At 65.2% G+C, this 55,467-nt stretch carries 55 protein-coding genes (1 of these 55 only partly in view); 37 read left to right on the top strand and 18 right to left on the bottom strand.

Annotation, left to right across the window (positions count from 1 at the left end):
- The 7 genes from AC07XB_RS17920 to tagF all read left to right on the top strand — a co-directional run.
- Window positions 1-940, top strand: partial view of a hypothetical protein gene (locus tag AC07XB_RS17920; protein ID WP_492830626.1) — the 3' portion only. 644 nt of this gene lie to the left of the window's left edge; only the last 940 of its 1,584 coding nucleotides appear in the window; the start codon falls outside the window, past its left edge; it ends in the stop codon at window positions 938-940.
- A 64-nt stretch (window positions 941-1,004) separates the two neighbouring features.
- Window positions 1,005-1,280, top strand: a complete 276-nt coding sequence (locus AC07XB_RS17915; RefSeq protein WP_492830627.1) for a PAAR domain-containing protein — start codon at window positions 1,005-1,007, stop codon at window positions 1,278-1,280.
- Window positions 1,277-1,825: a type VI secretion system lipoprotein TssJ gene (gene tssJ, locus AC07XB_RS17910; RefSeq protein WP_492813122.1), complete on the top strand. Its 549-nt coding sequence runs from the start codon at window positions 1,277-1,279 to the stop codon at window positions 1,823-1,825. Before AC07XB_RS17915 ends, tssJ begins: the two co-directional genes overlap by 4 nt.
- Before the next feature lie 4 nt (window positions 1,826-1,829).
- On the top strand, window positions 1,830-3,173 hold the full coding sequence (tssK, locus tag AC07XB_RS17905) for a type VI secretion system baseplate subunit TssK (RefSeq protein ID WP_492830628.1): 1,344 nt from the start codon (window positions 1,830-1,832) through the stop codon (window positions 3,171-3,173).
- Window positions 3,170-4,450: a type VI secretion system protein TssL, long form gene (tssL, locus tag AC07XB_RS17900; protein ID WP_492830629.1), complete on the top strand. Its 1,281-nt coding sequence runs from the start codon at window positions 3,170-3,172 to the stop codon at window positions 4,448-4,450. Before tssK ends, tssL begins: the two co-directional genes overlap by 4 nt.
- 13 nt (window positions 4,451-4,463) lie before the next feature.
- On the top strand, window positions 4,464-8,288 hold the full coding sequence (gene tssM, locus AC07XB_RS17895; protein WP_492830630.1) for a type VI secretion system membrane subunit TssM: 3,825 nt from the start codon (window positions 4,464-4,466) through the stop codon (window positions 8,286-8,288).
- Window positions 8,267-9,016, top strand: a complete 750-nt coding sequence (tagF, locus tag AC07XB_RS17890; RefSeq protein WP_492830631.1) for a type VI secretion system-associated protein TagF — start codon at window positions 8,267-8,269, stop codon at window positions 9,014-9,016. Before tssM ends, tagF begins: the two co-directional genes overlap by 22 nt.
- 125 nt (window positions 9,017-9,141) lie before the next feature.
- On the opposite strand, the gene AC07XB_RS17885 is transcribed toward tagF, so the two are convergent.
- A complete protein-coding gene (locus tag AC07XB_RS17885; RefSeq protein ID WP_492830632.1) occupies window positions 9,142-10,089 on the bottom strand; it encodes a LysR family transcriptional regulator in 948 nt (315 codons plus the stop codon).
- Window positions 10,090-10,255: 166 nt separating this feature from the next.
- Between AC07XB_RS17885 and AC07XB_RS17880 the strand changes: the two genes are divergently transcribed.
- The 5 genes from AC07XB_RS17880 (at window position 10,256) to AC07XB_RS17860 (ending at window position 14,178) form a co-directional block, all read left to right on the top strand.
- Window positions 10,256-11,209, top strand: a complete 954-nt coding sequence (locus AC07XB_RS17880; protein ID WP_492830633.1) for an alpha/beta fold hydrolase — start codon at window positions 10,256-10,258, stop codon at window positions 11,207-11,209.
- Window positions 11,210-11,249: 40 nt separating this feature from the next.
- Window positions 11,250-12,233: a glutathione S-transferase family protein gene (locus AC07XB_RS17875; protein WP_492830634.1), complete on the top strand. Its 984-nt coding sequence runs from the start codon at window positions 11,250-11,252 to the stop codon at window positions 12,231-12,233.
- A 41-nt stretch (window positions 12,234-12,274) separates the two neighbouring features.
- Entirely contained in the window at window positions 12,275-13,309 is a 1,035-nt protein-coding gene (locus AC07XB_RS17870) for an alpha/beta fold hydrolase (protein ID WP_492830635.1), read from the top strand.
- Window positions 13,310-13,593: 284 nt separating this feature from the next.
- Window positions 13,594-13,893, top strand: a complete 300-nt coding sequence (locus tag AC07XB_RS17865) for a hypothetical protein (RefSeq protein ID WP_492373372.1) — start codon at window positions 13,594-13,596, stop codon at window positions 13,891-13,893.
- Between the two features lie 90 nt (window positions 13,894-13,983).
- On the top strand, window positions 13,984-14,178 hold the full coding sequence (locus AC07XB_RS17860; protein WP_043344120.1) for a hypothetical protein: 195 nt from the start codon (window positions 13,984-13,986) through the stop codon (window positions 14,176-14,178).
- Window positions 14,179-14,215: 37 nt separating this feature from the next.
- Here the strand turns inward: AC07XB_RS17860 and AC07XB_RS17855 are convergent, their stop codons facing one another.
- Together AC07XB_RS17855 and AC07XB_RS17850 are read right to left on the bottom strand one after the other, a co-directional pair.
- On the bottom strand, window positions 14,216-15,094 hold the full coding sequence (locus tag AC07XB_RS17855; protein WP_492373373.1) for a lipid A biosynthesis lauroyl acyltransferase: 879 nt from the start codon (window positions 15,092-15,094) through the stop codon (window positions 14,216-14,218).
- 191 nt (window positions 15,095-15,285) lie between these two features.
- Window positions 15,286-15,525, bottom strand: a complete 240-nt coding sequence (locus AC07XB_RS17850; RefSeq protein ID WP_267605672.1) for a hypothetical protein — start codon at window positions 15,523-15,525, stop codon at window positions 15,286-15,288.
- Between the two features lie 345 nt (window positions 15,526-15,870).
- Between AC07XB_RS17850 and AC07XB_RS17845 the strand changes: the two genes are divergently transcribed.
- The 6 genes from AC07XB_RS17845 to AC07XB_RS17820 all read left to right on the top strand — a co-directional run bounded on the left by AC07XB_RS17845 (window position 15,871) and on the right by AC07XB_RS17820 (window position 18,906).
- Complete coding sequence (locus tag AC07XB_RS17845) at window positions 15,871-16,074, top strand: cold-shock protein (protein WP_006157950.1); 204 nt, start codon at window positions 15,871-15,873, stop codon at window positions 16,072-16,074.
- Window positions 16,075-16,170: 96 nt separating this feature from the next.
- Complete coding sequence (locus AC07XB_RS17840) at window positions 16,171-17,067, top strand: trypsin-like peptidase domain-containing protein (RefSeq protein WP_492373374.1); 897 nt, start codon at window positions 16,171-16,173, stop codon at window positions 17,065-17,067.
- Between the two features lie 70 nt (window positions 17,068-17,137).
- Window positions 17,138-17,422: a hypothetical protein gene (locus AC07XB_RS17835; protein ID WP_043344135.1), complete on the top strand. Its 285-nt coding sequence runs from the start codon at window positions 17,138-17,140 to the stop codon at window positions 17,420-17,422.
- 192 nt (window positions 17,423-17,614) lie between these two features.
- Window positions 17,615-17,938 carry a hypothetical protein gene (locus tag AC07XB_RS17830; protein ID WP_416047718.1) on the top strand — a complete coding sequence of 108 codons (324 nt, stop codon included), beginning with the start codon at window positions 17,615-17,617 and terminating at the stop codon, window positions 17,936-17,938.
- Window positions 17,939-18,033: 95 nt separating this feature from the next.
- Window positions 18,034-18,318, top strand: a complete 285-nt coding sequence (locus tag AC07XB_RS17825) for a hypothetical protein (protein ID WP_150988690.1) — start codon at window positions 18,034-18,036, stop codon at window positions 18,316-18,318.
- A 213-nt stretch (window positions 18,319-18,531) separates the two neighbouring features.
- Complete coding sequence (locus AC07XB_RS17820) at window positions 18,532-18,906, top strand: hypothetical protein (protein WP_150988687.1); 375 nt, start codon at window positions 18,532-18,534, stop codon at window positions 18,904-18,906.
- Window positions 18,907-18,978: 72 nt separating this feature from the next.
- Here AC07XB_RS17820 and AC07XB_RS17815 read toward each other — a convergent pair whose 3' ends face one another.
- The 3 genes from AC07XB_RS17815 to AC07XB_RS17805 all read right to left on the bottom strand — a co-directional run bounded on the left by AC07XB_RS17815 (window position 18,979) and on the right by AC07XB_RS17805 (window position 19,867).
- Window positions 18,979-19,233: a translation initiation factor 1 gene (locus AC07XB_RS17815; protein ID WP_150988684.1), complete on the bottom strand. Its 255-nt coding sequence runs from the start codon at window positions 19,231-19,233 to the stop codon at window positions 18,979-18,981.
- Window positions 19,234-19,313: 80 nt separating this feature from the next.
- Window positions 19,314-19,535, bottom strand: coding sequence for a translation initiation factor IF-1 (gene infA / locus AC07XB_RS17810; protein ID WP_006157957.1), 222 nt, complete (start codon window positions 19,533-19,535; stop codon window positions 19,314-19,316).
- A gap of 74 nt (window positions 19,536-19,609) precedes the next feature.
- Window positions 19,610-19,867, bottom strand: a complete 258-nt coding sequence (locus AC07XB_RS17805; protein WP_416047721.1) for an isochorismatase — start codon at window positions 19,865-19,867, stop codon at window positions 19,610-19,612.
- Window positions 19,868-20,399: 532 nt separating this feature from the next.
- On the opposite strand from AC07XB_RS17805, the gene AC07XB_RS17800 reads away from it, so the two are divergent.
- Window positions 20,400-20,600: a hypothetical protein gene (locus tag AC07XB_RS17800; RefSeq protein ID WP_150988681.1), complete on the top strand. Its 201-nt coding sequence runs from the start codon at window positions 20,400-20,402 to the stop codon at window positions 20,598-20,600.
- Window positions 20,601-20,627: 27 nt separating this feature from the next.
- Here the strand turns inward: AC07XB_RS17800 and AC07XB_RS17795 are convergent, their stop codons facing one another.
- Entirely contained in the window at window positions 20,628-20,870 is a 243-nt protein-coding gene (locus tag AC07XB_RS17795; protein ID WP_043344153.1) for a hypothetical protein, read from the bottom strand.
- 110 nt (window positions 20,871-20,980) lie between these two features.
- Window positions 20,981-21,250, bottom strand: a complete 270-nt coding sequence (locus AC07XB_RS17790; RefSeq protein ID WP_006157961.1) for a hypothetical protein — start codon at window positions 21,248-21,250, stop codon at window positions 20,981-20,983.
- Window positions 21,251-21,475: 225 nt separating this feature from the next.
- Between AC07XB_RS17790 and AC07XB_RS17785 the strand changes: the two genes are divergently transcribed.
- Window positions 21,476-21,613, top strand: a complete 138-nt coding sequence (locus AC07XB_RS17785; protein ID WP_006157962.1) for a hypothetical protein — start codon at window positions 21,476-21,478, stop codon at window positions 21,611-21,613.
- Window positions 21,614-21,852: 239 nt separating this feature from the next.
- Complete coding sequence (locus AC07XB_RS17780; RefSeq protein WP_043344159.1) at window positions 21,853-22,074, top strand: hypothetical protein; 222 nt, start codon at window positions 21,853-21,855, stop codon at window positions 22,072-22,074.
- A gap of 371 nt (window positions 22,075-22,445) precedes the next feature.
- Here the strand turns inward: AC07XB_RS17780 and AC07XB_RS17775 are convergent, their stop codons facing one another.
- The 4 genes from AC07XB_RS17775 to AC07XB_RS17760 form a co-directional block, all read right to left on the bottom strand.
- A complete protein-coding gene (locus tag AC07XB_RS17775) occupies window positions 22,446-23,948 on the bottom strand; it encodes a tripartite tricarboxylate transporter permease (RefSeq protein WP_006157964.1) in 1,503 nt (500 codons plus the stop codon).
- Window positions 23,949-24,362: 414 nt separating this feature from the next.
- Window positions 24,363-24,638 carry a pentapeptide MXKDX repeat protein gene (locus AC07XB_RS17770; protein WP_492830636.1) on the bottom strand — a complete coding sequence of 92 codons (276 nt, stop codon included), beginning with the start codon at window positions 24,636-24,638 and terminating at the stop codon, window positions 24,363-24,365.
- A 61-nt stretch (window positions 24,639-24,699) separates the two neighbouring features.
- A complete protein-coding gene (locus AC07XB_RS17765; protein WP_459372991.1) occupies window positions 24,700-25,473 on the bottom strand; it encodes a molybdopterin-dependent oxidoreductase in 774 nt (257 codons plus the stop codon).
- 69 nt (window positions 25,474-25,542) lie between these two features.
- Window positions 25,543-26,187 carry a cytochrome b/b6 domain-containing protein gene (locus AC07XB_RS17760; protein WP_492373378.1) on the bottom strand — a complete coding sequence of 215 codons (645 nt, stop codon included), beginning with the start codon at window positions 26,185-26,187 and terminating at the stop codon, window positions 25,543-25,545.
- 384 nt (window positions 26,188-26,571) lie between these two features.
- Here AC07XB_RS17760 and hisN point away from each other — a divergent pair, with 384 nt between their 5' ends.
- From hisN to ppk2, 4 genes are all read left to right on the top strand, one after another.
- A complete protein-coding gene (gene hisN, locus AC07XB_RS17755) occupies window positions 26,572-27,363 on the top strand; it encodes a histidinol-phosphatase (RefSeq protein WP_492813100.1) in 792 nt (263 codons plus the stop codon).
- 137 nt (window positions 27,364-27,500) lie between these two features.
- Window positions 27,501-28,754 carry an Hsp70 family protein gene (locus AC07XB_RS17750; RefSeq protein ID WP_492830637.1) on the top strand — a complete coding sequence of 418 codons (1,254 nt, stop codon included), beginning with the start codon at window positions 27,501-27,503 and terminating at the stop codon, window positions 28,752-28,754.
- A 516-nt stretch (window positions 28,755-29,270) separates the two neighbouring features.
- Window positions 29,271-30,290: a transporter gene (locus AC07XB_RS17745; protein ID WP_492375282.1), complete on the top strand. Its 1,020-nt coding sequence runs from the start codon at window positions 29,271-29,273 to the stop codon at window positions 30,288-30,290.
- A gap of 82 nt (window positions 30,291-30,372) precedes the next feature.
- Window positions 30,373-31,290 (top strand): polyphosphate kinase 2, encoded by a 918-nt coding sequence (gene ppk2, locus AC07XB_RS17740; RefSeq protein ID WP_492375283.1) that lies wholly within the window; start codon window positions 30,373-30,375, stop codon window positions 31,288-31,290.
- Here ppk2 and AC07XB_RS17735 read toward each other — a convergent pair.
- The gene (locus tag AC07XB_RS17735; RefSeq protein ID WP_492813096.1) at window positions 31,284-31,409 is read right to left on the bottom strand and encodes a hypothetical protein; all 126 of its coding nucleotides are present in this window, start codon (window positions 31,407-31,409) and stop codon (window positions 31,284-31,286) included. The two genes, ppk2 and AC07XB_RS17735, sit on opposite strands and share 7 nt — an antisense overlap.
- Window positions 31,406-32,293: an alpha/beta hydrolase gene (locus tag AC07XB_RS17730; RefSeq protein ID WP_492830638.1), complete on the bottom strand. Its 888-nt coding sequence runs from the start codon at window positions 32,291-32,293 to the stop codon at window positions 31,406-31,408. The genes AC07XB_RS17735 and AC07XB_RS17730 overlap by 4 nt, the downstream gene beginning before the upstream one ends.
- Window positions 32,294-32,501: 208 nt before the next feature.
- Here AC07XB_RS17730 and AC07XB_RS17725 point away from each other — a divergent pair, with 208 nt between their 5' ends.
- The 3 genes from AC07XB_RS17725 to AC07XB_RS17715 all read left to right on the top strand — a co-directional run bounded on the left by AC07XB_RS17725 (window position 32,502) and on the right by AC07XB_RS17715 (window position 36,053).
- Window positions 32,502-33,815 (top strand): cation:proton antiporter, encoded by a 1,314-nt coding sequence (locus AC07XB_RS17725; protein ID WP_492830639.1) that lies wholly within the window; start codon window positions 32,502-32,504, stop codon window positions 33,813-33,815.
- A 145-nt stretch (window positions 33,816-33,960) separates the two neighbouring features.
- Window positions 33,961-35,631, top strand: coding sequence for a M30 family zinc metallopeptidase (locus AC07XB_RS17720; RefSeq protein ID WP_492830640.1), 1,671 nt, complete (start codon window positions 33,961-33,963; stop codon window positions 35,629-35,631).
- Between the two features lie 98 nt (window positions 35,632-35,729).
- On the top strand, window positions 35,730-36,053 hold the full coding sequence (locus AC07XB_RS17715; RefSeq protein ID WP_492375288.1) for a hypothetical protein: 324 nt from the start codon (window positions 35,730-35,732) through the stop codon (window positions 36,051-36,053).
- A 21-nt stretch (window positions 36,054-36,074) separates the two neighbouring features.
- On the opposite strand, the gene AC07XB_RS17710 is transcribed toward AC07XB_RS17715, so the two are convergent.
- Window positions 36,075-37,172 (bottom strand): substrate-binding domain-containing protein, encoded by a 1,098-nt coding sequence (locus AC07XB_RS17710; RefSeq protein WP_492830641.1) that lies wholly within the window; start codon window positions 37,170-37,172, stop codon window positions 36,075-36,077.
- A 287-nt stretch (window positions 37,173-37,459) separates the two neighbouring features.
- Here AC07XB_RS17710 and AC07XB_RS17705 point away from each other — a divergent pair, with 287 nt between their 5' ends.
- The 5 genes from AC07XB_RS17705 (at window position 37,460) to AC07XB_RS17685 (ending at window position 43,532) form a co-directional block, all read left to right on the top strand.
- Complete coding sequence (locus AC07XB_RS17705) at window positions 37,460-37,975, top strand: formate dehydrogenase subunit gamma (RefSeq protein ID WP_492375290.1); 516 nt, start codon at window positions 37,460-37,462, stop codon at window positions 37,973-37,975.
- Window positions 37,972-39,525 (top strand): formate dehydrogenase beta subunit, encoded by a 1,554-nt coding sequence (locus tag AC07XB_RS17700; protein WP_492830642.1) that lies wholly within the window; start codon window positions 37,972-37,974, stop codon window positions 39,523-39,525. Before AC07XB_RS17705 ends, AC07XB_RS17700 begins: the two co-directional genes overlap by 4 nt.
- 88 nt (window positions 39,526-39,613) lie before the next feature.
- The gene (fdhF, locus tag AC07XB_RS17695; RefSeq protein ID WP_492813088.1) at window positions 39,614-42,469 is read left to right on the top strand and encodes a formate dehydrogenase subunit alpha; all 2,856 of its coding nucleotides are present in this window, start codon (window positions 39,614-39,616) and stop codon (window positions 42,467-42,469) included.
- Window positions 42,466-43,311, top strand: a complete 846-nt coding sequence (gene fdhD, locus AC07XB_RS17690) for a formate dehydrogenase accessory sulfurtransferase FdhD (protein ID WP_492830643.1) — start codon at window positions 42,466-42,468, stop codon at window positions 43,309-43,311. The genes fdhF and fdhD overlap by 4 nt, the downstream gene beginning before the upstream one ends.
- Window positions 43,308-43,532, top strand: coding sequence for a formate dehydrogenase subunit delta (locus tag AC07XB_RS17685; RefSeq protein WP_150988629.1), 225 nt, complete (start codon window positions 43,308-43,310; stop codon window positions 43,530-43,532). Before fdhD ends, AC07XB_RS17685 begins: the two co-directional genes overlap by 4 nt.
- A gap of 1,040 nt (window positions 43,533-44,572) precedes the next feature.
- On the opposite strand, the gene AC07XB_RS17680 is transcribed toward AC07XB_RS17685, so the two are convergent.
- From AC07XB_RS17680 to AC07XB_RS17670, 3 genes are read right to left on the bottom strand one after another with little or no spacing between them, the layout of a single operon-like run.
- A complete protein-coding gene (locus AC07XB_RS17680) occupies window positions 44,573-45,268 on the bottom strand; it encodes a transglycosylase domain-containing protein (RefSeq protein ID WP_309409935.1) in 696 nt (231 codons plus the stop codon).
- Between the two features lie 59 nt (window positions 45,269-45,327).
- Complete coding sequence (locus tag AC07XB_RS17675) at window positions 45,328-46,377, bottom strand: Ldh family oxidoreductase (RefSeq protein WP_492828047.1); 1,050 nt, start codon at window positions 46,375-46,377, stop codon at window positions 45,328-45,330.
- Window positions 46,378-46,402: 25 nt separating this feature from the next.
- Complete coding sequence (locus AC07XB_RS17670) at window positions 46,403-47,944, bottom strand: DASS family sodium-coupled anion symporter (protein WP_477134319.1); 1,542 nt, start codon at window positions 47,942-47,944, stop codon at window positions 46,403-46,405.
- A 401-nt stretch (window positions 47,945-48,345) separates the two neighbouring features.
- Here AC07XB_RS17670 and AC07XB_RS17665 point away from each other — a divergent pair, with 401 nt between their 5' ends.
- The 4 genes from AC07XB_RS17665 to AC07XB_RS17650 all read left to right on the top strand — a co-directional run.
- Window positions 48,346-48,600 (top strand): RNA-binding protein, encoded by a 255-nt coding sequence (locus AC07XB_RS17665; RefSeq protein ID WP_416050438.1) that lies wholly within the window; start codon window positions 48,346-48,348, stop codon window positions 48,598-48,600.
- A gap of 59 nt (window positions 48,601-48,659) precedes the next feature.
- The gene (locus AC07XB_RS17660) at window positions 48,660-49,451 is read left to right on the top strand and encodes a tyrosine-protein phosphatase (RefSeq protein WP_492375297.1); all 792 of its coding nucleotides are present in this window, start codon (window positions 48,660-48,662) and stop codon (window positions 49,449-49,451) included.
- 235 nt (window positions 49,452-49,686) lie between these two features.
- Window positions 49,687-51,414, top strand: coding sequence for a ShlB/FhaC/HecB family hemolysin secretion/activation protein (locus AC07XB_RS17655; protein ID WP_492375298.1), 1,728 nt, complete (start codon window positions 49,687-49,689; stop codon window positions 51,412-51,414).
- Between the two features lie 19 nt (window positions 51,415-51,433).
- On the top strand, window positions 51,434-55,467 hold a 4,034-nt coding region (locus AC07XB_RS17650; RefSeq protein ID WP_493688085.1), incomplete at its 3' end, for a two-partner secretion domain-containing protein.

The following is a 55,467-nucleotide window of genomic DNA, read 5'->3' as shown; positions in this document are numbered from 1 at the left end:
GGCCGGCGTGCCGGCGCCAAGTGTGATCGCCTACGATGCGGCACACGCCGAGGAACGCATGCGCGACTACTGGGTCACCATGCATATAGGCCTGGATGGCAAGCCAATGCGCGGAGTACCGGCGTCCGAGGAGATGATCATCGGCGAGCGGACCCTGACCATCAACGCAGTACGCCGGCTGGTGTTCGATCGGGTGGCCTTTGCGGCCTCGTGCAAGAGCGTGCTGCTCAATCCGAACGGCAAGCTGCCCACGGTGACGGTGGCAGCCGGCACGGAAACCGTGGGTTTCTATACGCTCCGCGAAGCGCTGGCCTACCTGCAAGCCAATCCGAAGCGCCTGGTATGGGTCTGGAACATGGATGCCCCCAACTATCCGCTGGGGGCGCAGACCAACGAGAACTCGGCCTTCCTGATCCTGGGGCATCCCAGTGCGGACTGGGGCTACGCGCCGCTGGCGGCCATCTATGCGCCGCAGCAGCGCGAGGGCGGCATCCACGCCAACGCGGGCAATCCCGGCGGGGCATGGAATGACCTGCTCAAGGCAGCGGCCGCGCAGGCGCCGCAGGCCAGCCCGGTGCAGCGGGTCTATCACGACGTGCATCCCAAGTCGCCGCAGATCGTGGCGCAGACCCGGGCCTTGCGCGAGGCGCTGCACCGTCAGTGGCCGGATCTGGACCAGGCCGATGCGGTGCACAGCGTGTCAGAGCAGATGGTGGGGCCAGCCGGCGCGGCCAGCTTCGCCGTCAACGCGGCGTTTGCGGCGGCCTACGCCAACCAGAGCGGCAAGAGCGCGGTGGTGACGAGTCTGGCCAACCCGGACGATGCGTGGGCGGTGCTGATTGCGCCGCCACCGGGCTGGCAGCCGCCGGTGAAGACATGGGACCGCGCGCGTGGCGAGGGCCGTGCGTACTGGCCGTGGTTTGGCAAACGAGCAGGGTGAGAAACGGGATGCAGGGACGGTAGCCCAGGCTGCCGTGTAGAAACCAGATAGACAGGAGTCTTTCATGTCCGCAGACATCATTACAGTAGGCGACATCACCACCCATGGCGGCGTGGTGATCAGTGGTTCGCCGACCAGCAGGATCAAAGGCAAAGCGATTGCCCGCCTGGGCGATCTGGTGCGATGTCCGCAGAGCTACCCCGACGGGCGCCCGCACGGCATCAACCGGATTGTGCAGGTGGCCGGGCGTTACAAGGTGGGCGGCATACCCGGCGCCTGCGCGGGCGACCTGACCGAATGCGGCTGCGCGCTGATCGGCAGTCATGAGGCGCGGGCATGAAGGCATTCATGAAGCCATGGCGCATGGCCCCGGCGGGCGCCGGATGGGTTCGCTGGCAGTCGGCAGCCGGCGTTGTGCTGCTGTCGCTTGCTGCCTGCTCTACCACGCCCGCCCAGCGCGAGCAGATGAAGCTGGATCTGGCGGTGACCGCCAAAGACACCGTCAACCCCGATGACAAGGGCAGGCCGTCTCCGGTCCTGGTTCGCGTCTATGAACTCAAGACCGACGGCGCCTTTGAGAATGCTGACTACTTCTCGCTGGAGACGGCAGACAAAGCGCTTCTGACGCAGGATCTGCTGGCGCGGGACGAGTTCATCCTCCGTCCCGGCGAGTCACGGGACATCGAGCGCAAGCTCAACCCGGATACGCAGGCCCTCGGCATTCTGGTTGGCTACAGGGAGCTTGGCAAAGCTACCTGGAGAGCGGTCCACAAATTGCCACCGGCGCCGGAAGCGGCGTGGTATCGAACGGCAATTCCCGCGCGCAAGGTCAAACTGCAAGTCTCGTTGGACCAGCAGACCATCACCATTTCCAAACCTGATTGAATTCATGAGCTGGTATAACAAGGTCATCTGGAGCGAAGGACTTTTCCTGCGCCCACAACTCTTCCAGCAGCAGGAGCGCTATCTGGAGCACTACGCACACAAGCGCAGTGCTGCCCTTAGCCCGTTCTTCTGGGGGTTCCATCAATTCGCCATTGATACCGAGGCGCTGGCGCTGGGTAAGCTGGTGGTTTCAGGGGTTGCCGGCATCTTCCAGGACGGAACACCGTTCGAGGCGCCTGGGCATGCAGCGTTGCCGGCGCCACTGGCGCTGCAGCATGAACACCTGGATCAGATCATCTATCTGGCGGTACCGATTCGGACGCCAAACGCCGAAGAGACGAATTTCGAGGATGGCGCGGATTCCCTGGCACGGTATCGAGCCTTCGAGAAAGAACTGCTGGACGCAAACTCCATTGCGCAGGGGCCGAAGCTGGTGCAACTGGCGAACCTGCGTCTGCGGTTGCTCCCCGGGAAGGAACTTTCAGAGTCCTGGCTTGGACTGCCACTGGCCAAGGTGACCGAGATCCGGGCAGACGGCAGTGCCCGGCTGGATGCCGGCTTGATTCCACCGGTCAACGTCTATACGGCCAGCACGCTACTGAATACCTGGCTTACCGAGATCCACGGCCTGCTGCACTTGCGGGCCGATTCCCTGGCGCAGCGCTTGTCCGCAGCCACCATGCGCGGCGGCGATGCAGCGGAGATATCCGAATATCTGATCCTCCAGCTTCTGAACCGGTACGAGCCGATACTGACCCATCTGCTTGCCGCGAAAGCGGCATCGCCGGAGCTTCTCTATGTACACCTGGCGGCGCTATCGGGAGAGTTGTCGACTTTCGTGCGTACCGATACGCGGCGGCCTTTGCGGCTCGATGCCTACCGTCATGATGCCCCCCACCTTTGCTTGAAGCCATTGATCGAAGATCTGCGCTTCCTGCTCAATGTGGTCCTGGAGCGGGCGGCCCAGCGCATTGACCTTGCGCCGCGGCCAAACGGGATCCGGCTGGCCGTGATTGACCCGAACGACTTCAAACGCTTTGGCACCTTCGTGCTCGCCGTGACCGCTCAAGTTCCGGCGGACGTGCTGCAACAGCAGTTTCCGGCGCAGACGAAGGTCGGCCCTTCCGATCGCCTCGCGGGCCTGATTCACTCTCACTTGCCCGGCCTGCCGTTGCAAGTGCTGCCCGTGCCGCCACGGCAGATTCCGTTCAATGCCGGCCACATCTATTTCGAGCTCTCGCAGCAACATCCGCTGTGGGAGCAGATTGAGCGCTATGGTGGCCTGGCGATGCATGTGGCTGGGAATTTCCCTGGGCTGCGCATGGAGTTGTGGGGGGTGCGACAATGAAGAACCAGCCGACGTTCTCCGCAGATAGTCCGGTCGGTGATCTGGCCGGGCAAGCGCCTTCGGGGACGAATCAAGCGGAACCGCATGCCGCGCAGCAGGAGCCAGCGCCGCGCACTTTCCATAAGCCGGTCGAGCAACGGGTCGAAGACATCTTGCGCGCAGCCAACCCGCTGCTGGCTGCGGCGAGGCCGCTGCTGCGCGCGTTGGCGGACCTGCCGGCATCGCTGCGGCAAGACCAGATGGTGACCCTGAAATCGCTTCTGGTGCGGGAAGCACAGGATTTCCAGGCGATCTGCGAGCGCGCCAATATCCGGCGAGAGCACATCCTCGCGGCGCGCTACAGCTTGTGCACGGCGCTGGACGAAGCGGCCAATGGCATGCCGTGGGGCCAGCATGCGTGGGCTGACAACAGTCTGCTGATCCAGTTGCACGGCGAGAACGGCGGTGGCGAAAAGGTGTTCCAGGTGTTGGGCCGCCTGGTGGACTCCCCGACGGAGCATCTGGACGTGATCGAGGTGATTTATCACGTGCTGTCACTCGGGTTCCAAGGCCGCTATGCCGGCCACACTGATGGCCATCGTCATCTCGATACGATCAGGCAAAAGCTCCTGCACCTGATCAGTGGCGCGCGCGCGAGCGTGCCGCGCGACCTTTCGCCGCATTGGCGCGGCGCGGATGCCGGCCGGCTGAGCCTGTTGCGCACGGTACCGGTTTGGGTCACGGTTTCGGTCCTGGCCCTTGCGGTCTTTGGCCTGTTTGCCTGGTACAAATACCAGCTGCTGTTCCGCACACATGATCTCGAGCAACAGATCCTTGCCATTGGGAAGATCACACCGCCGGAGCCGCCCAAGGCGCTGCGCCTGGCAGAGTTGCTCAAGGACGAGATTGCGCGTGGGGTCGTCAGCGTGCAGGAGGATGCGACGCGTAGTGCCGTGACCTTCCGCGGCGACGACATGTTCGGCGGCGGGCGGGCCGAGGTAAGCGGCAAGATCTTGCCGCTGCTGGACAAGGTCGCAGGGGAGATCAACAAGGTCTCCGGCAAGGTGACCGTCATCGGCCACAGCGACAACGCTCCCATCAAGACGGCCAGGTTCCCCTCGAATCAGGCGTTGTCCGAGGAGCGTGCCGCGACCGTGACGGAGTACCTGGCCAGCAAGGGCGTGGCCAAGGGGCGCCTCGAAGCCATTGGCAAGGGCGATACCGAGCCACTTATCGACAACAAGACGCCGGCAGCCCGAGCGAAGAATCGCCGGGTTGAGATCGTCGTTACGCAGTGACCGGGGTCAAGGCATGGAATTTCTGAAACGTATTGGGGGCGCGCTCGTCTCCCGGCAGACGCTAGCACTTGTCGCCGTGCTTCTGGTGGCGGCAGCCATCTGGTTTATCGGACCGCTGCTTGGATTCAATGGCATGCATCCGCTGGCAGGCCTCGGCGCGCGCGCTACGGCCATCGTGCTGTTGCTGGCGCTGGCGCTTTTCTGGCTGCTTGGCTGGCCGGTGTCCACGATCGGGGTCGCCGCGCTGTGCCTGCTGATCTGGCACGCGGGGCCGTTACTTGCCGTCGGGGCCAGCCATCCGCTGGCGCCGAGTTCGGTTCGTATCCTGCTGATCTCGGCCATTGTCCTCGTGTTCGTTGCGTACCTGCTGTACCTGCTTTGGCAGCGTGCACGTACGGATGAGACCTTCGTCGCGAGCCTGCTGAACTTTGGCGGGAAGCGCCAGGAGGTGGTCGCCAAGGATGAAGTTGCCGTGCTCAACACCGCCATCCAGACTGCGCTGCGCCAGCTCAAGGGCATGCGCACCGGCAGCCGGATCGGCCGATTGTTCGAGGGACGGCGCTACCTCTACGAACTGCCCTGGTACATGATGGTCGGCGTGCCAGGGGCTGGCAAGACGACAGCCTTGTTGAACGCCGGGCTGCAATTCCCGATTGCCGAGCAAATGAGCGCGGCGGCTCGCGCACGGCAGGGCACGGAGCAGACGAATTGGTGGTTCACCAACGAGGCGGTCCTGATCGACACGGCAGGCCGCTATACGGCGCAGGAATCGGGTTCGGCGATCGAGCTGGCCGAATGGAAGGGCTTTCTTGGCCTGCTGCGAAAACACCGTGCCCGCGCCCCGATCAATGGTGCGCTGGTGACGATCAGCGTGGCGGACCTGCTGCGGCATTCCGCCGAGGAGCGGGTTGCCGAAGCGGCCAGGATTCGGGCGCGCCTGGCCGAACTGCGTGAGGAACTGGGCATCCAGTTCCCCATCTATGTGCTGGTGACCAAGCTCGATCAGCTTGCCGGCTTTACCGAGTACTTCCAGTACCTGACCAGCGAAGGGCGGGCCCAGCCTTGGGGCTTCACCTTGCCGGTCGCGGGCAGGCGGCGGCGGGGACAGCCGGCAGTGAATGCCGCTGCGCAGTGCCGCGAGGAGATGCGGTCGCTGGTGATGCGGCTGGAGGCAGGGCTGGACGGTCGACTGTATGAGGAGTTTGACCTGAGCCGGCGCAAGGCGCTCTACGCCTTGGAGGACGAACTCGAGAGCCTGACAGAACCGCTCGTCGCGATGCTGGAACAGATCTTTCTGGATTCCCGCTACGACGATACCGAGCGAAACTCCATGCTGCGCGGTGTGTACTTCACCAGTGCAACGCAGACCGCGCAGTCGGTTGTCGCTGATGCCAGCACACTGATCCGGCAGGTACTTCGCACGACGAAGCCAGGCGCGCAAGCAATGGAGGACGCCGGCGCGAAGGCCACCGGCAACCGCAGCTACTTCCTGCAGGATGTTTTCAATCGCATCATTGTGCCCGAGGCGCACTTGGTGAAGCCGAACCTGCGCTGGGAATTCCGCTTCCGCCTGCTGCGGCTGCTCGGCCACGCGCTGGCACTGGTGATCTTCCTTTGGCTTGCCGGTGCGCTCTATAACAGCTTCGGCCACAACCATAACTATCTGGACGTGGTGCAGGAGAAAGCCAAGGGGCTGGCCGCGACGGTGACGGCGTTCTACAAGAAGCCGCAGCCGGATACGATGCCCGAGGTGCTGGCTGCGGCCCGCGACCTGCCCGCCTACGCCAGCCTGAATCTGGCCGATCCGTCTGTCGACTGGCGGTATGGCCTCTACAGCGTGCCGCCGGTGCTGGGCGCTGCGACCCAGACCCATACGAGATTGCAGGACAACCTGCTGGTGCCATACCTGGTACGCCGGGTCGAAGCCGTGCTGTCCACCGCTGTCGATCAGCGCGATGCCAAGCAGACCTACGACACCCTGCGGGTTTACCTGATGCTGCACGACAGGGACAAGTTCAACGCGTCCAACGTGCGCAGCTGGCTGCAAAGCGACTGGGCAACCGGCAACGGGGCGGAGGCCTTCGGTGGTCGGGTGGCTGTGCTCGCGCATTTGGACAGCCTGCTGGATGGCAGTCGTCCCGTGTTGTCGCCATACGCAAAGAACGAGGCGCTGATCCGCTCGGCGCGGGATTTCCTGGATGGAAATACTTCCGTCGAACGCCTCTACGACCGCGCCAAGGCGGCCATGATGGAGGAGGCGCCACAGGATTTCACGCTGGTGCGCGCGGTCGGGCCGCAGGCTGGCACGGTCTTCACCCGAGCCAGTGGTGAGCCGCTGGAGCGGGGCATCCCTGGGCTCTTCACCTACGCCGGTTACCACGACCTGTTCAATGCGCGCCTGCCGGAATTCGTCGGCAAGGCACAGGCGGTTGATACCTGGGTCATGGGAAGGGGCACGGGGCTCGGCGCTCAAAAAAAAACGCTTGAGAGCGCCGCGGGCAAGCTGACAGGCAACGATCCCCTGACACGCGAGATTCGACGCCTGTACCTGAGCGAGTATGCGCGGCACTGGGAGGAATTCCTGGGCGATATCCGGACGGTGACCGGCAACAACCTGGCCTTTGACCTGGAGATCCTGCGCAATTTCGCCGCGCCGGACTCCCCGCTGGCCCGGCTGGGCCGGGCAGCGGTGCAGGAAACCACGCTGAGCCGTCCGGTGGATCCCGAGGATAAGTCCCTGGCGGAGAAGGCGCTGTCCGCGCTGGACAAGAAATCCGACAAGGTCAACGCGCTGACCGCCCGCGCCGAGGCTCGCCAGGAGCGCGAGGTGGTCGACAGCCGCTTCGCCGCGCTGCGCGAAGTGGTGACTGGCCAGGCCGATGCCGCCAACCCGGGGGCGCAGGCTGCCGCCGGGAAGCCGCAGCTGGATACGATAGCCGGCATGGTTAACGCCTACTACACCAGTCTGGTAGTGGCCAACAATGCGCTGAACACCCGGAACCTGCCGCCCCCGTCAGAGGCTGGGCCGCAATTGCGCATGGAGGCGGCCAAGCTGCCGGCGCCCTTCAAGTCGGTGTTGGCCGATCTGGTCGTGCAGGGCACCCGGGATGTCAACAAGGGCGTTGGCGACATCCTGATTGCCCAGATGGACGCTGTGATCGGCGAAAGTTGCCGCAGTGCCGTCGACGGCAAGTATCCGTTCACGCCGACGTCGATGCAGGACGTGGATCCGGAGGATCTTGCACGCGTCTTTGCTACCGGCGGTGTGCTGGACGACTTCTTCCAGAAGGTACTGGCTCCACACGTGGATACCACCATCTCGCCGTGGCGCTACAAGTTGACCGCGCCCGATGTGCCACCGGTGGCCGGCCCGAGCCTGGTGCCGTTCCAGCGCGCCAAGGAGATCCGGGAGGTGTTCTTCCGTGATCCGGGCGCAAAGAAGATGGCCTGGAAGGTCGACCTGAAGGTCATAGAGCTCGATCCCGAAATCGTCGAGCTGAACATGGATTTCGATGGGCAGAGCCAGCGCTACGTGCACGGCCCGGTGATCCCGCTCAAGGTGACCTGGCCAGGCCCGCGCGGCGGGCAGGGTGCCGAAATCACCGCCAGCCCGCGCATCCGCCCCGACACCTCGACGTTGACCGCCAACGGCCCGTGGGCCCTGATGCGCGTGATTGCCAAGGGTAAGCTGGCCGGCTCGGCGACAGCCAGCCACTTCGTGGCCGAGTATGACTTTGACGGCCGCAAGGCGAAGCTCGACATCAACACCGGCAGTCTCGCGAATCCATGGACCACCGCCCTGCTGCAGGGCTTCCAGTGTCCGGGGAGGTCGGGGTGATTACGGCACCGTCGATTTTCGGCAAGCTGCCAGCGCAAGGGGACTTTGTTCGCCACAATGCGCCCCTGGCCCAGGTGGCGATGTGGCGGAACTGGTTCGACCCCGGGCAGGCCGAAGCTCCGGTCCGGGCGCCAGCGCTTTCCATTGTCGGCCAGGCGCCGCATTGGTTGCATCTGACGCCACCCAGCCTCGCGGGCCAAGCCCGATTGCGCGCGGCTGAACCGTGTCATTTCATCCTGCGCACGCGCGGCCTGAAGTTCCCCAGCGAGGGCAGCTACCTGATTGGTGTCATGGCCGCGTCCCGAGACCGGGTGGGGCGCCGCTACCCGCTGGTGGTCTGGCAGAGCGTCAGCGCTCAATGGGCCGAGCAGCTGCTCGGCGCACCGGCGCACTGGCTCACCGATCTGGTGCAGTTGGTGCATAACCACACCCGCCTGCCGGACCGAACGGGCCTGGCCGCGGCAGTCGATGCCCTGTGGGCCAACCATCGACCCGGCTGGCGGGGTCGCATCCAGGTGTCGTTCAAGCGCCTGGCCGGCGCACGGAATCAGGCCGCCTCGGGGAATTTGCTCAGCGACAGCTTCACTGGGCCCGAAGCCATCCGTGACGACTGGCCGCCGCACCTGTTGCGCAGTGGCAGCCTTGGCAGCGTCTGGCAGGCCGGTACTGGCTGCGCCATGGAAATCGACGGCGTCCCGGCCATGCGCCACATTGTGGCCGGGCTTTGATTTCATTCCTCGACCACGCGCGGCCACGCTCTATAAATTGCTGCTTGCGGGCAACTGCCTGTCGGAGTGCACACATCAGCAGCGGTATGGAACGGCCCGCAGCAGCGGCACCTTGTTGATCTTGCTTATCCTGCTGGCGGCCAGTTCGGGCCCGCTTGCGCAAACAGATCCATGCCCTGCACCAGGCGCTTCGCCAGCCGTGGCTGCCGAAACTGATCCAGCCACCATTCGAGCGCGCGGCCCTCATGGTCGCCCCGCCACGCCACATACAGCGTGTTGGGCTCGCGCGGATCGGCCGTGCGCTTTTCCACCAGCTCCCCACGCTTGAGCAGCGAAGCCACGCGGTGCCGCGGCAGCCAGCCGACGCCCAGCCCCTCGCGCTGCGCCAGGATCTTCGCGCGCATGCTCGGCACGGCCAGCGAGGCTTGCCCGCCCACCAGGCCGTAGGCCCGCCCTGCGGTACCGCGCGATGAATCGGCCACAGCCACGCCCCGGTGCGCCGAGATGCGCTGGCGCGTGAGCGGCTCGGCTACGCTGGCAAGCGGGTGGCGCGGCGCCACGGCAAAGACCCATTCGACCACGCCGAGCTCGAACCAGCGCAGGCCGGGGATGGCGGGTGGCTCATTGGTCGCGCCGACGATCACATCGGCGCGGCCGTCGCGCAGCGCTTCCCAGGTGCCGCTGAGGACTTCGTGGGTCAGGCGCAGCGCCACGCCGGATTTGAGCGCATCGAAGCTGCGGATCACCGGCATCAGCAATTCGAACTCGAGCACTTCATCCGTGACGATCCATAGACGATCTTCCCAGCCGCTCGCCACCTGCCGCACGCGCTGGGTCATGCGCGATACGTCCTGCATCAGGCGCGCGGCCTCTTCGGCCAGCAGGTGGCCGGCAGGGGTGAGTTGCAGGCGGTAGCGGCGGCGGTCGAACAGCAGGGCGTCAAAGCGGCCCTCCAGTTGCCGGGCGGCGTGGGAGACGGTCGATGGCGCCTTGCCCAGGCGCGCCGCGGCGCGCGAGAGGCTGCCGCTGTCCCGGATGGCTTCCAGCAAGGCCAGTTCGTCTTCTGACAACATGTTCAACTCCGTCGAACGAGTTCATCGGGAAAATCGTACGGCAAAACACATGTGCCGGCGCAATATTCGTCGCAATGCTTCACCCGATTCCCGAAACCCCTTTGTTTGCAAGCGCCGTCGGCCAGGAGAGTACGTCCAGCCATGGCACAGTCACCGGAGAAAAGTCATGGCTCTCATTCATCGCATCGCAAGCTACGCCGGCGCCGCATTGCTGGTGTTCGGCGCGCTCGCTGCGCCACGCGCCGAAGCCGCTGCCGCCGCCGTCGTCTCTCATACGATCAAGGCGAACGGCGTTGCCTTGCACTACCTGCAATCCGGGCGCGGTAGTGGCACGCCGGTCGTGCTACTGCACGGCTACGCGGAATCCAGCCATATGTGGCTGCCGCTGATGGCGAAGCTTGGTGACAAGCGTACCGTGATCGCGCCGGACCTGCGCGGCGCGGGCGACTCGGCGATGACCGAGTCGGGCTACGAGAAGAAGAACATGGCGCAGGACATTCACGCCATGGTCCAGGCTCTCGGCTATCGCAAGATCAACATTGTTGGCCACGATATCGGCCTGATGGTGGCTTACGCTTACGCCGCGCAATACCCGGACGAAGTGGAAAGCGTGACGCTGATGGACGCGTTCCTGCCCGGCGTGGGCGACTGGCAAAAGGTCTGGCTGCTGCGCGACAAGTGGCACTTCAACTTCTACGGCGACACGCCGGAGAAGCTGGTGAAGGGCCGCGAGCGTACCTACTTTGAACACTTCTGGAACGATTTCGCCGCTGACCCGAAGCACTCGGTGTCGGAGGCAAATCGCCGGATTTATGCTGCCAACTACGCCAAGCCGGGCCGGATGCGCGCGGGATTCGAGTTCTTCCGTGCGTTCCCGCAGGATGCCGAAGACTTCGCGGCGCTGGCAAAGCACCCGCTGCCGATGCCCATGCTGGTGCTGGCGGGCGAGAAGGCTTCGGGTAGTTTCCTGATCGACCAGGCGCGTCTCGTCGCCACCCATGTGCAAGGCGTGATCGTCAAGGGCTCGGGGCACTGGCTGATGGAAGAAGCGCCAGGGCAGACCATTTCAGCTATCGTGCAGTTCATCGACGCGCCGTCGCAACCCGTTAGCGCCGACTAAAGACGCCTACCTCACCGCATCAAAAAAAAGGAGTATCGACATGGGACTGCTCGTCAACGGCAAATGGCAAGACCGCTGGTACGACACGGCATCCACCGGCGGCCGCTTTGTTCGCAAGGACGCTGCCTTTCGCAACTGGGTGACGCCCGATGGCGCCGCCGGCCGGAGCGGCGCCGGTGGCTTCAAGGCCGAGGCCGGGCGCTATCACCTGTACGTGAGCCTGGCCTGCCCGTGGGCGCACCGCACGCTGATCATGCGCACGCTCAAGGGGCTGGAAGAGATGATCAGCGTATCCACGGTGCACTGGCTGATGCTCGGCGAGGGATGGACGTTCGCCGAGGGCGCGGGCGTGGTGCCGGACACGGTCAACGGTGCGCGGCTCTTGCACCAGGTCTACACCGGCGCCGATCCCGACTACACCGGGCGCGTCACCGTGCCCGTGCTGTGGGACAAGCAGCGGGCAACCATCGTCAATAACGAGTCGTCAGAGATCATCCGCATGTTCAACACCGCCTTCGATGGTATTGGCGCCAAGGCGGGCGACTACTATCCGGCGGTGCTGCGCGCGGAAATCGACGAAGTCAACGCACGGGTATACGACACGCTCAACAATGGCGTCTACAAGTCCGGCTTTGCCACCACGCAAGATGCATATGAAGAGGCGGTGACTCCGTTGTTCGATACGCTCGACTGGCTCGAGGCGCGGCTCGCCACGCGCCGCTTCCTGCTGGGCGACCGGCTTACCGAGGCCGACATCCGCCTGTTCACAACGCTGGTACGCTTTGACGCGGTTTATGTGGGGCACTTCAAGTGCAACCTGCGGCGCATCGCCGACTATCCGAACCTGTCTGGCTTCACGCGCGACATCTACCAGTTGCCGGGGATTGCGGCGACGGTCAATATCGACCATATCAAGCGGCACTACTATGAAAGCCACCGCTCCATCAATCCGAGTGGCGTGGTGCCGGCGGGGCCGGTGCTGGACTTTGCCGCGCCGCCGGAGCGCGCGCGGCTGGCGGCGTAAGGCCGTTGTCCGTTTCTTTTTCGTTAGCCGAGACCACGCCCATGACGTTTCATCGCCAATTCCTGCTTGCCTTGCTCACATTGGCAGCCGTTGCCACCGCCCCCGTCGCGCTGGCTGCCGCCGACGATGGGCCCGCATATGGCCCCGAGCTGGAAGGCTTCGACTATCCGGCGCCGGTGCAGCAGTTCGCGTTCACCTCGCAAGGCGAGGCGATGCAGATGGCTTACATGGACATCAAGCCAGAGCGCGCCAACGGCCGCACCGCGGTCTTGCTGCATGGAAAGAACTTCTGCGCGGCGACCTGGGGGGACACGATCAAGGTACTCAGCACGGCCGGGTATCGCGTCATTGCGCCGGACCAGATCGGCTTCTGCAAATCCAGCAAGCCGGCGCACTATCAGTTCAGTTTCCAGCAACTGGCGCGCAACACCCACGCCTTGCTGGAATCCATCGGGATCCAGCAGGCGACGGTGATCGGGCATTCCACGGGCGGCATGCTGGCGATGCGCTATGCGCTGATGTATCCGCAACAGACGGAGCAACTGGCGCTCGTCAACCCGATCGGCCTGGAAGACTGGAAGGCGTTGGGCGTGCCATCCTTGTCGGTGGATCAATGGTATGCCCGTGAGCTCGCCACCAACGCTGACAAGATCCGCAGCTACGAAAAAGCTACCTACTATGTGGGCACGTGGCGCCCCGAGTACGAGCCCTGGGTGCAGATGCTGGCGGGCATGAACCGCGGCCCGGGTAAGCAGCAGGTGGCCTGGAACTCCGCGCTGATCTACGACATGATCTTCACGCAGCCGGTCGTGTACGAGTTGGGCGCGCTGAAGACGCCAACCTTGCTGCTGATCGGCGACAAGGACACTACGGCCATCGCCAAGGATGCAGCACCGCCGGAAGTCCGCGCGAAGGTCGGCAACTATCCGGTGCTGGCGCTGCGCACCTTGAAGGCGCTGCCGAATGCCAGGCTGGTGGAGTTTCCGGCGCTGGGCCACGCGCCGCAGATGCAGGATCCAATGGCGTTCCACAAGGCGCTGCTGGATGGCCTGGCGGCGTTGCCGGCAAGCCGGTAGCGTGAATGCCGAAGGCGTGCGGGGGGACGGCGGCTGAGGGAATGAATCCTGCATGGGGGGCAGGGCAGGGCCGCTTTGCCCGTGGCTGTCACGCGCAGGCGGTTGCCGCCGCCAGATCAGATCCCTGGCCTGTCGTTACCGAACAAGAACACGCCATCTTGCACTTTCTCCGACCCATGCAGGCCGCGTTTTGTAAAAAATGCAGTGCTATCGCCGCCGTTCTCAGTCGATCCGCCGCACACGAAAAGCGCGCGCCCGGGAGACACGTTTGCCTTCGTCATGTCGTGTTCGCTGCGGTGACGCTCGGCGTGCCGGCAGGCCATGCCTTTGCCGAGCAGACGGAGGCGGCATCTGCGGTCGAAGTGGCGCAGTGCGGTGATCTGCTCACCATCGTGCGCGATAGCCTGGTCAAGGAGGTGGAAGTGCCTTGTGCTCACCCTTCGCCAGCGACATGCAACGAACGCAAGCGTCCGCTGCTGGCCATCACCGCCTATATCCGCGAGCGCAGCGCCAACCGAGGCGACGATTGCGACACGCTGCTGGAAGTGAATCGCCGCCTGCGTGCCTTGCCGCCAAAGCGCTGAGAGGCCGCGCCGGGGTGCTACCATGCGCGCAGCTTGCTAGCCCGGGCATCAGGCCCGGGGGCAGAGTTCGACTTTTGCAGGGGAATCTGGATGGATCCGACAGTAGTGATCAGCACCTTCGAGCGCATCGCCAACGACGACACGGTGGAGCTATCGGTGGACGATGCCGTGGCCGGCCTGGCCGCGCTGCTTGCCAGCGAGCCGTTTTCCGACGCGGCGCGTGCGCTGCTGGAGACGGTGGGCGCCACGCTCTATCGCGTGGGCCTGGATGGCTACGAAGGCTGAAGGGAAAGTGGGCGGCGCGCGCGCCGCTGCAGGCATTTCAGTAGACAGGCGCCTCGCCTTCGGGGCGGTGCTTGAAGCGGCGATGCACCCAGTAGTATTGCTCCGGCATGGCGCGGACCTGCTGCTCCAGGAACGCGTTCATGCGCAGCGCGTCGACCTTCTCGTCGCCGGAGGGGTAGCCCGCCAGCGCATCGAATATCTTCAGCTTGTAGCCGCGGTAGCCAGGCAGGACAGAGGTCGTGAAGGGCACGACGCGCGCGCCGCTGAGCGCGGCGAGGCGCGACACCGAGGTGAGCGTGCAAGCGGGGACGTTGAAAAACGGCACGAATACCGAATCGCGCAAGCCAAAATCCATGTCTGCCGCGAGCATCAGCGGCGTGCCCGACTTGAGCGCGCGCAAGGCCTGGCGCACGCTGCCATTGCGCGGGATCATCTCCGTGCCGAACCTGCCGCGCTGCTGCTTGGCGAGTTGTTCCAGCAACGGGTTCGACATCTTCGAGTAGAGTGAGGCCACCGGATGCTTGATCGAGTAGAACATGCAGCCGGCCTCGATCGCCACGAAATGGAATCCCAGGAAGATGGTCGGGCCGGCCTCGGTGTTGCCGAGCTCGATGGCGGACTCCAGCTCGACCAGGTCATTCAGCTTGCCGGCACAGCCATACCATTGCACCCCGCGTTCCAGGTAGCTTCGAATCACGTGGCTGAAATGCGCCTGTCCCAGGGCATGTCGATGCGCTTCGCTCTGGTCGGGAAAGCAAAGCCGCAGGTTGGTCTGCACCACGCTGCGGCGCCGGCTTGGAATGCGATAGAGCAGGGCGCCCAGGCCCATGCCGACGCGGGCGCACACGCTATAAGGCAAGGCGGCGAGCAAACGCAGCAGGCTGACGGTGAAAAATAGTCCGATACGCTGGATCATCCTGTTCCTGAAGGGTTGCCGCGAGGCGTGACGCGCGCCGCCGCGGCCAGGTGGCGCGGGCGTGCAGCGCTGTCTCGCGTGAAAGACGCGGCAGTGGTGGTGATTGCCAGCTAATGGGCTTGCGGGGCTTGTTGGGCCCGTCTTGGTGGTGTGGTGCTACGGCGCCGCGTCGATGCAGGCGCGTGCCTGGATCATTGAAGGTCCGGGACCGGCGCCTGCTGCGGCGCTAGCTGCCAGCCCTGCGCATCGACGTTCTTGCCGTCGCGGTAGATCCAGCCGGTGCCGCAGGCCTGGCACACAAAGGTACTGACTGTCATTGCAGGGCGGCGTGGCACCTTGATGCGCTGCGTGTCGGTGATCCTGAGCAACGCATGGCCTGGCGAGCCACCACGGTTGGTGTCGATGGCGAGGCAGGCTGGGCAAGGCGACATGCGGAATCCGACGGCGGAAGGTGGGTGACTGTAGCACGTTCATGCTGCTATAAACCGCCGCCGCGAGCTTGTATCTGTTCGCGCACGTGGGCGCGCGCGATGCGTGGCGCGAGGTGTGGAAAAGACCGTGCCCGCAACCAATGAGGCACTTTTTTCTTCAGTAAGTTGACATGCCTATCCCAGCCCTGTATAAACGTTGGTGCAGGATCTTTCAAGCGGTTACTCAGATGTTATGGATCGTCCCCTCCAAGCGGCGATTCGTTTGCTCCATGTTCCTTCCTTGATCGTCATGCCTGGTGAGCATCAGGCTCATCCAGAACTTTTAAGGTTTAAAGGATATCCAGCATGGAAACCGGTACCGTCAAGTGGTTCAACGACTCCAAGGGCTTCGGCTTCATCACCCCTGACGCAGGCGGCAACGACCTGTTCGCGCATTTCTCGGAAATTCAAGGCGGCGGTTTCAAGTCGCTGCAAGAAGGCCAGAAAGTGCGTTATGTCGCAGGCGTTGGCCAAAAGGGCCCCGCAGCGACCAAGATCGAGCCGATCTAATCGAGCCGATTCGAATCGCCTAGAAAAAAGCCCCGCTTAGCGGGGCTTTTTTTTACCGACCGGGAATCATCGAGGTGCGCAAGCGCATAAAACATCATGCCTATGGTCGAATCCATCCTTCTAGCCGCCGTCCGGGTCTCGTCCTTCGAAGGCCAGCAGCCGCTGACCAATGCGAGCGGATTCTTCTTCGAGCGCGATGGCCGGCTCTTCGTGGTGACCAGCCGCCATGTGGTGTTCGACGAGCCAAGCAAGCACCACCCGGACCGTATCGAGATCGAACTGCACAGCCAGCCGGAAAACATGGCCGACTCGATCGGCTTTTCGATTCCGCTGTACCGTGACGGGCTTGCGGTCTGGCGCGAAGGCGAGGACGGCGGTGGTCCGGTCGATGTCGCCGTGGTGGAGATCGAGCGCAAGGCGTTGCCGCCCAAGCTGCTTTACCGGGCCTTCACGCCGGAACATCTGGCGCAGCCTTCCGACCGCGTCGAGGTGGGCGACTCCCTGTTGATCGTTGGGTTTCCCCTGGGTTTTCATGACGCGCTCCATCATCTGCCGGTTGCGCGCCAGGCCGTGGTCGCGTCCGCGTACGGATTGCGTTTCCAGGGCCAGGGGTTTTTCCTGACCGATGCCAGGACTCACCGCGGCACCAGCGGCGCGCTCGTAGTCTCGCGCATGCGCGATGGCCGGGGCGACAAGCTGGACCTGCCGTGGATGCTGCTCGGCATCCACTCGGCTCGCTTCGACGTCGGCTCGCGCGACCTGGCGGAGGACGAAGTGCTTGGGCTGAACTCTGCCTGGTATGCGGACATGCTGCTGACCCTGACCGAGCCCGTGGCGGCAAAGCCCGCGCGGACCGCGCCTGGCGCCGCCGCTACTCCCGCTGCTGCTACGCCCCCCGTTGCTGCTGCAGCGGCTATTGGCAATGCGGCAGCCATGCCGTCGGTTGCCCCGGCGGCTGCTCCCGCGCCAGTCCCGCCCGCTCGGCCAAAATAAAGGTCATGGAGCGGCTCCTAATAGGAGTAGAAGGAGTAGAGTGGGACTCAGTGGAACTGTGGAGTGCATCATGGACGTCAATCCGATTGCCAGCTACAAAGGGTTCGACTTATACCCTCTCGTGTACAAGCACGCCGTGGTGCGCACCTGGCCGGAACGCAGGCCGGACCGGACCTTCGATGCCGCCGTCGTGATCTGCCGCGAAGGTGGCGAGCCCGAGGGAACGCAGGCCCGTACGTTCCGCCTCGACACAGTGCCGTGGGACAACGTCGGCGCTGCGCGCCGTGGTGTCGTTCGTTACGCCGAGGACATCATCAACGGCGCGATTCCCGGGCAATCCGTCGTCTCGCTCTGACGCCTAGAGCGAGATGCGGCAATGTCCGTCGTTGCACGAGGATGACGCAGGCGCGCCTGTCATGTCCTCGCCTGTCCATGGCTTGGCCGAGCAGCCAGCCACCGCTGCGTCGTCGCCAGTTGACGAGATCCCCGGGATGTCCTGCTTGTCCATCGGACCGACGGCGCGCCGATCGTTCGTCGGTGCATCGTCATGCTAGATCTCGTTGCCTTCGTGAAGCCCGTCCTTGACGAGATCACCGGGCAAGACGTCAGGATCTGGCCGGCGGGGCAACGCGTGGTGACGGCAAACTGGCAGATCCCTGATGCCAGGAGCTTTACCTGGCCAGCCAGGGCGCTTGAAATAGAGATGGCGCAGGACGTCGCGGAGCAATTGAGCAACGCGGACCAGGACGCCTTATATCAACTACAACGCAGCCTTGACCGGTATCTGCGCGCACGCCTTGGCGTCCATTGCAAGCAGGACAAGCCAGGGAACGCGATCGTGATTGTCGTCGATCGCCTGATGGCTCCCTAGCTTGCCCGCGTGCTGGCGCATTGGGCCTAGGCATTGGCCATTGCGAGCGAACCGGCACAAGGCCAGCCGCGGCATCAAGCCGCCTGGAGCACTACATGAACAATACGCCTTCCGCCTGCTACAAGGGTTTCGACCTCTATCCGCTGGTGTACAAGATCCAGCCCGCGCAATCCTGGCCGAGGACCAAGCCGGATCGCAGCTTCAACGCGTCCGTGGTGATCTGCCGCGAAGGCCATCGGCCCGGCAGTGAACGCACGCGCGTGTTCCGCCTGGAAAGTACCCCTTGGGAGAATATCGGCACGGCGCGCAGGGGTGCCGTGAAGTTCGGTGAAGATATTATTAACGGGCTGATCCCCGGGGAGTCTGTCGCTACGCTGTAACGCTGCGCCGGCAGAATCTGGCCCAGTAGCGCGGCGTTGCCCGTGCTTGCCGTAATGCAGGTGTTGCCAACTGGTATCGTAGGGGTGGCCCGGCCACCGCCAGGCAATGGGAAGCAAGAGGAAACGGGACCGCGCCGTGCAATGCCCGCCCTGCCGGTCTACCTGTCAAAACCTGCCGTGCGCAGTTGCGCCGGCGCCGCGAGCGCATACGTCATGAACAAGGTTGCCACACCATCCAACTTCCTCTGCACGCTACCGGGGCAAGGCAAGGGCATCGCCTACCATGTAGCCGTCAGCTTTCTCGACTCCAGTCATCCGACGGGTGTGCGCTTCACCAGTTTTGTCGGTGACGGCAGGCGTTCATTCGGGGTTCAGGCCAACGAGGCGGCCTTGGCGGGCGAAATGGTCGACAGCTTCGAGGCATTGTGCCGGCTGGCGATCGGGCAAGCGATTCGTGACAACCTCTATGACAAGGCTGGCGAAGGAGACTACGTGCTGGACCTGGGCGCGCAGCCTTTCGAGGGCGAATTGCGCCCGGTTGGTTCGCGCGTTGGTGTCAGCATGCCGCGCATGCGGTTTCCTGGCTGAGTCATCGCGTTGCCTGGCGCTGGCACGGGCGCGGGGAGCGCCCGGGAGATCGTGCTGGTCCGGACTGCCTGGCTAGACGCCGAATGCCGGGCTGCCGAAGCGGGCCAGCAGCGATTCGATCAGTGCCATGTCTTCGGTCTGCGGCGTCCTGTCTTCCGTGGCTCGCGACGGGCCGCAATAGGTTGCGCATACATGCCTGCGCACGGTTAGCACTTCATCCGCGGGGCGCTCCACCGTGACTTCCGGTCCCGGCACGTGGCGATAGCTTCCGCCTACCCAGCCACCTGGCGTCAGGTGCATCTCTTCCCATTCTTCGCTGATCGACATGTTTCTTCCTTTCGTTAGAGGGTGGGAGGAGCCGCGGGCCAACAGCTTGACGGCGCGGCAGCGTATCCGGCCGACCAGTATCAGTACTTGTGGCGGTAGTTGATCCGGCCCTTGGTCAGGTCGTAGGGCGACATTTCCAGCGTGACGCGATCGCCGGCCAGGATACGAATGCGGTTCTTCTTCAGGCGGCCGGACGAATAGGCCCACACCTGGAAACCATTTTCCAGGATGACGCGAAAACGGTTGTCCGGCAGTACTTCCGATACTTGTCCACCAAATTCCACTAGTTCTTCTTTAGCCAAGGATGATCCTTTTGCAGCAAGACCTGCTGCACAGTAGGTTGAGACGCATGCGGGTTGCTTTTCGTGTGGCCGGCTTATTGCAGGCGCATATCGGCAGCGACGCTCTCGGCCGCGCGTCGGGCGGCCTGTTTAGCCTGGGCTTCGGTGCCATGCGTGGCATGGCGCATCGAGACGTTGGCGACGATGCATTCGGAGCCGTTCTTGTATTCGGCGATCAGATAGGTCGCAAACCACACGCCTGGCTCTTGTTGTATCGGGTAGACCGACACCGTGTACGGATTGGCGCGGTTGGCGCGGGTGGTGCTATTGGTGCGATTGATGCTTTGATTCAAGGTGTTGCCCTTATGCGGGCGGACGATCTGAGGCAACGTTGAGCGCATCTCATGGTGCGCCGCGTGCTCTCTTCTGGCGATCGGTCGCCGTGTTTGCGTTGTCCAGCAACGTCAGGTCTCGCGCATTTGCGCGGGAAAGGCAGCTGGTGATGAGTGGACCGTGCTTGCGCAGGCTGATGCGCCAGGTACATGCGCACAGGTTACGGAGCGGACATGCCGCCGGGTCGGGAGGGTGATGGGCGGTTGTCGCCCTGAACGAATCGGGTGTACGCCCGACAGGCTGCCGTTAATATTTTGATGATGTCTGGCAGCCGGCACGTTTGGGCCGACGAGAAGAGGGTCGGCGAACGGCCAAGACTGGCAATGATACCATTTTCCGTCAATCGGCGCTCGCCCGCGGATTTGCGCGTACGATAGACATGGCGTTGCGCATAGCGCCCCTCGTGGCGCTGGTGTGGCCCGGCGCTACCTGTCGTATCACGGGAAAGCCGGTGCCCGATGCCCGGCAGGCCGTAACTGAACGAGGTGATCGATGCCGGAGAGTTTTTTCTATCAGGGCCATTACGTCAACCTGGAGTTGACGCAGCGCACTTTCGGGCAATGGAACTGGGTCTATACCCTGGATACGCACGGCCGTTTTGAAAACCAGGGCAACGCGTTCAGCTCGCGCGAGCTTGCCATGGCGGATGCCCTGGAGAACGCCAAGGCCCGGATCGAGCGCCTGGGGCACTAGTTACGTGGCACCAGGCGCCTGGCCGCCTTACTTCCCCTCGTCGGGAATGTTGTATTGCGCCTGCAGCGTGGCCGTGAATGGCCGGATCTTCTCGATGCAGGCCGCGCTGTCGCCGCCCTCCATGGTGGACAGATTCCAATTGCAGCCGCCTGCGTCCGGCGCATGCCAGCAAACGTCGCCGAAGCAGGCGCCGCTGCATTCCGCGAATTTCTGCTGCTCGGCGCGAATCATCGCGCGCAGTTCCGCCTTGTTCTTGATCTGTCGGTCCATGGTCGTCTCCTGTTTTTTCGTGGGGAAGTCTTGCTGGGCGTGGCTGCGGCCAGGCCGGTCAGGGCGGCCGCGCGATGGACTGCAATTCCGGGCGAATCGAGGGGGCGGGATTACTTGCGCTTGACGAAGGTGGACATGTCGTCGATGACGGTCCTGGCATAGGACACGGCCAGGTCGATGGCATCGTGCGGCGTGTGCGCGACATGCTCGAGCAAAGGTGGCACCAGCCTGAGCGAGCCGCTGTCGCCGCTGACCTGCGTGATGGTCACGGTGGCGAGAAAGCTCGCCCGTGCGAGTTCGGCATTGGCGCTTTCGTCGAACGAGCGACGTACATTGGCCGAAACCTTGAACCCCTTGTAGATCGCATGATTTTGAGACATGTTGATCTCCTTTCTTCAACGAGCATACGCTGTTTGCCCGGTGGCGTCCGATTTACTTGGCGGGGCGATGGCACGCGGTTATCAGGCGGCGGCCGAAGGCGATTCTCCTGCTTCCGTCATGCGCAGGCGCCTCGCGCGCGATATTTCCCTGAACGCTGGAGTAAGCGGGTATGCTGGATCTGCCGCCTGGCACGCAATGCAGTAACCCACTCGTGGAGACACACCATGGCCAAAGGTCAATTACGCGGCAATCGCGAAACCAAGAAGCCCAAGCAACCCAAGAAGCCGGTCGCGCCCGCAGCACCGTTCGGTGCCGTCCAGTCGCGCGTCGGCAATGATGGCGCAGCAGGCAAGAAGAAGTAATCAAGGCGCAAATCAAGGCGCGAGTAAAGCGCAAATAATGCGCAAATAATGCGCAACTGAAGTGCGACTGAGACGGAACGTCAGGCTGGACCGTGTCATCTTGCGTTGCAGCAAGAAGCGCGGGGTGCCGCCGCTGCCGGCGTGCTCCCGTTCAGCACCTGACGCTCACCCGAGGCGGTGGCGGTGACAAGCTGCCGCCGGGGCGTTCGAGACACCGGGAGTGCAAGATGAGGCGTGACATGTCCTTCGCGGACCGCGTGCTGACGGCACTGCGCGCTGACAGCCAGGCGATGATGACGGATCTCCAGCTCGCCAAGGCGCTGGGCAATGCCGATGCATCCAAGCTCAGCCACCATTTATTGCTGCTTCAGGATTCGGGCCTGGTCGCCAAGACCGCTACCTCCGGGTGGCGCCTGACCTGGGCCGGCCACGACCGCGCGGAAGCGCGCAGCGTGGCCTAGCAGGCATCCGGCCGGCCGCCAGCCCGGCCGCACAGACAAACCAAATCCCCCGCTATAAAGTACAAAGCCCGTGGCTATTGCGGCACGGGCTTTGTCACGCTATTTCTTGTCGGCGGGCTGTACCGCTTGCGGGTCAAACTGGCCGGGCTGGGAGGTCCTGCGCTTTTCGCCGGGTTGCTGGAAGTGTGTCTTCCAGGGTGTGGTCGGCGCTGTTTGCTGACCAGGTTGCCTGGGACTGTAATTCATTCAATACCCCCATCGATGTCCGTCCGTGCCGGACCGGCACTCTCCCAGTGTAGGCTTGTGCCGGCCCTTTCCCTAACGCTGTTACCGATGAGGCGCCCGCCCGCGGCGGCGTCGCCATGCCGGCGTCATTCCTCCTGGAATGCTTCCTCGCGCTTGGCCTTGATCGACGGCAGGGCAACGATGCAGACCAGCAGCCCGGCCGCGATCAGCAGGCCGAGCGACAACGGACGGGTCAGGAATACGGTGAATGTCCCCCGCGACAGCAAGAGCGCGCGGCGGAAGTTCTCCTCCATCATCGGCCCCAGCACAAAGCCCAGCAGCAGCGGCGCCGGCTCGCACTTGAGCTTGATGAACAGGTAGCCGATCACACCGAAGCCAGCCGCGGTGAAGACGTCGAAGGTCTGGTTGTTGACCGAGAACACGCCGATGCAGCAGAACACCAGGATGGCCGGGTACAGGTAGCGGTAGGGCACCTGCAGCAGTTTGACCCAGATGCCGATCAGCGGCAGGTTCAGGATGATCAGCATCAGGTTGCCGATCCACATCGAGGCGATCAGGCCCCAGAACAGCGCGGGGTTGCTGGTCATGACCTGCGGGCCCGGCTGGATGTTGTGGATGGTCATCGCGCCCACCATCAGCGCCATCACGGCGTTGGGCGGAATGCCCAGCGTGAGCAGCGGGATGAAGGAGGTCTGCGCCGCGGCGTTGTTGGCCGATTCCGGACCTGCCACGCCTTCGATGGCGCCCTTGCCGAATTCATGCGAGTACTTGGAAGTCTTCTTCTCCAGCGAGTAGGCCGCGAAGGAAGCCAGCGCCGCGCCGCCACCGGGCAGGATCCCGAGGATGGAGCCGAGCGCGGTACCGCGCAGCACCGCTGGCGCCATGCGCTTGAAGTCCGCCTTGGAGGGCCACAGGTTGGTGACGTGATCGGTAAAGGTTTCGCGGTTTTCCTTCTGCTCCAGGTTGGCGATGATCTCGGCAAAGCCGAACATGCCCATGGCCAGTGCGACGAAGTCGACACCATCGGTCAGCTCCGGCACGTCGAAGGAGAAGCGCGCGGCGCCCGAGTTCACGTCCGTGCCGACCAGGCCCAGCAGCAGTCCCAGCACGATCATGGCCACGGCCTTGGGCAGCGAGCCCGAAGCCAGCACCACGGCGCCGATCAGGCCCAGGCACATCAGCGAGAAATACTCGGCGGGCCCAAACTTGAATGCCAGTTCCGACAGCGGCGTAGCAAACGCGGCCAGGATCAGCGTAGCCACGCAGCCGGCAAAGAAGGAGCCCAGGCCGGCGGTTGCCAGCGCCACCCCCGCTCGCCCTCGCCTGGCCATCTGGTAGCCATCGATGGTGGTCACCACCGACGACGACTCACCCGGCAGGTTAACCAGGATGGCGGTGGTGGAACCACCGTATTGGGCGCCGTAGTAAATGCCGGCCAGCATGATCAGCGCAGCCACCGGGGGCAGCGTGTAGGTCACCGGCAGCAGCATGGCGATGGTCGCCAGTGGCCCGATGCCGGGCAGCACGCCGATCAGCGTTCCCAGCACGCAGCCGAGAAAGCAGTATCCAACGTTCTGCAGTGTCAGCGCCGTGGAGAACCCAAGGGCCAGGTGTTCGAATAGTTCCATGAGGCTGTCTCCCTCGCCTGCAGTGAAACCCGGGCCGCGCATCTGCGGCAAGGCAGGCACGGCGGACCAGGCTACGCGCGGTATTTTTTGCGGAATTGCGCGCGAATCGGAGGAAGCTGGCGCGGCGCGAGGCTACGCTGGTTTCCGCCACAGATCGTCATCGACAGCAAGCGCGCGCGCTTAGGCGCACCCCAATGGCTTACCAAGCACAGTAGGCGCGAGTGCTTTCATCCGCCTTTCAGTGACGGCAGCTGCGGGTATGTCCCGATACGCCTGAGTGATGCTTAAGTGACGCCGAAGTGACGCGTGAGTGATGCCTGAGATTCCTTGCGCCCGAAAAGCAACGCCCCGGCCAAAAGCCGGGGCGTTGTCACATGGCCCGCCGCTCGCCTGGCAGGCAAGCGGGCGCACTGCTTACTGCTTCGTCGTGTCCTTGCCCATCGAGTCCTTGCTCATGGAGTCTTTGCTCATGCTGTCCTTGCCCATCTTGTCCTTGCTCATCTTGTCGTGGCTCTTGCTCATCTTGTCCTTGCTCATCTTGTCTTTGCCCATGGTGTCCTTGCCCATGGTGTCCTTGGCCATGCTGCTGTCATTGCTCATGGCATCCTTCTTCATGGAGTCCTGGGCAAAGGCATGACCCGCAAACAGCATCGTGGTCGAGAGCAGGGTGGCTGCGAAAATTTTGTTCATGAAGATCTCCTTGGGTTGGTCAGTGTGCAGGCCGGCATCATGCCGGCCAATTTCAAGCGGATCAGGATCCGCCGAACCAGTTGTATCCCTGGTCTTCCCAGTAACCGCCGGGATACGTGTTGGTGACGTACAGCGCCATGATGTGCTTGGGATTCTTGTAGCCAAGCTTGGTCGGCATGCGCAGTTTCATGGGGAAGCCGTACTTGGGCGGCAGCTTCTCCCCGTCGTAGGTAAAGGTCAGCAGCGTCTGCGGATGCAGCGCGGTGGGCATGTCGATGCTGGTGAAATAGTCGTCGGCACAGCGAAAGCCCACGTACTTCGCGCTGGTGTCGGCACCCACGCGATGCAGGAATTCCGAGAAGGGCGTGCCACCCCACTTGCCGATGGCGCTCCAGCCTTCCACGCAGATATGGCGCGTGACCTGCGAGGTCTGCGGCAGCGCGTAGAGCTGCTCGAGCGTCCACGGATCCTTGCGCGCCACCATGCCGCCGACCTCCAGCCGGAAGTCGGCACCGTCGACCTCGGGTACTTCGTCCTCGCCGTAGAAGGCATTGAACGGGAACGGCCGCGTGATCATGGACTCTGCGTAGGTGGGCGCGAGCCGCTTGGGGTCGAACAGCCAGCCTTGCACGCGATCGTTGAAGCGCGATACCGCGGTGAGAAAGCGCTCCACCGAGGCGTCGTCGCTCAGGCTGCAACCCGTCAGCATCGACAGCCCGCCCAGCGTGATGGCGCGCTTGGCGAACAGGCGGCGCGACGGCATATCGAGTTCGCGCACGGCGTCTCGCAGGATCAGGCGCCGGTCTAGCGTGACGATGGGTTTGGATTTGTTCATGGCGGTTCTCCGCGATGCGGCTCTGTGGATTCAGTTCTGTGGATGCGTTTGCGTGAACACGGCCGGCGATCAGCGGCCGCGCAGCATGATCAGCAGCGTGCGCGGCACCAGCGCCACCATGGCCACATGCACCACGATGAACAGCACGATGGCGCTCATGCACACGAAGTGGACCCAGCGCGCCGCGTCATAGCCGCCCATCAGGTCGCGCAGCAGCGGGAATTGCACCGACTTCCAGATTGCCAGGCCGGACAGCACCGTGACCACGATGACCACCACCACGCCCAGGTACATGGCCTTCTGGGCTGCGTTGTATTCAGCCAGGTCCGGGTGCGCCAGCCGGCCGCGCAGCGCCGCGGCGATATCGCGCAGCGCGGCGGGCACCGACAGCGGCAGGAAGCGGCGGCGGAACCGTCCGGTGAGGACGTTCATCAACAAGTAGAACAGCCCGTTGGCGACCAGCAGCCACATGGCGGCGAAGTGCCACTGCAGTGCCCCGCCCAGCCATCCGCCGAGCGTGATGCCCTTGGGGAAATGCAGGCCGAACAGTGGCGACGCGTTATAGATGCGCCAGCCGCTCATCACCATGATGATGACGGCAATGGCGTTGAGCCAATGGGTGATGCGCACCCATGCCGGCTGGATGGAGGCGGACGTTTGTCCGCGGCGGCCCTGTGCGGGCCGCGATAGCTGGGAGGCTGTGTCCACCGTCATTCTCCAATGTTCCGTGGCGCTCGCAGGTGCGGCTGCAACGGTTTATGTGCCTTTGTCGACGGTGGCGGCACGAACTTACACGCGGGACGGAAATTTTTCCTGGCACGCGGGCACGTCGGCAACGGGTGTCCCCGGAGTCACTCAGCGAGCTCGGCGAAAGAAGGTACGGACTGCTGGGCGACGCATGGACGGCTACCCGCACTCTTGACATTAGCACTCCGCCCGCGAGACGCCAAAGGCGATCGATGCCCGCCTCCCACGGCCCGCTACAATGCTGGCGGGCCGCGTGGCCAGCGCTGCCCCACAGCGCGCGCGCAGCCCGGCCTGCCCGCAGCCGCATACGGCCGCCGCCCCGACACCATCCACGGACCCCAGGACCTCCGCATGCCTTTGACCGCAGAGCAGCTTATCGAATACATGGACTTCGCCGCAGGCCTCGCGCAGGCCGCCGGCAACGCCAGCCTGCCGTACTTCCGCAGCGCCCCGGCGGTAGAGGACAAGGGCGGCCGGCACTTCGACCCGGTCACCGCGGCCGACAAGGCAGCCGAGCGCGCCATGCGCAACCTGATCCTGGCGAAATACCCGGAGCACGGCATCCTGGGCGAAGAAGAAGACCGCGTGGCCGGCACCTCGCCGCTGACCTGGGTGCTCGATCCCATCGACGGCACCCGTGCCTTCATTACCGGGCTGCCGCTCTGGGGCACGCTGATCGCGCTCAACGACGGCCAGCGCCCGGTGATCGGCATCATGGACCAGCCGTTCACGCGCGAGCGGTTCAGCGGCGATGGCAGCCAGGCATGGCTCAACGGCCAGCCCCTGCGTACCCGGCCGTGCGCCGACCTGGCGCAGGCCAAGCTGATGTGCACCACGCCGGAGATGTTCGAGGACGCGGCGCAGTTCGCCGCCTTCCGCCGCGTGGCGGACGCCGCCCGCATGCAGCGCTACGGCGGCGATTGCTACGCCTACTGCATGGTCGCGGCAGGCCATGTGGATGCCGTGGTCGAGGCCGGCCTGAAGGCCTACGACGTGCAGGCGCTGATTCCCATCGTGCAAGGCGCTGGCGGCGTCATGACCAGTTGGACCGGCGGGGATGCGCAGCAGGGCGGCACCGTGGTGGCCTGCGGCGACCCGCGGCTGCACCAGCAGATACTCGCGCTGCTGAATGCGCCTGCTTGAGCACTCCCGTGGCCCTGGCGTGCCGGCCGGGCTTGCTATCATGCTGGCCGCAACGTCCGGCGCGGAAAAAAGACGGCCCAGCCAGCACGGCCATCCCGGCCCGGACTTAACCATGCAGTAGGGAAGAAACCAGAAACATGATGTCAAACGCTTGCGGCCTAGATTTCGGCACGTCCAATTCCACGGTGGGCTGGTGCCGGCCGGGACAACCCACGCTGTTGCCGCTCGAAGATGGCAAGCTCACGCTGCCCTCCGTGATCTTTTTCCATTCCGAGGATCCGCTGGTCAGCTACGGCCGCGCCGCGCTTGGCGACTACCTGGCGGGCTATGAAGGCCGGCTGATGCGCTCGCTCAAGAGCCTGCTCGGCACCTCGATGATGGAGGACAGCACCGAGGTCATGGGGCAGGCCATGCCGTTTCGCAAGCTGCTCTCGCACTTCATCGGCGAGCTCAAGCAGCGCGCCGAGACCTCGGCCGGCGCCAGCTTCGACAAGGTCGTGCTGGGCCGCCCGGTGTTCTTCATCGACGAAGACCCCAAGGCCGACCAGCTCGCCGAGCAGACGCTGCGCGAGATCGCGGCGGATGCCGGCTTCAAGGACATCGAGTTCCAGTATGAGCCGATCGCCGCGGCCTTCGATTATGAAGCCACGATCGCGCGTGAGGAACTGGTGCTGGTGGCCGACATCGGTGGCGGCACCTCCGACTTCTCGCTGGTGCGCCTGTCGCCCGAGCGGGCCGGCAAGGTCGACCGGCGTGGCGACATCCTGGCCAACGGCGGCGTGCACATCGGCGGTACGGACTTCGACAAGAGCTTGAGCCTGGCGAGCGTGATGCCATTCCTGGGCCTGGGCAGCGAGCTGCGCAATGGCAAGGCGATGCCTTCGGGCCAGTATTTCGACCTGGCGAGCTGGCACACCATCAACCTGGTCTACACCCGCAAGGCATGGTCGCACGTGATGGACAACTATCGCGATGCCGCCGACAAGATAAAGCTGGACCGCCTGATCAGCCTGATCAAGCAGCGCGCCGGCCACTGGCTCGCGATCCAGGTGGAAGCCGCCAAGATCGCCTTGTCGGGCGAGCCGCAGACGCAGCTCGACCTCGGGCGCATCGCCCCGGGCGAGACCATGGCGATCAGCCGCGCTGACTTTGACCAGTCCATTGCGAAGCTGGTTGGCAAGACCGAGTTGACGGTGCAGGCGTTGTTGCGCGATGCGGGCGTGCAGGCGGATGCGATCGACACCGTATTGTTTACCGGCGGGTCCAGCAGCGTGCCTTTGCTGCGTGAGCGGCTGTCCGAGCTGATCCCCGGGGCGCAGCGGATCGAGGGCGATCTGTTTGGCGGCATTGGTTCCGGGTTGGCGCTGGATGCCCGGCGCAAGTTCGGGTGAGGGGATTGGGTGGGGTAGGTTGACTGCAACTGCAACTGCTCAACGTCAAGGGCAACTGCAGTTTCACCACCCCTGCGGGGCGGCGACCTACTTTCTTGTCTCGCCAAGAAAGTAGGCAAAGAAGGCGACCCGGATGCGGCGAAAGACTCCTCGTCGCCAGACCAAAAGAGCGGCCGGGACCCAAACTCACATCGCCTTAAGGCGATGCTCAGACACGGGTCCCTCTTTTCCGCTCTTTTGGCCTGACGACGAGGCGCCGCATAACGGGAGATTCAAACCTCCACGCCTCGGTTTGCATCGCGCTTGGGTGATTTCCGCCTGGAGGCGGGAATCACGGCTACACGGAATATCGTTTTCTGCTCTCTCTGGTTCGCTCCCCCCACGCAGTGGGAGGGGCCGGGCGGGCGCAGGCAAGAGCGAGATGCCCTAGACCGCAGCCCATGGCCGGGTGCCGTCCGTCATCCCCGCATGCTAATGTCCCATCTTCGCGAATTCGCGTTTTCGAAGAGGCACCACATGCATGCGGCTATCGTCGAAGCCAGCTACGGCTCCGATCCGGTTGGTCTGGTCAGCGGCTTCCGCTTCCTGCCCGGCGAGCCGGGCCAGCCCATCGATTCCGCCGCGGCGGCCGCGTGGCTCGGGCAGCCTCCGCCGGGCGACGAGTTTCTTTGGCTGCACTTCAATCTGTCGCATAGCGCGTGCGAGCGCTGGCTCAAGGGCCAGCTCGACCTGCCCGAGGGATTCTTCGAGGCGCTGCGCGAGGGCTCGCGCTCCACCCGCATCGAGCGCCTGGATACGGCGCTGCTTGCGGTGGTCAATGACGTGATCTACAACTTCGGCGTGGCCACCACCGATATCTCCACGCTGTGGGCCTGCGCCGACCGCCGCATCCTGGTGACAGCGCGCATGAAGCCGCTGCGCTCGGTTGACCAGCTGCGCGCCTCGGTGCGCCAGGGCGAGTTGTTCCACACGCCGCTGGCGCTGCTGGTGCATTTGCTGCGCGACCAGGCCGATGTGCTGGTGCGCATCGTGCGCGAAACCAGCGTGACCGTGGACCAGGTCGAGGATCGCCTGCTCTCGCATCGTCTGCACGGCAACCGCGCGGAGCTTGGCTCCATGCGCCGCGGCCTGGTGCGCTTGCAGCGGCTGCTCGCGCCCGAGCCCGGCGCGCTGTTCCGCCTGCTCAACCGGCCTCCCGCCTGGCTGCAGGACCAGGACATCCAGGATCTGCGCTCCTCCACCGAGGAGTTCTCCCTGGTCCTGAGCGACCTGGCCGCGCTGGTCGAGCGCATCAAGCTGCTGCAGGAAGAGATCGCGGCCAAGCTCAACGAGCAGACCAACCGCACGCTGTTCACGCTGACGCTGGTCACCGTGCTGGCGTTGCCGATCAACATTGTGGCCGGCTTCTTCGGCATGAATGTGGGCGGGATTCCGCTGGCGGACCATCCGCACGGTTTCTGGGTGCTGGTGGTGCTGGTGGCCAGCTTCACCGTGCTGGCGGGGCGCTGGGCCTTCCGCAAGCAGGGCGATTACTGAGCGCACGGGTGACCATTCACGAGCGCGTCACATCTCGCGGTTAGCCTGCCAGTCACCACGTTGTTGCGAACAGGAGTTAGCAATGAGACCAGACGAGAACGAGCTGATTCGGCGTATCCACCGCGAGGTGGCCGATCACTATGACGAAGAACTCGAACTGGAGCTGGAAGACCACCATGTCGATACGCTGTTCGGCGAAGCCGCCGGCGGCCTGGACGACGACGAGCGGGCTGCGCGGCGGCTGTACTTTCGCGAGCTGTTCCGCCTGCAGGGCGAGCTGGTCAAGCTGCAAAGCTGGGTGGTGGAGACTGGCCACAAGGTCGTGATCTTGTTTGAAGGGCGCGACGCGGCCGGCAAAGGCGGCGTGATCAAGCGCATCACCCAGCGGCTCAATCCGCGCGTGGCCCGGGTGGCGGCGCTGCCGGCGCCCAACGACCGCGAACGCACCCAGTGGTATTTCCAGCGCTATGTCTCGCACCTGCCGGCGGCGGGGGAGATCGTGCTGTTCGACCGCAGCTGGTACAACCGCGCCGGCGTGGAGCGCGTGATGGGCTTTTGCACCGACGACCAGTACGAAGAGTTCTTCCGCTCGGTGCCGGAGTTCGAACGCATGCTGGTGCGCTCCGGCATCCAGGTGATCAAATACTGGTTCTCGATCTCGGACGAAGAGCAGCACCTGCGCTTCCTCTCCCGCATCCACGATCCGCTCAAGCAGTGGAAGCTCAGCCCGATGGATCTCGAATCCCGCCGGCGCTGGGAGGATTACACCCGCGCCAAGGAAATCATGCTGGAGCGCACGCATATCGACGAGGCGCCGTGGTGGGTGGTGCAGGCGGTCGACAAGAAAAAGGCGCGCCTCAATTGCATCCATCACCTGCTGCAGCAGATGCCTTATGAAGAGCGCGTGCAGCCGCCCGTGGTGCTGCCGCAGCGCGAGCGGCACGACGACTACTCGCGCCAGCCGGTGCCCGACAACATGATCGTGCCGGAAGTCTACTGAGCCTTCTTTTTCGCGCGCCGCGACGACGTCTTGCGCGGGTGCCGGCAGCCCTTGCCGTAGCCGTAGCCGGTGGCGTTGTCGAACCTGCAGATATAGAGGCAGGCAGACGCCACGCTCATGCCGCGCTCCTGCAACCGGCGCGCTGCAGGATGAAGCTGGCCACGTCGTCGCGCACGGGCGCCAGCCAGTGCAGCGGGTCGGCGAACACGCCGATCAGCAGTGTGTGGGAGAGCCGGGCATAGCTGCGGAACTGCACGGGCACGCCGCGTTGTTCCAGCCGGGTTGCCATTTGCGCGGAGTTGCGCAGCGGGTTGATCAGGCGGTCGCCGTCGTCCACGCCGATGAACGCTGCGGGTGAGCGCGCATCGGCGTAGTCGATCGGCTGCGAACCGGGCGGGTAGTCGGGGTGGTGGAACACCGGCTGCGCCTGGCGATTCTCGATCGGCAGGAAATCGTAGGCCCCTGCCAGCCCGATCCAGCCGCGCAGCAGGGCGGGACTCATGTCGAAGCTGCCGAGCCAGCGCGCATCGAGCGCGAGCATGGCGGCGTTGTAGCCACCCGCGCTGTGCCCCATCAGGAACAGCCGTTGCGGGTCGCCGCCGTAGCTGGCGATCTCGCGCCGCGTCCACGCGACCGCGCGCGCGTTGTCCACCAGGAAATCCGGATAGCTGACTTCGGGGTAGAGGCGATAGTCCGGGATCACGGTCAGGATGCCGCGCGCGGCCAGCGCTGCCGCGACGAAGGCGTATTCGGCCTTTTCCCCGCTGTTCCAGGTGCCCCCATAGAAGAACACCACGACCGGCGCCTGGCCTGGGCACGCCGGCTGGCGCGGCGCATAGATGTCGAGCCTGGCGCGTTCGCCGTCGCCGTAGGGCACGTTGGTGCTCAGGGCATAGGCTTTGCTTTGGGTTAAGGCATTGAGCACGTCCGATGTGGAGCAGGCGCTTAGGCCGACCACCAGCGGCAATGCCAGGAGGAGCGAAAGAAAGCGCGGTCTGAGCATCGGCAAGGCTTCCTCTTCGGTAGCTTTTTCAAGTGCTGCCAGCCATTCTTGCATAGTCGCCGCGCGCAGTGCGGCATGGCGTGCCCGCCGGGCCAGGCATGGATGCACAGCAAGTTGAATGCCACGCGCGCTTCGCACGTCTCGCCCCGGTGCATGCCCTGCCTGGCTCCGGCTATTCTCAGTGAAGGCTCGCTACAGGAGGTGTTCCTTGTTCGGTACCTGGGCTTGGGTCATCGGCGCGTTGCTCATCACCATGGGTTTGATCAGTTCGCAGGTAAAGCGGCTGCCGCTGTCGGCGTCGGCGCTTTACCTGCTGTTCGGCATCGGGCTCGGGCCATGGGGGCTTGGCCTGATCCGGGGCGATGTGACGGATCGCGATCATGCGGTTGCGCTGGAGATCGTGACGGAGATCGCCCTGCTGGTATCGCTGTTCGCGGTGGGGCTGCGGCTGCGTGTGCATCCGCGCGATCGCCTCTGGCGCGTTGCCCTGCGGCTGGCCACGGTCGGGATGCTGCTGACCATCGCCATGCTGTTCGCGATTGGCTTCTGGGCCATGGGCTTGCCTGCGGGCGTGGCCCTGCTGCTCGCGGCCATCCTGGCGCCAACGGATCCGGTGCTGGCCTCCGACGTGCAGGTCGAGGATGCGCAGGACCGCGACCGGATGCGCTTTAGCTTGACCGGGGAGGGCGGGCTCAACGACGGCGCCGCGTTTCCCTTCGTCATCCTCGCGCTTGGCCTGATGGGCGCGCAGGATGCCGGCGTTGGCTGGCAGCGTTGGCTGTGGGTCGACCTGCTGTGGGCCTCGCTGGCTGGCCTGGCCCTGGGCTGGAGCATGGGCTGGCTGTGCAGCCGCGCGGTGCTGGCCCTGCGCAAGCGCCAGCGTGGCGCGGCCGGCATGGAGAGCTTCTTCGCCGTCGGCCTGATCGGGCTGGCTTACGGCGCCGCGCTGGCCGTGCACAGCTATGGCTTCCTGGCGGTGTTTGCCGCGGGCATGGCCATGCGCCACGTCGAGCACCAGGAGAACCAGGACGTCGAGGCCGACGAAGTGCTGGGCGCGACCGTGTTCTCGGAGCAGGAGAGCACGGCCGTGCAGCACGACAAGGCTGCCGCCTACCTGGCGCACACCGTCAGCGAGTTCTCGCTGGACCTCGAGCGGCTAGCCGAGCTTAGCGTGATGGTGGCGGTGGGCGCGCTGCTCTCCGTACGGATGCTGCGCTGGGAGTACCTTGGCCTGGGCCTGGCGCTGATCCTCGTGGTGCGCCCGCTGGCCGTGGGGATCTCCACCATCGGGGTTGCGCTGCAGCCGCCGCAGCGGCGGCTCATTGCCTGGTTTGGCGTGCGCGGCATCGGCTCGGTCTACTACCTGGCCTATGCGCTTGCGCATGGTGCGGATTTCCGCCACGGGGCCATGCTGGCCGACGCCACGCTCTGCGTGGTGGTGCTATCGGTGGTGCTGCACGGCTCATCGGCCACGCCCCTGATGGCGATGTACCGGCGCTGGCGCGGCGCCGCCAAGGCCTGAATCCATTGGCTTGCGCAGCGCTTCTGGCACTCGCCTGCAGTTTTCTCCCTCGTTAAAGCTCTTGTCCCGGATGCCGTTATTTGTGTGGCTTAGGCTTCGTGCGCCCAGGCCTGCATCCACAGAACAAGAATCGGAGCTTTAGAACATGAGGGGTCCTCTCTTCCGACAATGCGCAAGCCAGCTCGCTGCCCTGCTGGCCGCCATGTCTGTCGCCGCCTGCGGTGGCGGTGGCGGCGATGCGCCAGCTGCCGCCCAGACAAACGCGAGTCCTTCCGTGCCGGTCGCCAGCGCGCCCGTGCCGCCCACGCTGGCGCCGGCCTGCGGCGGCTGCAGCGCCGTGGATGCCAGCAATTACTCGGGTTCCGGCGTTGGCGTCTGGTCTGCCTCCAACACCACCGGCGCGCCAGCCGATGTGCCCGTTGCCATCGGCGGCGTGAATGGCAAGGCCGTGACGCTGCTCTACACCAACGGCGCCACGGCGCAGGCCATGCCGGCCGGCCTGTCGCTGTCGGTGATCCAGTCCGTGCTGGGCAACCTCTCGATTCAGTCGGTCTCCACCGGGCAGGACGAACAAACGCTGCGCGACATTGCCGAGTTCAATCGCACCGGCTGGGCAGCACTGGCCGGCGGCAAGCAGGTGGCCAGCCTTTCCGAAATCGCACCGCCACCGCCGCTCGCTTCCGTGCTCAACGATACCAAGAGCTGGTACCACACCGACGGCACACGCCGCGCGGCCACGCTGGTCAAGCAAGTGAGCACGGCAGACGCCACCACCGTCAACATCTGGGTGGAGACCACCGAGTCGGCGCCTGGCAAGGTCACCGGCACCCTCGTCGACACGCTGGCTGCCGCCTTCGCTAGCGGCGGCGGCATCTACGACATGCTGACCTCGGTCGGCGGCCCGTTGTGGGGCGCGCACAGCTACAACAACCTGATCGCCGGCAGCGGCCAGCCGGTGGATATCGTCGTGCTCAACTTCGACAACAATGGCAAGCCATTCGGCACCGTGGGCTATTTCTGGGGCCTGCACAACCTGAAGGCCACCTCGGATTCACGCAGCAACGAGTCGCTGTCGCTCTATCTCGATTCCGAGACCCTGTACCTGGGCGGCGCCGAAGGCCTGAAGTCGATGAAGATGACCATGGCGCACGAGGGGATGCATATGCAGAACTTCTACCGCCGCGGCGTCAAGGCCGGCCAGCAGTACGCATTCGATAGCTGGCTGGAAGAAATGTCCGCGATGATGATGGAGGACTTCGCCAGCCAGACCATCGACCCCACGTACAACGCGATCCGCGACGTGCGTTTCAGGGACTACGTGAGCTATGGCAACGGCAACTTCAACTGCAATATGCTGAATTTCACTGGATTCGGCGCCACCTGCGAGAGCTATTCGGTGTCGGGCAGCTTCGGCGGCTTCCTGGACCGGCAACTCGGCCTGGCCTTTTACAAGGACCTGCTGGGCCGGACTTCCAGCGCGGACTCCAAGACCGTGCTCGACCAGGCCATCAAGGCCGCGCGCCCGGACTCTGGCTTCAGCCAGGAACTGTTGCGCTGGAGCGTGACCAGCAATTCGCTGATGCCAGCCGCGACGTCGCCGTCGCGTTACGGCTACCCGGCCCGTGTCGACGGCGGCTTCACGCTCCCGCTGATCGATCCGGACCTGTTCCGCGCCTCGCGCAAGCTGCCGGTGGCCGTGCCCGCCACGTTGCAGCCGTATGGTAGTTTCCCGGTGGTTCGCAGCAACGGGGGGGCCACGTTCAGCGAGACCGTGCGCGTGCCTGCCGGCGCTACGCTATCCGTCGTGGTGTACTGATTGTACTGACCGCGCTAAGCGCAGGCTCGCCGGATCTGCCTCCGGCGGCTCCCGGGCGGCGATGTTCGCCGCCCGGACTTGTCAATCCAACAAACCTCATGCGCCGAATCCTGCTCCTGATTGCTGCCCTGTCCGTCGTGCTGGCTGCGTGCGTGCACGCGGTGCCGGCCGGGCGGTCCATCGCCTTGACGGGCACGGTGATGGTCAAGGGCAGCGCCCTGTTCCAGCAGCCGGTGCTGGTCACCGCTGATGGCGAGGCATGGGTGCTGGAGAAATTCCCTGTCGGCGAGGCCGAGGCGTTGCGCGGCCAGAAGGTGGGCGTGACCGGCACCGTGCTGCGCGCAAACCAGCCCGGCACGTGGGCGCCGGCCATCCGCGTCGAGCGGATCGAGGCCGTGCCGGACGGCGCGCCTGCGCGCTAGATCCGGCTAGCTCCAGCCTGGTCAGTCGCTCGGGCCCGCGCGGTCGGGGAACGCCTCTTCCAGCGTCAATACCGTACCGGTCAGGCTACCGTCATAGCCGGGCAGGGCATCCACCACCTGCCGGAAACCGGCGCTCCTGAGTGCCGCGACGGCGCCGGCCAGTGCTGGGCTTTGCAGGCGCTCCCGCTCGATCACAAAGAAGTACCGTTCCTTGAGCACCGGCACGAAATCCAGCCCGAAGCGGCGCGCCGCCGTTTCCACGCCGAACCCCGCATCCGCCATGCCGCTGCCGATATAGGCGGCCACCGCGGCGTGGGTGAACTCGCCATTGCTGTAACCCTCGATGCGCCCGCTGTCGATGCCGCGCGCCTTGAGCATCAGGTCCAGCAGCAGCCGCGTGCCGGAACCGGTCTGGCGGTTGACGAAGCGCACGTCGGCGCGGCAGAGATCTTGCAGCGTGGTGACCTGCTTCGGGTTGCCGGGGCGCACGAAGATGCCTTGCGAGCGAACCGCGAGCTGAATCAGGCAATGGGTCTGCGGGCGAATCCATGTGGCAAAGCTCGCCAGCATGTCCCGCTCGAATTCGCCGATCGGCACATGGAAGCCGGCAATATCGCAGGCACCTTGCGCAAGTGCCGCAACCGCCTCAAGGCTGCCGCAGTATTTCAGGTCGTGGCGCACCTGGTGCGCATCCAGGAAATCATGCAGCGCCGCCACCGCGAAGCCATGGCTGGCGTGCAGGCGCAGCGTGGGGCCGGGTTGGTCCACCAGCTTTTTCAGTTCGATTTCCAGTTCCGAGGCCAGGCTCTCCAGCGTGGGTGAGAGCCGCGCGGCAACGCGCTTGCTGGCCCACACCAGTTGCTGTGCCAGCGGCGACAGCGCGCTGCCGCGCCCGCGGGTCTTGACGATCAGCGCGCCGCCGAACAGGGTTTGCGCGTCACGCAGGATGCCCCAGGCGTAGCGGTAGGACAGGCCGGTCGCCTGCGCCGACTGGCTGATGCTGCCTGTGCTTTCGATATGCCCGAGCAAGGTGACCAGGCGGGACACGTCTAGTGGGGCGCTGGCGGCATCGCTGTCGTCGCGGATTTGGAGGTGGGGCAGGATCGAGATGCGAATCATATGAGAAAAATAGCATATTGCTCGAACGTGGCCAACTGCCTATAGTCCGCTCGAAGAGGCATAGCACCCGATATAAGCCCGCTTAACTGCCCAGGCGAGATGGGGAATGCCCGTTCAGAGCCCCCAAGATATGAAAAAAATAGCATATAAAGCGGTCGCCGCGACACGGCGTGCCGCACCCCGCAGCAAATCCTGGCAAGACGCGCAAGCCAATGCGCCACAACGTCTGCCGCTGGCGCCGCGCTTGAGCGCTTGCGCCGGCCCGAGCTGCGCCACCAGGAGACTCGATGTCTGATTCCGCTGCCAAGCCAGCCGCCAGCGCCGTGCGCGACCCGGTCGCCCGCATCGTGGCCGCGCGCCGCGACATGCCGGGCGCCTTGCTGCCCATCCTCCACGAGATCCAGGACACGGTAGGCTACGTGCCCGCCGACGCCTTGCCCGAGATTGCCCGCGCGCTCAACCTGTCGCGCGCCGAGGTGCATGGCGTGGTCACCTTCTATCACCACTTTCGCGACAGCAAGCCGGGCCGGCACGTGGTCCAGGTCTGCCGCGCGGAAGCGTGCCAGTCGGTTGGCAGCGAGGCCCTTGCCGCGCACGCCGAGCGCGCGCTGGGCTGCGGATTCCATGAAACCACCGCCGATGGCGAGTTCACGCTGGAGCCGGTGTATTGCCTCGGCCAGTGCGCCTGTGGCCCGGCCGTGATGATCGACGGGGAGCTGGCTGGCCGCGTCACGGCGCAGCGCTTCGATGCCCTGATCAAAGCCTGCGCGGACGTGGCAGTGGACCAGGAGGTGCAAGCATGAGCATCACCGTTTTCGTACCCCGCGATTCCAGCGCGCTGGCCATGGGCGCCGATGCGGTGGCCCGCGCCATCACGCGTGAGGCCACGGCGCGTGGCGCCAGCATCGAACTGGTGCGCAACGGCTCGCGCGGCATGTTCTGGCTTGAGCCGCTGGTTGAAGTGCAGACCCCCGCCGGACGTGTGGCCTATGGGCCGGTTACCGCCGAAGATGTCGCCGCGCTGTTCGATGCCGACTTCCTGGCGGGTGGCGCGCATGCGCTGGCGCAGGGGCTCACCGAGGAAATCCCGTTCCTCAAGGGGCAGGAGCGCTTGACCTTTGCCCGCATGGGCATCACCGATCCGCTCTCGCTCGCGGACTACATCGCACACGATGGCTATGCCGGCCTGACCCGCGCGCTGGCGCTGGACGGCGCGCAGATCGTGCAGGAAGTGACCGATTCCGGCCTGCGCGGACGCGGGGGCGCGGCGTTTCCCACGGGCATCAAGTGGCAGACGGTGCGCAACGCGCAGTCGCCCATCAAGTACGTGGTCTGCAATGCCGATGAAGGCGACTCCGGCACCTTCTCCGACCGCATGGTGATGGAAGGCGACCCGTTCATGCTGATCGAAGGCATGACCATCGCCGGCCTAGCTGTCGGCGCGGAGCATGGCTACATCTACGTGCGCTCTGAATATCCGCACGCTATCGCCGTGCTGGAATCCGCCGTCGGCATCGCGCAGGCGGCCGGCTGGCTGGGCGACGATATCCGCGGCAGCGGCCGGCGCTTCCGGCTCGAAGTGCGCAAGGGCGCCGGTGCCTATGTCTGCGGCGAGGAAACCGCGCTGCTGGAAAGCCTGGAGGGCAAGCGCGGCGTGGTGCGCGCCAAGCCGCCGCTGCCGGCCATCGAAGGGCTGTTCGGCAAGCCCACCATCATCAACAACGTGATCTCGCTGGCCACCGTGCCGGTGATCCTCGCGCGCGGCGCACAGTTCTATCGCGACTTTGGCATGGGCCGCTCGCGCGGCACGCTGCCGTTCCAGATCGCCGGCAATGTGCGCCAGGGTGGGCTGGTGGAGAAAGCCTTCGGCGTGACCCTGCGCGAACTGCTTGAGGGCTACGGCCAGGGCACGCGCAGCGCACGGCCCATCCGCGCGGTGCAGGTGGGCGGCCCGCTGGGCGCGTACCTGCCGGTGTCGCGGCTGGATACGCCGATGGACTACGAAGCCTTCGCCGCGTTTGGCGCGGTGCTGGGGCATGGCGGCATCGTGGTGTTCGACGACACCGTCGACATGGCCAGGCAAGCCCGCTACGCGATGGAATTCTGCGCCATCGAATCCTGCGGCAAGTGCACGCCGTGCCGGATCGGCTCCACGCGCGGCGTCGAGGTGATCGACAAGATCATCGCGGGCGACCAGCCGGTGAAGCACGTCAAGCTGGTGCGCGACCTGTGCGACACCATGCTGGGCGGATCGTTGTGCGCCATGGGCGGCATGACGCCGTACCCGGTGCTGTCGGCGCTAGACGCATTCCCGGAAGACTTTGGCGTGGCAGCGCCAGCCAAAGCTGCCTGAGCGTAGCGCCTCAGCCTATCGAACCGGCGCTGCCACTGCGCCACTCTGAATCACCAGTATGCGGCCCAGGCCGCAGCGGGAGCCCGCCTTGAACACACGCAACGAAATCGACTTCGGCACGCCGGCCAGCGATTCACAACAGCAGGTCACCCTAGAGATCGACGGCGTCGACGTGACCGTGCCCGCCGGCACCTCGCTGATGCGCGCCGCCGTGCAAGCCGGTGTGAACGTGCCCAAGCTGTGCGCCACCGATAGCCTCAAGTCCTTCGGCTCCTGCCGCCTGTGCCTGGTCGAGATCGAAGGCCGGCGGGGCTTCCCCGCCTCGTGCACCACGCCGGCCGAAGCCGGCATGAAGGTGAAGACGCAAACCGACAAGCTGGCCGACCTGCGCCGCGGCGTGATGGAGCTGTATATCTCCGACCATCCGCTCGACTGCCTGACCTGCCCCACCAACGGCAACTGCGAGTTGCAGGATATGGCCGGCGTGGTCGGCCTGCGCGAAGTGCGCTATGGGTACGACGGCGCGAACCACCGCGCCGAGGCCAAGGACGAGTCCAATCCGTATTTCACCTACGATCCCTCCAAGTGCATCGTGTGCAATCGCTGCGTGCGCGCCTGCGAGGAAACCCAGGGCACCTTCGCGCTCACCATCAGCGGCCGCGGTTTTGACTCGCGCGTGACGGCGGGGCAGGGCGACAGCTTCATGGATTCCGACTGCGTGTCGTGCGGCGCCTGCGTGCAGGCGTGCCCTACCGCCACGCTGGCCGAGACCTCCATCATCCGCATGGGGCAGCCGGAGCACAGCAAGGTCACCACTTGCGCTTACTGTGGCGTGGGCTGCGCCTTCAAGGCGGAGATGAAGGGCAATGAAGTGGTGCGCATGGTGCCGTACAAGAACGGCCAGGCCAACGAGGGGCACTCGTGCGTGAAGGGCCGCTTCGCCTTTGGCTATGCGACCCACAAAGACCGCATCCTGAACCCGATGATCCGTGCCAGGATCACGGATCCGTGGCGCGAAGTGTCGTGGGAAGAAGCGATCAGCCACGCGGCCTCCGAATTCAAGCGCATCCAGGCCAAGCATGGCCGCGACGCCATCGGCGGCATCGTGTCCTCGCGCTGTACCAACGAGGAAGGCTACCTGGTGCAGAAGCTGGTGCGCGCCGCCTTCGGCAACAACAACGTCGATACCTGCGCGCGGGTTTGCCACTCGCCCACCGGCTACGGCCTCAAGCAGACGCTGGGCGAATCCGCCGGCACGCAGACCTTCCGCTCGGTGGAGAAGGCGGACGTCATCATGGTGATGGGCGCCAACCCGACCGACGGCCACCCCGTGTTTGCCTCGCGCATGAAAAAGCGCCTGCGCGCCGGCGCCAAGCTGATCGTGATCGATCCGCGCCGCATCGACCTGGTCGATTCGCCGCACGTGCGCGCCGACTTCCACCTGCAATTGCGTCCCGGCACCAATGTGGCGGTGGTGACGTCGATGGCCCACGTGATCGTCAGCGAAGGCCTGATGGCCGAATCGTTTATCGCCGAGCGTTGCGAGGACCGTGCGTTCCAGCAATGGCGCGACTTCGTCATGCTGCCGGAGAACTCGCCGGAAGCCATGGCCGAGATCACCGGCATTCCCGCCGGGCAACTGCGCGGCGCCGCACGCCTGTACGCCACCGGCGGCAATGCCGCGATCTATTACGGCCTGGGCGTGACCGAACATGCGCAGGGCTCGACCACCGTGATGGGCATCGCCAACCTCGCCATGTGCACGGGCAATATCGGCCGCGAAGGCGTGGGCGTGAACCCGCTGCGCGGACAGAACAACGTGCAGGGCTCGTGCGACATCGGCTCGTTCCCGCATGAACTGCCGGGCTACCGCCACGTGTCGGATTCCACCACGCGCGGGCTGTTCGAATCCGCGTGGAATGTGGAGATCAGCCCGGAGCCGGGCCTGCGCATTCCCAATATGTTCGAGGCCGCGCTGTCCGGCAGCTTCATGGGCCTGTACTGCCAGGGCGAAGACATCGTGCAGTCCGACCCGAACACGCAGCACGTGGCAGCCGCGCTGTCGGCCATGGAATGCATCGTGGTGCAGGACATCTTCCTCAACGAGACCGCCAAGTACGCGCACGTATTCCTGCCGGGCTCGTCCTTCCTGGAGAAGGACGGCACCTTCACCAACGCCGAGCGCCGTATCTCGCGCGTGCGCAAAGTGATGCCGCCCAAGGCGCGCTATGCCGACTGGGAAGCCACCGTGCTGCTGTCCAACGCGCTGGGCTATCCGATGGAGTACAAGCATCCTTCCGAGATCATGGACGAGATCGCGCGGCTCACGCCCACCTTCAGCGGCGTCAGCTACCAGCGCCTGGAAGAACTCGGCAGCATCCAGTGGCCGTGCAACGACGCCGCGCCCGAGGGCACGCCGACCATGCACATCGACGCATTCGTGCGCGGCAAGGGCAAGTTCATCATCACCCGCTACGTGCCCACCAACGAGCGCGTGAACCGCAAGTTCCCGCTGATTCTCACCACGGGCCGCATCCTGTCGCAGTACAACGTCGGCGCACAGACACGCCGCACCGAGAACGTGATGTGGCATGACGAAGACCGCCTGGAGATCCATCCGCACGACGCCGAGGAACGCGGCATCAAGGACGGCGACTGGGTCGGCGTGCAAAGCCGCGCGGGCGAAACCGTGCTGCGCGCCATCGTCAGCGAGCGCATGCAGCCGGGCGTGGTCTACACCACCTTCCACTTCCCCGAGTCCGGCGCCAATGTGATCACCACCGACAACTCGGACTGGGCGACCAACTGCCCCGAGTACAAGGTCACCGCGGTGCAGGTCATGCCGGTGGCGCAGCCGTCCGAATGGCAGCGCCAGTACCGCGATTTCCACGATCAGCAGATGCAGTTGCTGCAGGCGGCCAGCGCCGAGGCAGGGCCGGCATGACACTCTGCGAACTCGCCATGGCCGACGCCGAGCCGGCCACCCACAGCACCTTCGCGGTCAGCCGCAGCCACCTCGGCGAGCTGGCACTGGAGGACGACGAGATTGCCGAGGAAGTGCCGGTTGCGCTCGAGTACAACGGCATCTCGCATGCGGTCATGCTGGCCTCGCCGGCCGATCTCGAAGACTTCGCGCTGGGCTTCAGCCTGAGCGAAGGGCTGGTGGCCAGCCCGCGCGATGTTTATGAGATAGAGACCGAGGTCCGCCCCGAAGGTATCGCGGTGCGGTTGCGCATCGCGGCGCAAGCCTTCGCCGCGCTCAAGGATCGGCGCCGCGCCATGGCGGGCCGAACCGGCTGCGGCCTGTGCGGCACCGAATCGCTGCAGGAAGTCATGCGCGCCCCGGCACCCGTGAGCAGCGGCGCCAGCTTCAGCGACGAGGCGATGTACGCCGCATTCGCGCAGTTGCAGACCCGGCAGGAACTGCTGCGCCACACCGGCGCCACGCACGCCGCCGCGTGGCTGCGCGCCGACGGCCAGGTTGCGCTGGTCCGCGAAGACGTGGGCCGCCACAACGCGCTCGACAAACTGATCGGCGCGCTGGCACGCACCGGCGAGGACCGCTCGCGCGGCGCCGTGCTGGTGACCAGCCGCGCCAGCTACGAAATGGTGCTGAAGACCGCCAGCGCCGGCGTCGGCGTGCTGGCCGCCGTATCCGGCCCGACCGCGCTCGCGGTACGCCTGGCGATCGATGCCGGCGTCACGCTGGCCGGCTTTGTACGCGCCGGCCGGCACGTGGTCTACTCCCACCCCCAACGTTTGCACAGCAGGACGGAACAAGCATGAACTCCGACAACCTCGTCAAGATGGCGAACCAGATCGGCACCTTCTTCGAAGCCATGCCGGACCGCGAAGAAGCGGTGGCGGATATCGCCAGCCATATCAAGCGTTTCTGGGAGCCACGTATGCGGCGCGCTTTGCTGGCGCGGCTGGATGGGAGTGAAGATGCTGGGCTGGATGAGATTGTGTTGTTGGCGGTGACTAGGTATCGGGGGGTGTTGGAGTGATTGGGTTGGTCGCTGTTTCTTTGGGCGGCGATGGCAGCTTGCACCCAACAGCTATACGACATCGCTCTGCTTGGGGTGTCGCTGTTTCTTTCATCGGCGATGGCTTTTGCACCCAAGGGCCATACGACATCCCCCTGCGGGGGCTGCCGGTCACTCTTCTTTGCGTCGGCAAAGAAGACTAACGAGAAGAAAGCCGACCCTGCCGGGAGCAGAGCAATAAGGCTGTTCGGCCCCGGTGGTTGCGTCGTACGGCCCGGAGTGTTGGCTAGCCGATCCTACCGGCCCCAAGGGCATCGCTACGGCATGACCTATGGGTTACGTGGTGCAGCCCCTGACCTCGCTTGCGGTGACCATTCCCACATCTGCCGTTCGCGGGGCGAAGTGCTGCGCCGTTTCGGGTGTGGCTGGTTTCGTGGTTTTGTCTCGGAGGGCAAGCGTGGTGAGTTGGGGGCGCGGCCCTCGCGCACGGGCCACGGTGCCCACCACGAAACCAGGGGAGCCGAGAGTAAGGCGCCGGTAGAGCCGGTACGGCAGGGCATCAAATACCCGGGCGCCCGCCGCCAGAGACAAAACCACGAAACCACGAGGGCAGGCAGGATCGTGGTGCTGCGCACCGCGAACGGCAGATGCCCGAACGCTCACCGAGCAAAGCGATCAGGGGCACCACCACGTGACCATTGGGTGATGCCGTGGCGATGACCTCCAAGCCGGTATGGCAAAGGCCAGCCAACACTGCGGGCCGTACGACGAAACCACCGCCCCACATAAGCCCGATTGCTCTGCTCCCGGCAGGGTCGGCTTTCTTCTCGTTAGTCTTCTTTGCCGACGCAAAGAAGAGTGACCGGCAGCCCCCGCAGGGGGATGTCGTACGGCTTTTGGGTCCAAAAGCCAACGCCGATGAAAGAAACAGCGACACCCCAAGCAGAGCGATGTCGTATAGCTGTTGGGTGCAAGCTGCATCGCCGCTCAAAGAATCAGCAACCAACCCAGCACCGGGATGTGCGGCCCGTGGGCGCAAAAACCAACGCCGCCTAATCTACCTACTTCAACCTCAACGGCTCCAACAACGCCGCATCATATTCCCCCCTCCCAATCCTCCCCAACTCCAGCATCCGCAGCAAGATATAAGCCTGCCGCTGCCGGGCGCGCCGAGGATTCACCACCGGGTTATTCGCCGAAGGCGCCTTCGGCAATCCGGCCAGCATCGCGCATTCCGCCAAAGTCAGCTCGCCCACCGGCTTGCCAAAATACGTCTCGGCCGCCTCGGCAAAACCATAGGCCCCTTGCCCAAGGTAGACCTTGTTCATGTAGAGCTCGAGGATCTCGTCCTTGCTCATGGCGTGTTCGATCCGGTAAGCCAGCAGCACCTCATACAGCTTGCGGGTGTAGGTCTTCTCGCGCGAGAGGAAGAAATTGCGCGCCACCTGCATGGTGATGGTGGAGGCGCCCTGCGACAGCTCATCGGACAGGTTGGCCACGCCGGCGCGGATCACGCCGACATAGTCGATGCCGTCATGCAGGTAGAAGCGGTCGTCCTCGATGGCTACCACCGCCTGGGTCAGCTTGGGCGGTATCTCGCCGATGGGCACGTAGCCGGGCGACTGGCGGAAAGTGGTGAGCGCGTCCAGCGTGGGCAGCTGGCGCTGAGCGACGAGCACGGTGAGCGTGCCGAGCAGGGCCGCGCCCAGGATGAGCAGCAGCACCAGCTTGAGAAAATTCGACCAGAGACGTTCCATGGGCCGTATTGTGCCAGCACCGGCCATGTCCCTGCCCCGGCTCAAGCCGCCCCGCCGGTTCAGTCCGCCGGCAGCGCCACGCCAAGCTCCTTTGCCAGGGTTTCCAGGTTGCGCCAGATCGCAGGGTTCACGTCCAGGTGGGTGGTCGTGAGCGCGCGGTTGGCGGCTTCGAACTCGCCCGGGTATTGCACGCTGTCAAAGCCCGGGGCGGGCGGGGTGTCGTGCAGGTAGTTGACGAAGGCTTCCACCTCCGCGCCTTGCCAGCTCAGCCCCAGGTCCAGTTCCGGGTTCATCAGCAACGCGAACATATTGTTGGTGGCCACGCCGCCGCGTGGGTTCTCCGGCTGGATGGTGCCGCCGCCCGACAGCACGCCCGCGAGCAGCTCGGCTACCACGCCGAGCGCATAGCCCTTGTGGCCGCCGAAGGGCAGCAGCGCGCCCGGGTGTTTGCTGAACATGGCCCCGGCATCGGTGGTGGGGTTGCCGTCGCTGTCGATGATGCTGTTCTGCGGCGCGGGCTCGCCCTTCTCGGCCAGCACGCGGGCCTTGTTGATGGCGATGGCGCTGGTGGCGATATCCACCACCAGGGGCGGGCGGCCGTTGGGCATCGGCCCGGCGAAGCACAGCGGGTTGGTGGTCAGCCGCGCGGTGCGGCCGCCGTAGGGGGCCACCACCGGGGAGCGGTTGATCACATTGGTGAAGCTCAGCAGCACGAAGCGCTCCTTGGCCACCATCTCGCCGTAGTGGCCCATGCGGCCCAGGTGGTGTGAGCGGCGCAGCGTGACGATGCAGTGGCCGTGCTGGCGCACGCGCTCGATGGCGGTCTCGATGACGCGCTTGCCCACGTGCTGGCCGAAGCCGCCGTTGCCGTCGAACACCAGCAGGCTGTCGCGGTCGAGCACGCATTCGGCGCGGCCCGCCGGGTTGACGTTGCCGGTTGCCAGCGAGCGCTGGTAGTTGGGCAGGATCGACAGGCCGTGGCTGGTGTAGCCGCAGCGGTCGGCCTCGACCAGGTGCTCGGCCACGTCGTTGGCGATGTCGGTCGGCACGCCTTGCGCGGCGAGCAGGTCGCGGGCGAGCCGGGTGGCGGATTGCAGTGTTATCTTCATGTTCGTTCCTTGTCCCGGTGTGCGCTCAGATCCAGCCCAGCCAGCGCCAGTAGGTGGCGGCGAACAGCAGCATCAGGGCGTAGCCGATCACCGTCACGGGGATGCCGACCTTGGCGAACTGCTTGCCGTTGAAGGTGTCCGTGCCCAGGCAAACCATGTTTTGCGGTGCATTGATCGGCAGGATGAAGCCGAAGCTCACGGTGAAGCCGAGCAGCATCGTCAGGCCGATCTGGTTGATATCGCCCGGCAGCGTCTGCAGCACCGAGATCAGGATCGGCAGCAGCGCCGCGGTGAGCGCGGTGGCGCTGGCAAAGCCGAGGTGGATCAGGATCAGGAAGGCGGCCAGGATGGCGAACACCAGGATCGGGCCTTGCGTGGCGAGCCCGGAGTTGGCCACCACGAACTTGCCCAGCCACTGGCCGGCCTGCGTGGTGAGCAGCGCGGTACCCAGGCTGATGCCTACCCCGAACACGATCAGCGTGCCCCACGGCGTGCGTTGCTGCATGGTCTTCCAGTCCATCACGCCAATGCGCGGCATCATCAGGATCACCAGGCCGACGAAGGTCACGGTGGCGGTGTCGAACTGGTGCAGCTTGCCCTCGGTCGCCCAGAACAGCAGCAGCCCGATGGACACGGCGGCAAGCCGCTTCTGCGGGCCGCTCATCGGGCCCAGCCCGGCGAGTTCCTTTTGCACGGCTTCCTTACCGCCGGGGATGGCCTCGGTTTCAGCGGGCAACAGGAACCGCACCAGGAAATACAGCACGACCGACATCACGATGGCCCACGGCGCGCCGGCGATCAGCCATTGCAGCCAGGTGATGCGCTCGCCCAGCAGCTTGTCCATGAAGCCCACCGTCAGCAGGTTCTGCGCGGCGGCGGTCTGGATGCCGACGTTCCAGATGCTGGTGGCCATAGCCACGGTGATCATGATGCCGGCGGCGATATTGGATTTCTTGTCGACCCCGAAGGCCGCGATCACGCCCATCATGATCGGCACCACGCAGGCACTGCGCGCGGTCGCGCTCGGCACCACCAGCGACAGCGCGATGGTCACCACGATGCTGCCGATCAGGATGCGCCGCGTGCTGGTGCCGATGGCCGACAGCGTGACCAGCGCGATGCGCCGGTCGAGCCCGGTCACCGTCATTGCCGCCGAGATAAAGAGGGCGGCGGCAACCAGCGCCAGCGCGGTGTTGGAGAACCCTGCCAGCGCCATGCCGAGCGCGCGGGAGGTGCCGTACTGCGTGGCCGGGTCCGCCACCGTGGGCGCAAAGCCGATCAGTGCGGCCATCAGCGACGTGATCATGATGGCGCTGGCCTCGTAGGAGACCGCCTCGGTGATCCACACCACGATGGCAAAGGCGAGGATTGCCAGCATGCGATGTCCCGCCACCGGCAGGTCCGGGGGCAGGGGCAGGGCGAGTATGCCGATCAGTACCAGGACGGCGGCGTAGAGCCCCCATGGCGTGGATTTGCCGGGCGCGGCTTGCGGCACGGCGGCAGCCACACCGATAGCGGTGGGGGCGGCTGCGCGGACGGCTTGGGTTGGAGTGCGCGGGTCTGTCATCGCTTTCCCTTTTCTTGTCTTGTTGATCTTGGTTCGACACGGGAAGGCGGACGTCACGCGCGGGCAGATGGCTAGCCTGTGACTGGCAGGGTGGCGGCGTCGTTCGGCGGCGTTCCGTGAAGACCTGGCGAAGGCGGGAGACCGGCTTGCGGCCGGGCTGCCGCGTTCGACATGGGGAAATTATCGTGCCGGCCAACAGTGCCTGTCGAGGGTGGATCCGGGCGCATATGACGCGGATCAAAGAACCGGCTCGCACAGGGAAATTTCGATGCGCCAAGCGGTCAGACTTTCAGATCATTGCGATACAAGGGCTTGCGGGCGTTGCGCAGCGAGCACAACAACCGGCGGCCCCGCACACTAATGAGCCGCCCGAACGTGATCTGAAAACTTTGGAGTGCATGATGAAGGTTTTAGTGAGAGGACTACGCGCCGAAGTCGACGCATCCGCGCTGCGCACGGCGCTGGCCGCCTACGTGCGGGTCAAGGACATCGAGCTGATCTGCGAGGGCGACGGTGCGCATCCCTGGGCCTGGGTCGACCTGGATCTGGACGATGTGGACCCGATGAGCGTGTGGAAACTGGTGGCGAAGCTCGATCGCCGTTATATTGCTGGATGCCATACGCGCTGGCATGTGCCGGCCTATCGCGCGCGCTGAGCCGCCGACACGTGCGGTGCGCGCGCCACCGAACGACAAAGACAGGGCAGGGACACACGATGCAGGAAAACATGGCCGATGCGCCATCACAAGGTGCCGGCGTGCCGGGCAACGCAGCGCTTGCGCTGGACAATGTAGTCAATCTGCGCGACCTTGGCGGCCTCGCCACGCGCGACGGCCACCGCGTGCGTGCCGGCAAGCTGTTTCGCAGCGGCAACCCGGGCCTGGCCAGCGCGGCGGATATGGAACGGCTGCGCGCATTGCAGCTGGACATGGTGATCGACTTCCGCTCGGCCGGTGAGAAGACCGCTGCGGAAAGCCCCTTTGGCGAGGCCTTCCGCTGGGTCGCCACGCCGGTGCTCGAAGGCAGTATGTCGATGGCCGAGCTGATGCCGCGTTTGCGCGACGGCAGCGCGCAGCAGATGGAAGCCTTCATGCTGGAGGTCTATGGTGACTTTCCGCGCAAGTACCAGGCCGCCTTTGGCGGTTTCCTGAAGACTGCGGAGCAGGGCGGCAACCTGCTGTACCACTGCACCGCGGGCAAGGATCGTACCGGCTTTGCCTCGATGCTGCTGCTCGCCGGCCTGGGCGTGGAGCGCGGCATCATCATGGCCAACTACCTGGAATCGAATCACTGGAACCAGGGCTTCAACCAGAAGATGAGCGCCGGCGCGGCGCAGTTCGGTGTCGATCCCGCGGTGATGTGGCCGCTGCTGGCGGTGAAGGCCTCTTACCTGGAAGCCTCGATGCACGCCATCGAGCAGGACTACGGCGGCATCGATGCCTACCTGGGCGACGTGCTCAAGGTGGATGCCGAGCGCCTGCGCCAGGCCTATCTCGTACGCGCTTAGCGATCCTTGTTTCCAAGGTGCTTTGCGAGCGCGTCATCCCGAGCGCGTCATCCCCCAACGGACCGTTAGCGCAGCGCCGGCCATCGTAGCAGTGCGAGGCGGACGGCCGGCGGGACTTTAGCCCAGCGCGGTCGCTCGTGGGGTCGTTTTTGCCAATGTCAGGACTTGTCAGCTTTTCTGGCTGGCCGTTGGATAGAGTCGGAGCCTATATAAAAGTCTCCGATTTCATTCTCCAATGCGTAGTCCTATTTCCTGTTCTTACGGCCGGGTGCCCGCCGGTGTGCGGCAACTGGTGGGTCTGTGCCTGAGTGCCCTGGCGGCCGGTCCTGTCCTCGCCCAGACCCCGCCCGACGCCGGCGCGCTGCGCCAGCAGATCGAGCCGGAGCTGCCGCCGGCCTTGCCGCGTCCGGTGGCGCCGGACCGCGCGGCACCGCCGCCGCCGATGCGCCAGCGCGGCGAGGCCACCGTGACGGTCGAGGCCTTCCGCTTTGCCGGCAACAAGCAGATGAGCGAGGCGCTGCTCGCGCCGGTGGTGGCCGGCTTCCTGGACCGGCCGCTGGACTTCAGCGAGCTGCAGTCCGCCGCCGCCGCGGTGGCCGAGGCCTACCGCGCGGCGGGCTGGGTGGTGCGGGCCTACCTGCCCGCGCAGGACGTGCGCGAGGGGGTGGTGACCATCCAGGTGGTGGAAGGCGTGTTTGGCGGCGTGCGCATCGAGGGCCAGGGCCCGCAGCGCGTGAGCCGCGAGCGCATCATCGCCGGCTTCGCTGCACACCAGCCCGTGGGCCAGCCGTTGAATACCGAGACGCTGGACCGTGCTCTGCTGCTGGCCAACGACCTGCCGGGCGTATCACTGGTGGGGCGGCTGCAGCCGGGCACGCAGGAGCAGGAAACCGACCTGGCGTTGAATTTCGTGGAAACGCCGCTGGCGACCGGCAATGTGGCCGTGGACAACCAGGGCGCGCGCTCTACCGGCGCGGCGCGGCTGGTGGGCAACGCCAGCGTGAACAGCCTGGCGGGCCTCGGCGACCAGCTGCTGGCCAACGGCTTGCTGAGCGAGGGCTACCGCTACCTGCGGCTAGGCTACACGGTGCCGGTGGGCTATGACGGCTGGCGCGTCGGCGCCAACGCCTCGCGGCTGGACTACCGGCTGGTGGCGGATGACTTCAAGGCGCTGAACGCGCGCGGCAACTCCAACACGGTAGGCCTGGAGGCGAGTTATCCGCTGATCCGCGCGCGCCAGCGCAACCTTTACTTCGTGGCCAATTACGACCATAAGACCTACGACAACGAGGCCAGCCAGGTCACCACCAGCCGCTATTTCGACAACACGCTGAGCCTGGGCCTGAGCGGCAACCTGTTCGACAACCTGGGCCGCGGCGGCTCCAACACCGCCAGCGCGATTTTCACCGGCGGCAACCTGAACCTGGGCCAGTCGCCCACGCAGGCCGCCGACGCCATGACGGCGCGCACTGCCGGCCAGTTCCTGAAGCTGCGCTACGGCATGTCGCGCCAACAGGTGCTGACCGATGCACTGTCGGCCACGGCCATGCTGTCCGGGCAGATGGCCAGCAAGAACCTGGATTCGTCGGAGAAGTTCTACCTGGGCGGCCCGGGCGGCGTGCGCGCCTACCCGATCGGCGAGGGCGGCGGCAGCGAGGGGCAACTGGTCAACCTGGAGTTGCGCTGGCGCCTGCCGTACGGGGTGTCGCTGTCTGGCTTCTATGACTGGGGCCACGTCACGCTCAATCGGGACAACAACTTCCCCGGCGCGCCGCTGGCCAACAGCTACCACCTGCAAGGGGCGGGGCTGGCCGTGCAGTGGCAGCCCGGGCGCGGGGTGAACCTGGGCGCGACCTGGGCGCACCGCATCGGCGGCAATCCGAACGCCACGCCGTCCGGCAAGGACCAGGACGGCTCCCTGATCAAAAATCGCGTCTGGCTGACCGCCAGCCTGTCGTTCTAAGTTTCCCGGAAGTCCGTCTATGAACAAGATCTATCGCCTGATCTGGAGCGAACTCGTGCGTGCCTGGGTCGTCGTGGCAGAGACCGCGCGCAGTCGTGGCAAGGCCAGCTGCAGCGTGGGCGTCGTCGCAACGCGCGCCCGCCTTGCCATCAAGCCGCTGGTGGCGGCGCTGGCCGGCATCGGCCTGGCGCATGCCGCGCCGCCGGCGCCGAACCAGCTGCCCACCGGCGGGCAGGTGGCGGCGGGGCAGGCCAGCATCAGCACCAGCGGCAACACGACGAACGTCACGCAGACCTCGCCGAACGCGGTGGTCAACTGGCAGAGCTTCAACGTGGGCAGCGCGGCCACGGTCAACTTCCAGCAGCCCTCGGCGGGCGCGGCCATCCTCAACCGCGTGCTGGACAGCAACCCCAGCCAGATCTACGGCAGCATCAACGCGCCGGGGCAGGTGTTCTTCGTCAACCCGGCGGGGATGTACTTCGGGCCGACTGCCAGCGTCAACGTGGGCAGCCTGGTGGCGACCACGCACGGCATTACCAATGCCGACTTCATGGCGGGCAACTACCGCTTCACGCGCAACGGCGCCACCGGCAGCATCGTCAACGACGGGCAGATCACGGTCGCGCTGGGTGGGTACGTCGCACTGCTGGCACCGGCGGTGCGCAACCACGGCGTCATCGTCGCGCAACTGGGCACAGTAGCGCTTGCCGCGGGCGAGGCCTACGAACTGCAGTTCGGCGGAAGCCGCACGCTGGCCAATATCCTGGTGACGCCGGCGACCATCGCCGCGCTGGTGGAGAACGGCAACGCCGTGCGCGCGCCGGGCGGGCTGATCATCCTGTCGGCGCAGGCGGCAGACCGCCTGCAGGGCGGCGTGGTGCGCAACACGGGCACGCTGGAGGCCACGGGCCTGACCAGCGACGGCGGCACGGTGCGCCTGCTGGCCAGCGATGCCATTGAGCAAAGCGGCATCATCAACGCCGACGCCGCCGCGCAGAGCGCGGGCAAGGGCGGCAATGTGATCGCGATCGCCGACCTGGGCAATGCCAACAGCCTGACCACGGTGGACGGCACCCTCAGCGCGCGCGGCGGCAACCTGGGCGGGGATGGCGGCTTCGTGGAGACGTCGGGCTCGCACGTGAAGATCGCGGATAGCGCGATGGTGGATACGCGCGCGCCGCAGGGCCGGACCGGGAACTGGCTGATCGACCCGAACAACTACACCATTGCCGCGTCGGGCGGCGACATCACCGGCGCGGCGCTGAGCGCGAAGCTGGCCACCAGCAATGTCACGATCAGCTCCACCGATGGCGCCACGGCGGGGACCAGCACCACCGACAACGGCAGCATCCACGTCAACGATGCGGTGACGTGGAACGCCAACACGCTGACGTTGAACGCGCAGAACAATATCAACTTCAATGCCGTGGCCAGCGTGAGCGGGCAGGGCTCGCTGGCGATGAACACCGGCACCACAGTCAGCGGCGGCACCGTACGGATGGGAGTCAGCCTGAATGGTGGTGGCTTCACCGGGCGTGTCGATTTCAATTCGAGCGGCAGCCTGGTCATCAACGGCAATACCTACACGCAGATCAAGTCGCAGTCGAACTTGCAGAACCTGTCGCTGAACGGATACTACTTCCTGGGCAGCGACGTGGCGCTGAGCGGCGCCTTCACGCCGATTGGCATGGCGGGTGCCAACCTCGGGGCCTTTACCGGGGCATTTGACGGACTGGGGCACCGGATCACCGGGCTGGAGATCAACCTGCCGACGACGGACAAGGTAGGCTTGTTCTCGCAGAACAGCGGAGCCATCCGCAATGTCGGCCTTGTACTCGGCCCTGGTGGCGTGACCGGGCAGGGAGAGGTCGGGGCCTTGGTCGGCTATGAATTCCAAGGCACGGTCGGCAATAGCTACGTCAGCGGTAGCGGGAAAGTCTCGGGGTCGGCCGATGATGTCGGCGGGTTGATCGGGCATATCATGCTGGGCGGCGTGACGCATAGTTATGCCACGGTTGACGTGACGGCTCCAAACTCAACCAACGTAGGTGGTCTCGTCGGTTTTGTCGAGAACACCGCTGATGCCCAGATGATCTACGGCAACTACTTGTCTTGGGGGCTGTACTGGGATTACGCAACCGGATCGGTCACCGGCAAGCTCGCGGTCGGCGGGCTGTTCGGGCAATACGTCAGTCCTTTTTCTGATTACCTGTCGGCCTCTTTTGCCACGGGAGCGGTCAGTGGGGGCGACGCTGTTGGTGGCCTGATCGGGAACGCTTTGGGGCACATCGAGCAAAGCTATGCCACGGGATCCGTAGCGGCCACCGGTGTCAAGTCCTATGCCGCCAGAGCAGGTGGCCTGGTCGGCTATTCAAGCTCGACGCTGATCCTTAACAGCTATGCCACGGGAGACGTCGCTGCCACGATTTCCGGCAAGAGCTCGGTCTATGCAGGTGGATTGGTGGGGCAATTGGAGACTGCAAACCTACCCCTGCAAGAGATCGATACGAGCTATGCGAGCGGGCTGGTAAACAATGGCAGTGGAGGCGGCCTGATCGGCGGGCCGAGCGGCTCCCTTCCTCCCCCCGATACCGCGTGGGGAGTCTGGAACAATCAAAACAAGCAAGCCGTTGCACAGGTAGGAGGGACCGCGTTGACTCCAGCGCAGATGAAGGATCCCACCAATCCGGCATGGACAAAGCTCCTCCAGACGACTCAGACCGTCACCCAGATTTCCACGTCTGCAAGTGATACCACCGCCAAGGCGCCGATCTGGGGGGCGGCTGCGTCAGGGACCAGCGCTCCTGTCCTTTGCGTTTTCGGCGGGTGTGCCACCAGCTCCAGTTCGGGTTCGTCGAGTGGCTCCGGTTCGTCTGGCGGCTCGGGCTCGTCGAGTGGTTCGGGTTCGTCGAGTAGCTCGGGATCATCGAGCGGTTCGGGTTCGTCGAGTAGCTCGGGTTCATCGAGTGGTTCAGGTTCGTCGAGTGGCTCGGGTTCCTCCAGCGGATCGGGCTCTTCTAGCGGTAGCGGTTCATCCGGCAGCTCGTCGGGTGGATTCCCGGTGCCGATTCCGCCGCCTCCGGCGCCGGCGCCCGTTCCCGTGCCGATGCCGTCGCCGCCGCCACTGGATCCGGCCTCCGGCAGTTCGAGCGGCAGCGGCGGTTCGTCGAGTGGCAGCTCCAGCGGTGGCAAGCCCGATGGCGCGGGCTCGTCGAGCGGTAGCGGTTCGTCATCCGGGAGCAGTGGTTCGTCCAGCAGTAGCTCCGGCGGCAACACGAGCGACGGCGCTGGCTCATCGAGCGGAAGCGGATCGTCGGGTAGCGGTTCTTCGAGCGGCAGCGGCTCGTCGGGTAGTGGCTCTTCGTCCGGCAACAGTGGTTCTTCCAGTGGTAGCTCCGGCGGCAACACGATCGACGGCACTGGCTCATCGAGCGGTAGTGGCTCGTCGGGTAGCGGTTCTTCGTCCGGCAACAGTGGTTCTTCCAGCGGTAGCTCGGGCGGCAACACGAGCGATGGCACGGGCTCATCGAGCGGCAGCGGCTCGTCGGGTAGCGGTTCTTCGTCCGGCAACAATGGTTCGTCCAGCGGTAGCTCCGGCGGCAACACGATCGACGGCGCGGGCTCATCGAGCGGCAGCGGCTCGTCGGGCAGCGGCTCTTCATCTGGCAGTAGTGGCTCGTCCAGCGGTAGCTCCGGCGGCAACACGAGCGATGGCACGGGCTCATCGAGTGGTAATGGCTCGTCGGGTAGCGGCTCTTCGTCCGGCAACAGTGGCTCTTCCAGCGGCAGCTCCGGCGGCAACACGAGCGATGGCACTGGCGCATCGAGCGGAAGTGGCTCGTCGGGTAGTGGTTCTTCGTCCGGCAACAGTGGTTCTTCCAGCGGTAGCTCCGGCGGCAACACGAGCGACGGCGCGGGTTCATCGAGTGGCAGCGGCTCGTCGGGTAGCGGTTCTTCTTCCGGCAACAGTGGTTCTTCCAGCGGTAGCTCCGGCGGCAACACGATCGACGGCGCGGGCTCATCGAGCGGCAGCGGCTCGTCGGGCAGCGGCTC

The organism is Cupriavidus sp. GW821-FHT02F09, from assembly GCF_059421605.1.
Note: the sequence above shows the minus strand (reverse complement) of the source record. Positions and strands in the feature narration are given on the sequence as shown.

Bases quoted from the DNA above. Each gene is read 5' to 3' on its own strand.
- AC07XB_RS17795 (WP_043344153.1), bottom strand. From the start codon at position 20,870: ATGGACCGACAGATCAAGAACAAGGCGGAACTGCGCGCGATGATTCGC.
- AC07XB_RS17845 (WP_006157950.1), top strand. From the start codon at position 15,871: ATGGAAACCGGTACCGTCAAGTGGTTCAACGACTCCAAGGGCTTCGGC.
- AC07XB_RS17700 (WP_492830642.1), top strand. From the start codon at position 37,972: ATGAGCATCACCGTTTTCGTACCCCGCGATTCCAGCGCGCTGGCCATG.
- AC07XB_RS17835 (WP_043344135.1), top strand. From the start codon at position 17,138: ATGGACGTCAATCCGATTGCCAGCTACAAAGGGTTCGACTTATACCCT.
- AC07XB_RS17780 (WP_043344159.1), top strand. From the start codon at position 21,853: ATGTCCTTCGCGGACCGCGTGCTGACGGCACTGCGCGCTGACAGCCAG.
- AC07XB_RS17720 (WP_492830640.1), top strand. From the start codon at position 33,961: ATGAGGGGTCCTCTCTTCCGACAATGCGCAAGCCAGCTCGCTGCCCTG.
- AC07XB_RS17730 (WP_492830638.1), bottom strand. From the start codon at position 32,293: ATGCTCAGACCGCGCTTTCTTTCGCTCCTCCTGGCATTGCCGCTGGTG.
- ppk2 (WP_492375283.1), top strand. From the start codon at position 30,373: ATGAGACCAGACGAGAACGAGCTGATTCGGCGTATCCACCGCGAGGTG.
- tssK (WP_492830628.1), top strand. From the start codon at position 1,830: ATGAGCTGGTATAACAAGGTCATCTGGAGCGAAGGACTTTTCCTGCGC.
- AC07XB_RS17785 (WP_006157962.1), top strand. From the start codon at position 21,476: ATGGCCAAAGGTCAATTACGCGGCAATCGCGAAACCAAGAAGCCCAAG.
- AC07XB_RS17825 (WP_150988690.1), top strand. From the start codon at position 18,034: ATGAACAATACGCCTTCCGCCTGCTACAAGGGTTTCGACCTCTATCCG.
- AC07XB_RS17855 (WP_492373373.1), bottom strand. From the start codon at position 15,094: ATGATCCAGCGTATCGGACTATTTTTCACCGTCAGCCTGCTGCGTTTG.
- AC07XB_RS17775 (WP_006157964.1), bottom strand. From the start codon at position 23,948: ATGGAACTATTCGAACACCTGGCCCTTGGGTTCTCCACGGCGCTGACA.
- AC07XB_RS17840 (WP_492373374.1), top strand. From the start codon at position 16,171: ATGCCTATGGTCGAATCCATCCTTCTAGCCGCCGTCCGGGTCTCGTCC.
- AC07XB_RS17830 (WP_416047718.1), top strand. From the start codon at position 17,615: ATGCTAGATCTCGTTGCCTTCGTGAAGCCCGTCCTTGACGAGATCACC.
- hisN (WP_492813100.1), top strand. From the start codon at position 26,572: ATGCCTTTGACCGCAGAGCAGCTTATCGAATACATGGACTTCGCCGCA.
- AC07XB_RS17790 (WP_006157961.1), bottom strand. From the start codon at position 21,250: ATGTCTCAAAATCATGCGATCTACAAGGGGTTCAAGGTTTCGGCCAAT.
- AC07XB_RS17875 (WP_492830634.1), top strand. From the start codon at position 11,250: ATGGGACTGCTCGTCAACGGCAAATGGCAAGACCGCTGGTACGACACG.
- AC07XB_RS17915 (WP_492830627.1), top strand. From the start codon at position 1,005: ATGTCCGCAGACATCATTACAGTAGGCGACATCACCACCCATGGCGGC.
- tssJ (WP_492813122.1), top strand. From the start codon at position 1,277: ATGAAGGCATTCATGAAGCCATGGCGCATGGCCCCGGCGGGCGCCGGA.
- AC07XB_RS17800 (WP_150988681.1), top strand. From the start codon at position 20,400: ATGCCGGAGAGTTTTTTCTATCAGGGCCATTACGTCAACCTGGAGTTG.
- AC07XB_RS17850 (WP_267605672.1), bottom strand. From the start codon at position 15,525: ATGTCGCCTTGCCCAGCCTGCCTCGCCATCGACACCAACCGTGGTGGC.
- AC07XB_RS17765 (WP_459372991.1), bottom strand. From the start codon at position 25,473: ATGAACAAATCCAAACCCATCGTCACGCTAGACCGGCGCCTGATCCTG.
- fdhD (WP_492830643.1), top strand. From the start codon at position 42,466: ATGACACTCTGCGAACTCGCCATGGCCGACGCCGAGCCGGCCACCCAC.
- AC07XB_RS17870 (WP_492830635.1), top strand. From the start codon at position 12,275: ATGACGTTTCATCGCCAATTCCTGCTTGCCTTGCTCACATTGGCAGCC.
- AC07XB_RS17685 (WP_150988629.1), top strand. From the start codon at position 43,308: ATGAACTCCGACAACCTCGTCAAGATGGCGAACCAGATCGGCACCTTC.
- AC07XB_RS17735 (WP_492813096.1), bottom strand. From the start codon at position 31,409: ATGAGCGTGGCGTCTGCCTGCCTCTATATCTGCAGGTTCGACAACGCC.
- AC07XB_RS17860 (WP_043344120.1), top strand. From the start codon at position 13,984: ATGGATCCGACAGTAGTGATCAGCACCTTCGAGCGCATCGCCAACGAC.
- AC07XB_RS17750 (WP_492830637.1), top strand. From the start codon at position 27,501: ATGATGTCAAACGCTTGCGGCCTAGATTTCGGCACGTCCAATTCCACG.
- AC07XB_RS17820 (WP_150988687.1), top strand. From the start codon at position 18,532: ATGAACAAGGTTGCCACACCATCCAACTTCCTCTGCACGCTACCGGGG.
- AC07XB_RS17680 (WP_309409935.1), bottom strand. From the start codon at position 45,268: ATGGAACGTCTCTGGTCGAATTTTCTCAAGCTGGTGCTGCTGCTCATC.
- AC07XB_RS17670 (WP_477134319.1), bottom strand. From the start codon at position 47,944: ATGACAGACCCGCGCACTCCAACCCAAGCCGTCCGCGCAGCCGCCCCC.
- AC07XB_RS17880 (WP_492830633.1), top strand. From the start codon at position 10,256: ATGGCTCTCATTCATCGCATCGCAAGCTACGCCGGCGCCGCATTGCTG.
- AC07XB_RS17665 (WP_416050438.1), top strand. From the start codon at position 48,346: ATGAAGGTTTTAGTGAGAGGACTACGCGCCGAAGTCGACGCATCCGCG.
- AC07XB_RS17715 (WP_492375288.1), top strand. From the start codon at position 35,730: ATGCGCCGAATCCTGCTCCTGATTGCTGCCCTGTCCGTCGTGCTGGCT.
- AC07XB_RS17675 (WP_492828047.1), bottom strand. From the start codon at position 46,377: ATGAAGATAACACTGCAATCCGCCACCCGGCTCGCCCGCGACCTGCTC.
- AC07XB_RS17745 (WP_492375282.1), top strand. From the start codon at position 29,271: ATGCATGCGGCTATCGTCGAAGCCAGCTACGGCTCCGATCCGGTTGGT.
- AC07XB_RS17660 (WP_492375297.1), top strand. From the start codon at position 48,660: ATGCAGGAAAACATGGCCGATGCGCCATCACAAGGTGCCGGCGTGCCG.
- AC07XB_RS17710 (WP_492830641.1), bottom strand. From the start codon at position 37,172: ATGATTCGCATCTCGATCCTGCCCCACCTCCAAATCCGCGACGACAGC.
- AC07XB_RS17885 (WP_492830632.1), bottom strand. From the start codon at position 10,089: ATGTTGTCAGAAGACGAACTGGCCTTGCTGGAAGCCATCCGGGACAGC.
- AC07XB_RS17655 (WP_492375298.1), top strand. From the start codon at position 49,687: ATGCGTAGTCCTATTTCCTGTTCTTACGGCCGGGTGCCCGCCGGTGTG.
- tssM (WP_492830630.1), top strand. From the start codon at position 4,464: ATGGAATTTCTGAAACGTATTGGGGGCGCGCTCGTCTCCCGGCAGACG.
- tssL (WP_492830629.1), top strand. From the start codon at position 3,170: ATGAAGAACCAGCCGACGTTCTCCGCAGATAGTCCGGTCGGTGATCTG.
- AC07XB_RS17705 (WP_492375290.1), top strand. From the start codon at position 37,460: ATGTCTGATTCCGCTGCCAAGCCAGCCGCCAGCGCCGTGCGCGACCCG.
- AC07XB_RS17760 (WP_492373378.1), bottom strand. From the start codon at position 26,187: ATGACGGTGGACACAGCCTCCCAGCTATCGCGGCCCGCACAGGGCCGC.
- AC07XB_RS17770 (WP_492830636.1), bottom strand. From the start codon at position 24,638: ATGAACAAAATTTTCGCAGCCACCCTGCTCTCGACCACGATGCTGTTT.
- AC07XB_RS17815 (WP_150988684.1), bottom strand. From the start codon at position 19,233: ATGTCGATCAGCGAAGAATGGGAAGAGATGCACCTGACGCCAGGTGGC.